This is a genomic window from Martinezella lusitana (genome assembly GCF_016901135.1).
Taxonomy (GTDB): domain Bacteria; phylum Pseudomonadota; class Alphaproteobacteria; order Rhizobiales; family Rhizobiaceae; genus Rhizobium; species Rhizobium lusitanum_D.
Map to the genome: position 1 here is coordinate 346,029 of NZ_JAFEVL010000003.1, position 57,671 is coordinate 403,699.

At 59.1% G+C, this 57,671-nt stretch carries 48 protein-coding genes and 1 pseudogene (2 of these 49 cut by a window edge); 24 read left to right on the plus strand and 25 right to left on the minus strand.

Features of this window, described 5'->3' with window-relative positions:
- From JTP94_RS35300 to JTP94_RS02305, 4 genes and pseudogenes are all read right to left on the minus strand, one after another.
- Positions 1–30, minus strand: a pseudogene (locus JTP94_RS35300) (hypothetical protein); its annotated part reaches 220 nt to the left of the window's first position; the annotation flags it as partial.
- Entirely contained in the window at positions 8–841 is an 834-nt protein-coding gene (locus JTP94_RS02295) for an amidohydrolase (RefSeq protein WP_204848934.1), read from the minus strand. The gene JTP94_RS02295 and the pseudogene JTP94_RS35300, both read right to left, overlap by 23 nt.
- Positions 842–876: 35 nt before the next feature.
- Positions 877–1,680: an SDR family NAD(P)-dependent oxidoreductase gene (locus JTP94_RS02300; protein ID WP_204848935.1), complete on the minus strand. Its 804-nt coding sequence runs from the start codon at positions 1,678–1,680 to the stop codon at positions 877–879.
- Between the two features lie 46 nt (positions 1,681–1,726).
- Positions 1,727–2,596, minus strand: a complete 870-nt coding sequence (locus JTP94_RS02305; protein WP_204848936.1) for a substrate-binding domain-containing protein — start codon at positions 2,594–2,596, stop codon at positions 1,727–1,729.
- Between the two features lie 339 nt (positions 2,597–2,935).
- Between JTP94_RS02305 and JTP94_RS02310 the strand changes: the two genes are divergently transcribed.
- From JTP94_RS02310 to JTP94_RS02335, 6 genes are all read left to right on the plus strand, one after another.
- Entirely contained in the window at positions 2,936–4,051 is a 1,116-nt protein-coding gene (locus tag JTP94_RS02310; RefSeq protein WP_204848937.1) for a mandelate racemase/muconate lactonizing enzyme family protein, read from the plus strand.
- Positions 4,052–4,249: 198 nt separating this feature from the next.
- A complete protein-coding gene (locus tag JTP94_RS02315) occupies positions 4,250–5,110 on the plus strand; it encodes a cyclase family protein (protein ID WP_204848938.1) in 861 nt (286 codons plus the stop codon).
- Between the two features lie 252 nt (positions 5,111–5,362).
- Positions 5,363–6,364, plus strand: a complete 1,002-nt coding sequence (locus tag JTP94_RS02320) for an ABC transporter permease (protein ID WP_204848939.1) — start codon at positions 5,363–5,365, stop codon at positions 6,362–6,364.
- A gap of 39 nt (positions 6,365–6,403) precedes the next feature.
- Positions 6,404–7,438 carry a substrate-binding domain-containing protein gene (locus JTP94_RS02325; protein WP_204848940.1) on the plus strand — a complete coding sequence of 345 codons (1,035 nt, stop codon included), beginning with the start codon at positions 6,404–6,406 and terminating at the stop codon, positions 7,436–7,438.
- Positions 7,435–8,928, plus strand: coding sequence for a sugar ABC transporter ATP-binding protein (locus JTP94_RS02330; protein WP_204848941.1), 1,494 nt, complete (start codon positions 7,435–7,437; stop codon positions 8,926–8,928). Before JTP94_RS02325 ends, JTP94_RS02330 begins: the two co-directional genes overlap by 4 nt.
- Before the next feature lie 155 nt (positions 8,929–9,083).
- Positions 9,084–9,854, plus strand: coding sequence for a FadR/GntR family transcriptional regulator (locus JTP94_RS02335; protein WP_204848942.1), 771 nt, complete (start codon positions 9,084–9,086; stop codon positions 9,852–9,854).
- A gap of 37 nt (positions 9,855–9,891) precedes the next feature.
- Here JTP94_RS02335 and JTP94_RS02340 read toward each other — a convergent pair whose 3' ends face one another.
- From JTP94_RS02340 to JTP94_RS02355, 4 genes are all read right to left on the minus strand, one after another.
- Entirely contained in the window at positions 9,892–11,400 is a 1,509-nt protein-coding gene (locus tag JTP94_RS02340) for a sugar ABC transporter ATP-binding protein (RefSeq protein ID WP_204848943.1), read from the minus strand.
- A 1-nt stretch (position 11,401) separates the two neighbouring features.
- Positions 11,402–12,358 carry an ABC transporter permease gene (locus tag JTP94_RS02345; protein ID WP_204848944.1) on the minus strand — a complete coding sequence of 319 codons (957 nt, stop codon included), beginning with the start codon at positions 12,356–12,358 and terminating at the stop codon, positions 11,402–11,404.
- Positions 12,355–13,368, minus strand: coding sequence for an ABC transporter permease (locus tag JTP94_RS02350; protein WP_204848945.1), 1,014 nt, complete (start codon positions 13,366–13,368; stop codon positions 12,355–12,357). Before JTP94_RS02350 ends, JTP94_RS02345 begins: the two co-directional genes overlap by 4 nt.
- A 76-nt stretch (positions 13,369–13,444) precedes the next feature.
- Positions 13,445–14,479 carry a sugar ABC transporter substrate-binding protein gene (locus tag JTP94_RS02355; RefSeq protein WP_204848946.1) on the minus strand — a complete coding sequence of 345 codons (1,035 nt, stop codon included), beginning with the start codon at positions 14,477–14,479 and terminating at the stop codon, positions 13,445–13,447.
- A 163-nt stretch (positions 14,480–14,642) separates the two neighbouring features.
- Here JTP94_RS02355 and JTP94_RS02360 point away from each other — a divergent pair, with 163 nt between their 5' ends.
- The 5 genes from JTP94_RS02360 (at position 14,643) to JTP94_RS02380 (ending at position 19,919) form a co-directional block, all read left to right on the plus strand.
- On the plus strand, positions 14,643–15,599 hold the full coding sequence (locus JTP94_RS02360; RefSeq protein ID WP_204848947.1) for an alpha/beta hydrolase: 957 nt from the start codon (positions 14,643–14,645) through the stop codon (positions 15,597–15,599).
- 1 nt (position 15,600) lies between these two features.
- Entirely contained in the window at positions 15,601–16,632 is a 1,032-nt protein-coding gene (locus tag JTP94_RS02365) for a GntR family transcriptional regulator (RefSeq protein ID WP_204848948.1), read from the plus strand.
- A 483-nt stretch (positions 16,633–17,115) separates the two neighbouring features.
- Positions 17,116–18,150, plus strand: a complete 1,035-nt coding sequence (locus JTP94_RS02370; RefSeq protein ID WP_204849030.1) for an ABC transporter substrate-binding protein — start codon at positions 17,116–17,118, stop codon at positions 18,148–18,150.
- A gap of 109 nt (positions 18,151–18,259) precedes the next feature.
- Positions 18,260–19,117: a proline/glycine betaine ABC transporter permease gene (locus tag JTP94_RS02375; RefSeq protein ID WP_204848949.1), complete on the plus strand. Its 858-nt coding sequence runs from the start codon at positions 18,260–18,262 to the stop codon at positions 19,115–19,117.
- Positions 19,110–19,919 (plus strand): betaine/proline/choline family ABC transporter ATP-binding protein, encoded by an 810-nt coding sequence (locus JTP94_RS02380; protein WP_204848950.1) that lies wholly within the window; start codon positions 19,110–19,112, stop codon positions 19,917–19,919. The genes JTP94_RS02375 and JTP94_RS02380 overlap by 8 nt, the downstream gene beginning before the upstream one ends.
- Before the next feature lie 28 nt (positions 19,920–19,947).
- Here JTP94_RS02380 and JTP94_RS02385 read toward each other — a convergent pair whose 3' ends face one another.
- Positions 19,948–20,781, minus strand: coding sequence for a helix-turn-helix domain-containing protein (locus tag JTP94_RS02385; RefSeq protein WP_204848951.1), 834 nt, complete (start codon positions 20,779–20,781; stop codon positions 19,948–19,950).
- 239 nt (positions 20,782–21,020) lie between these two features.
- Here JTP94_RS02385 and JTP94_RS02390 point away from each other — a divergent pair, with 239 nt between their 5' ends.
- Both JTP94_RS02390 and JTP94_RS02395 read left to right on the plus strand, forming a co-directional pair.
- Positions 21,021–21,929: a fatty acid desaturase gene (locus JTP94_RS02390; RefSeq protein ID WP_281434776.1), complete on the plus strand. Its 909-nt coding sequence runs from the start codon at positions 21,021–21,023 to the stop codon at positions 21,927–21,929.
- Entirely contained in the window at positions 21,929–22,702 is a 774-nt protein-coding gene (locus JTP94_RS02395; RefSeq protein ID WP_204848953.1) for a phosphate/phosphite/phosphonate ABC transporter substrate-binding protein, read from the plus strand. Before JTP94_RS02390 ends, JTP94_RS02395 begins: the two co-directional genes overlap by 1 nt.
- A gap of 104 nt (positions 22,703–22,806) precedes the next feature.
- Here the strand turns inward: JTP94_RS02395 and JTP94_RS02400 are convergent, their stop codons facing one another.
- From JTP94_RS02400 to JTP94_RS02415, 4 genes are all read right to left on the minus strand, one after another.
- Positions 22,807–23,796: an NAD(P)-dependent oxidoreductase gene (locus JTP94_RS02400; protein ID WP_204848954.1), complete on the minus strand. Its 990-nt coding sequence runs from the start codon at positions 23,794–23,796 to the stop codon at positions 22,807–22,809.
- A gap of 14 nt (positions 23,797–23,810) precedes the next feature.
- Positions 23,811–25,022 (minus strand): glycosyltransferase family 4 protein, encoded by a 1,212-nt coding sequence (locus tag JTP94_RS02405; RefSeq protein ID WP_204848955.1) that lies wholly within the window; start codon positions 25,020–25,022, stop codon positions 23,811–23,813.
- 472 nt (positions 25,023–25,494) lie between these two features.
- Positions 25,495–25,833, minus strand: coding sequence for a hypothetical protein (locus tag JTP94_RS02410; protein ID WP_204848956.1), 339 nt, complete (start codon positions 25,831–25,833; stop codon positions 25,495–25,497).
- Positions 25,834–26,096: 263 nt separating this feature from the next.
- A complete protein-coding gene (locus tag JTP94_RS02415; RefSeq protein WP_409456580.1) occupies positions 26,097–26,621 on the minus strand; it encodes a hypothetical protein in 525 nt (174 codons plus the stop codon).
- 132 nt (positions 26,622–26,753) lie between these two features.
- On the opposite strand from JTP94_RS02415, the gene JTP94_RS02420 reads away from it, so the two are divergent.
- The 5 genes from JTP94_RS02420 (at position 26,754) to repC (ending at position 32,338) form a co-directional block, all read left to right on the plus strand.
- The gene (locus tag JTP94_RS02420) at positions 26,754–26,960 is read left to right on the plus strand and encodes a hypothetical protein (RefSeq protein ID WP_204848958.1); all 207 of its coding nucleotides are present in this window, start codon (positions 26,754–26,756) and stop codon (positions 26,958–26,960) included.
- A 626-nt stretch (positions 26,961–27,586) separates the two neighbouring features.
- Positions 27,587–28,072: a ProQ/FINO family protein gene (locus tag JTP94_RS02425; protein WP_204849031.1), complete on the plus strand. Its 486-nt coding sequence runs from the start codon at positions 27,587–27,589 to the stop codon at positions 28,070–28,072.
- Between the two features lie 609 nt (positions 28,073–28,681).
- Positions 28,682–29,875, plus strand: coding sequence for a plasmid partitioning protein RepA (gene repA, locus JTP94_RS02430; RefSeq protein ID WP_204848959.1), 1,194 nt, complete (start codon positions 28,682–28,684; stop codon positions 29,873–29,875).
- A gap of 4 nt (positions 29,876–29,879) precedes the next feature.
- On the plus strand, positions 29,880–30,881 hold the full coding sequence (gene repB, locus JTP94_RS02435; protein ID WP_204848960.1) for a plasmid partitioning protein RepB: 1,002 nt from the start codon (positions 29,880–29,882) through the stop codon (positions 30,879–30,881).
- Between the two features lie 155 nt (positions 30,882–31,036).
- Complete coding sequence (repC, locus tag JTP94_RS02440) at positions 31,037–32,338, plus strand: plasmid replication protein RepC (protein ID WP_204848961.1); 1,302 nt, start codon at positions 31,037–31,039, stop codon at positions 32,336–32,338.
- Between the two features lie 530 nt (positions 32,339–32,868).
- Here the strand turns inward: repC and JTP94_RS02445 are convergent.
- Positions 32,869–33,864, minus strand: a complete 996-nt coding sequence (locus tag JTP94_RS02445; RefSeq protein WP_034506039.1) for a hypothetical protein — start codon at positions 33,862–33,864, stop codon at positions 32,869–32,871.
- Positions 33,865–34,781: 917 nt separating this feature from the next.
- The gene (locus JTP94_RS02450; protein WP_204848962.1) at positions 34,782–35,819 is read right to left on the minus strand and encodes a 4-hydroxythreonine-4-phosphate dehydrogenase PdxA; all 1,038 of its coding nucleotides are present in this window, start codon (positions 35,817–35,819) and stop codon (positions 34,782–34,784) included.
- A 190-nt stretch (positions 35,820–36,009) separates the two neighbouring features.
- Here JTP94_RS02450 and JTP94_RS02455 point away from each other — a divergent pair, with 190 nt between their 5' ends.
- On the plus strand, positions 36,010–36,696 hold the full coding sequence (locus tag JTP94_RS02455) for a GntR family transcriptional regulator (RefSeq protein ID WP_204848963.1): 687 nt from the start codon (positions 36,010–36,012) through the stop codon (positions 36,694–36,696).
- Positions 36,697–36,755: 59 nt separating this feature from the next.
- On the opposite strand, the gene JTP94_RS02460 is transcribed toward JTP94_RS02455, so the two are convergent.
- The 7 genes from JTP94_RS02460 to JTP94_RS02490 all read right to left on the minus strand — a co-directional run bounded on the left by JTP94_RS02460 (position 36,756) and on the right by JTP94_RS02490 (position 46,379).
- A complete protein-coding gene (locus tag JTP94_RS02460) occupies positions 36,756–38,033 on the minus strand; it encodes a glycoside hydrolase family 5 protein (protein ID WP_204848964.1) in 1,278 nt (425 codons plus the stop codon).
- A 201-nt stretch (positions 38,034–38,234) separates the two neighbouring features.
- Positions 38,235–40,046, minus strand: a complete 1,812-nt coding sequence (locus JTP94_RS02465; RefSeq protein WP_204848965.1) for an ABC transporter ATP-binding protein — start codon at positions 40,044–40,046, stop codon at positions 38,235–38,237.
- A 2-nt stretch (positions 40,047–40,048) separates the two neighbouring features.
- On the minus strand, positions 40,049–40,909 hold the full coding sequence (locus tag JTP94_RS02470; protein WP_204848966.1) for an ABC transporter permease: 861 nt from the start codon (positions 40,907–40,909) through the stop codon (positions 40,049–40,051).
- Positions 40,906–41,847, minus strand: a complete 942-nt coding sequence (locus JTP94_RS02475) for an ABC transporter permease (protein WP_204849032.1) — start codon at positions 41,845–41,847, stop codon at positions 40,906–40,908. The genes JTP94_RS02470 and JTP94_RS02475 overlap by 4 nt, the downstream gene beginning before the upstream one ends.
- A 21-nt stretch (positions 41,848–41,868) precedes the next feature.
- Positions 41,869–43,389 (minus strand): ABC transporter substrate-binding protein, encoded by a 1,521-nt coding sequence (locus tag JTP94_RS02480; RefSeq protein WP_204848967.1) that lies wholly within the window; start codon positions 43,387–43,389, stop codon positions 41,869–41,871.
- 80 nt (positions 43,390–43,469) lie between these two features.
- Complete coding sequence (locus JTP94_RS02485) at positions 43,470–44,951, minus strand: M81 family metallopeptidase (protein WP_204848968.1); 1,482 nt, start codon at positions 44,949–44,951, stop codon at positions 43,470–43,472.
- A gap of 726 nt (positions 44,952–45,677) precedes the next feature.
- Positions 45,678–46,379 (minus strand): GntR family transcriptional regulator, encoded by a 702-nt coding sequence (locus JTP94_RS02490; RefSeq protein ID WP_204848969.1) that lies wholly within the window; start codon positions 46,377–46,379, stop codon positions 45,678–45,680.
- Positions 46,380–46,781: 402 nt separating this feature from the next.
- Between JTP94_RS02490 and JTP94_RS02495 the strand changes: the two genes are divergently transcribed.
- The 5 genes from JTP94_RS02495 (at position 46,782) to JTP94_RS02515 (ending at position 53,768) form a co-directional block, all read left to right on the plus strand.
- Positions 46,782–48,608, plus strand: a complete 1,827-nt coding sequence (locus JTP94_RS02495) for an ABC transporter ATP-binding protein (RefSeq protein WP_204848970.1) — start codon at positions 46,782–46,784, stop codon at positions 48,606–48,608.
- A gap of 44 nt (positions 48,609–48,652) precedes the next feature.
- Entirely contained in the window at positions 48,653–50,188 is a 1,536-nt protein-coding gene (locus JTP94_RS02500; RefSeq protein WP_204848971.1) for an ABC transporter substrate-binding protein, read from the plus strand.
- 64 nt (positions 50,189–50,252) lie between these two features.
- Positions 50,253–51,176 (plus strand): ABC transporter permease, encoded by a 924-nt coding sequence (locus JTP94_RS02505; protein ID WP_204848972.1) that lies wholly within the window; start codon positions 50,253–50,255, stop codon positions 51,174–51,176.
- Positions 51,177–51,182: 6 nt separating this feature from the next.
- A complete protein-coding gene (locus tag JTP94_RS02510; protein WP_204848973.1) occupies positions 51,183–52,031 on the plus strand; it encodes an ABC transporter permease in 849 nt (282 codons plus the stop codon).
- A gap of 6 nt (positions 52,032–52,037) precedes the next feature.
- Positions 52,038–53,768, plus strand: a complete 1,731-nt coding sequence (locus JTP94_RS02515; protein WP_204848974.1) for a M14 family metallopeptidase — start codon at positions 52,038–52,040, stop codon at positions 53,766–53,768.
- An 81-nt stretch (positions 53,769–53,849) separates the two neighbouring features.
- Here the strand turns inward: JTP94_RS02515 and JTP94_RS02520 are convergent, their stop codons facing one another.
- The 3 genes in view from JTP94_RS02520 to JTP94_RS02530 are tightly spaced (at most 30 nt apart) and all read right to left on the minus strand, a layout consistent with a single transcriptional unit that may run on beyond the window.
- Entirely contained in the window at positions 53,850–54,953 is a 1,104-nt protein-coding gene (locus JTP94_RS02520) for an ABC transporter ATP-binding protein (protein ID WP_204848975.1), read from the minus strand.
- Positions 54,953–57,061, minus strand: a complete 2,109-nt coding sequence (locus JTP94_RS02525; RefSeq protein WP_204848976.1) for an ADP-ribosylglycohydrolase family protein — start codon at positions 57,059–57,061, stop codon at positions 54,953–54,955. Before JTP94_RS02525 ends, JTP94_RS02520 begins: the two co-directional genes overlap by 1 nt.
- Positions 57,062–57,091: 30 nt before the next feature.
- On the minus strand, positions 57,092–57,671 hold the 3' portion of the coding sequence (locus JTP94_RS02530; RefSeq protein WP_034506064.1) for a carbohydrate ABC transporter permease. It continues 254 nt past the right edge of the window; the window shows 580 of its 834 coding nt (coding positions 255–834); the start codon falls outside the window, past its right edge; the stop codon is at positions 57,092–57,094.

Sequence of the window (57,671 nt, forward strand, 5' to 3'; positions counted from 1 at the left end):
GAAGCGGTTACAGTCCGTAGAACCGCTCACCGTTTGTCGCCCAGATCTTCTGCTGATCCGCCCCCGGCAATGTGCGGATCGCGTCCGCTACCGTCTCGATCCAGCGACTGTAGTCGGCGACCAAGTTGACGACAGGCCAATCGCTGCCGAACACCAATCGATCCGGCCCGAAAATATCGAGAACCGTTTCTATATAGGGCCTGACGCGTTCGGCGGTCCAATCCGGGCCATCCTCGGTCAGAATGCCGGAAATCTTGCAGTGAACGTGCCGGAGATCGCGGAAGTGCTCCATATCGCGACGCCACGCCGCCAGGCCGCCATTGGCAATTTCAGGCTTGGCCATATGGTCGACGATAACAGGCAAGTCGGGGTAGCGTTCAATGAAGCGCACCGTGTTGAGGATATGACGCGGTTTGATCAATGCGTCGAAGCGCAGCCCGAGATCGATGATGGCGCGAATGGCAGGGTCAAGTTCTGGTTTCAGTATCCAGTCGTCCTCGGGAAGATCCTGCAAATAGGGCCGGATGCTTTTGAGTTTCCTGAACCGAGCCCAGGCTTGAAGATCGGCGGCGGGGGTCGGTGCAAGCAGATCGATCCAGGCCACCACGCCGCGAACGAAGTCGTGGCCGTCGGCAAGGCCCATCAGATAGGCTGTCTCATGGACTGAATTGGCTGCGGACACCAGCACGACGCCCTCGACATCGTTCTTGGCCATCAGCGGCAGTGCGTCGCCGACGCTATAGTCGCGATAGAGGACCTCAAGCTCGGGCGTCATCCAGAGCGAATAATAGGGCTCCATGGCGAGCGTCCAGAGATGCATGTGGCAGTCGATGCGACGCATTGTTTCCTCCTGCAAAAACGCCTTGCAATTTCGGTTCAAAAAATCCTCAGGCCGGCGAGCAATCCACCATCCGCCGTGAACTGTGAACCGGTGCAGAAACCCGAGCGCGGGCTCGCCAGGAAAGCAGCGAGTTCGGCGATTTCCCAAGCCTCCCCAAGACGCTGAAGCGGAACCGGGCGGGCAAACACCTTGTACATGTCCTCAATCGACTTTCCTTCGCCATTGCCACGGGCAAAATGCTCTTGCATCGGCGTGATGATCGAGCCGGGGCAGATCGTATTGGCGCGGATCTTGTGCTTTGCCAGATCGATCGCAAGCGTGTGGGTGAAGGTGACGATTGCGCCTTTCGTGGACGCATAAGCGCAGACATTCGGCGTGTTCGACGTTGCCTGGACGGAGGCGACCGTGATGATCGAACCGCCGCCGCTTTCGATCATGTGAGGCACGCCAAAATGGCAGGTCAAATACATCGACTTGACGTTGACGGCAAAGGTCCGGTCCCACGTTGCCTCGTCGGTCTCGACAACATTGCCGAGGGGATGGATCGCGGCCGAGCACATGATGATGTCGAGGCTGCCGAACTCGGAGACGGTGCGGTCCACTGCAGAGCGAACGAAACCGCTATCGCTGCCATCGCCATGAATGCCGATCACCGAGCGCTTGCCGTTGTCGGACAGTTCAGCGGCAACGGTGAGTGTGTCCTCGGCATGACCGACGATGACGACCCGCGCGCCGCGGTCGGCGAGCAGTTCGGCTGAAGCACGACCAATGCCCGAGCTGCCTCCAAGGACAAAGGCGGTCTTGCCTTCGAATTCGCGGTCAATGGATGGTAGGGTCATGAACGTCACCTTGAATTGGATTTTCGCAAACGAGAGAAGGTGGCGATCACCGGATCGCCTGATGGCTGAAGTGTCTGACGCTTTCAACTGCCGATCTGTCGATCACAGCCGCTCCCGCATCCATTGAGGATGGCATCAATCCGTAGCGCCGATAAAGAGCCAGTTGCACGACAGGGTAAAAGCCCTGGACATAGGGTTGCTGATCGATGCTGAAAGCGATGAAGCCTTCGGCGATGAGATCGACGATACCGGGCGACAAGTCAAAGCCGGCAACAAAGGGAGCAGCATCCTTAAGCACGCGCGCCGCAAGGCCGCATGCTTCGGTATCGCCCTGTCCCGTGCCGAAAAGCGCGCGGGCCGGAAATTGCGCCAGGGCCTCGGTGAGCACCATGGCTCCCCTTGCAGGATCTTGTCCGGTGGTGACGATTTTCCATTGAAGATCCAGGTCACGGAGAGTGGACTGGATACCGACCAGGCGCTGCTCGAGCGCCCAGACGCCATCGTCATGCAGCGTCGCGATGACGCGATCCCCGGATGTCAAGGCGGAGCGGGCGCGTCGGCCAAGCGTTTCGCCGGCCGCCCTTAGATCCTGCGCAACATAGCTCAAATTGCCGCTCGCGCCCCTGCCGGCGTCGATATTGAAGCCGACAACCGGTATCGATCGCGCCTTGGCGTCGGCGATGACCTCTGTAAACCGGTCCCTCTCGGTAATATTGAGGACGATGCCATCGACACCATCGGCAATGGCCTGGCGGGTCAGCCGCACGAGTTCCTCGCTGTCGACGCCACGCGTTCCGACGAGATCGACGTCGACCTCCATCGCCGCAGCCGCGTCGTTCATTCCCTTGCGGACCACATTGAAGATTTCCTCCCCGACGGCGATGGTGATGAAGCGAAACCTCAATCTCTTGATCACAATCTTCCTCCTTGCACCGCGTCCGATTTCGATTGCATCGGCAGAATGCCGTTATATTGGTCCAGCCACTGGACAATTATTTGTTTAGATCCTGTCTTCACCGGCGTCAACGCGTTATCGCCTTTGGGAGGGAAGTTTCCAATTTCCGCTCAACACCAGCTTTTGCGAACCGAAGCGCAAGCTCCAGATCGTGGACGGCGGGAGCGATTGACAATCTACTGTAGCGTGGACTAATGGTCTTGTGGCTGGACCAATTTCAACGACACGTGCCTGACCCTCAGCCGGGCTGTCGGCGGTCAGCGGAAGCATCGTTCACAGTCTTCGAGCTATGGAATCGTTATGAAAATCAAATCTATAGAGCCGTTCATCCTGCACGCTCCGATCAATCTGGGCTCCATCTCGGATTCAACCCATACCATCAGCCATTGGGGCATCGTCGGTGTAAAACTGGTTACGGAAGACGGCCTGGCGGGCTACGGCTTTACCGGCACGCATGCTCACCTCGCCTCCGACAGACTGATCACCTCCTGCATTTCCGGGTGCTATGCACCCTTGCTTTTGGGCGAGGACGCCGCCGATGGTGACCGGCTTTGGCTGAAACTCGCGCGCTACCCGGCAATACAATGGGTTGGTCGTGCCGGCGTCACGCATATTGCTCTTGCGGCCATCGACATCGCGCTGTGGGACCTGCGCGCGAAGAAGGCTGGCCTGCCCCTATGGAAACTGCTCGGCGGCGCGACGGTGGACAAGCTCGAAGCTTACAACACCGATATCGGCTGGCTTTCGATGTCCAAGGACAAGCTGGTGGATGGATGCAAGCGCACGATCGAACATGATGGCTTTCGACGTCTCAAGATCAAGGTCGGACATGCCGATCCGATGATCGACATCGACCGCTTCGAGGCGGTGCGCCACGCGGTCGGCCCCAACGTCACCATTGCGGTGGATGCCAATGGCAAGTGGGACTTGCCCACTTGCCAGCGCTTTTGCGCACGGGCGGAGGCGCTGGATGTCTTCTGGTTCGAAGAGCCCATGTGGTATGACGATATCAGGTCGCACGCGGCCCTTGCACAGTCGACCTCGATCCCGATTGCCCTGGGCGAGCAGCTTTATACAGCCGAAGCCTTCAGCAGCTTCATTGATGCCGCCGCCGTCGAATTTGTTCAGCCGGATGTGACGCGGCTTGCCGGCATTACCGAATATATTCAGGTGGCGCACAACGCCCATTCGCACCGGCTGCCGGTCGTTGCCCATGTCGGCGACATGGGCCAGGTCCACGTCCATCTTTCATACTGGCACCCGGCGACGTCGATGCTCGAATACATTCCCTGGATCAAGGACTGCTTCGTCGAGCCCATCCGCGTCGAGGGAGGATTCTATGTTCGCCCCGAAGCTCCAGGCGCCGGCTGCACGCTGACGGAGCAGGCGATAGCCGATTACAGCAAAGCCTGCTGAGCAAGCGATCCGGGCCGGCCATCCCGCAGCGCGTCCACATCACGGAGCATGCGGCACGACCCGATTTCATGAAGGCGCGTATCCCGCCTTCAGCCGTCGTTTGAGGATAATGGAACTTGGTCAAACCGTTCGCCTACCTGGCACTCTCGACGCGACCGTCCTGTCGCTCGTCCAGTTATCGAACGAAAGGAGCGCGACATGACTAAACCACAGCATGAACCAGACCGTAGCGTCGATGCCATCGGAGCTTTGTCGAGGATTGGGCCGCAAACGGTGAAATCCGCTCTGGGACTTGCCGCGGCCGGCGAAATCTTCGATCTCGGCCTTCCGATCGATTCCACCATTCCGCACAATCCGGACTTCGTCCGCTTCTCGATGGCCATGACCCACACGCCGGAAGTGACCGGCGCAGCCTCCCCGTTCCAATATTGCCTGGAAGCAATTCATGGCCCGCTGCACATCAGCACGCATATCGATGCCTTCGTCCATATCCAGGACAAGGGCGAGATCTACGGCGGCCATACCGCAGCATCTTCGCGCGATGACCGTGGCTGGAAGCGTCACGGGATCGAAACGGTTCCACCGATCGTCGGGCGTGGCATCTTGCTCGACATTCCCGCATTGAAAGGCCTCGCACGATTGCCCGACCGCTACGAGGTGACGGTCGAGGATATACGCCAGGAACTCGACCGGACCGGGCTCGCCATCAGGAAGGGCGACATCGTTTTGGTGCGGACGGGCAAGATTCAGGACTTTGGAGACGAGGCCGCGTTTCAAGCAGCTGAACCGGGGGTTGGACGCGACGCGGCGATTTGGCTCTATGAAGCCGGCATGTCGGTATTATGCACCGATACGACCGGCACCGAGCCCCTGCCCTTCGCCGATCCAGCGAATACCACGCATGTCGCGATGCTGGTTCATCGCGGTGTCCATCTGATCGAGAACGTCTTTCTCGAAGACCTGTCCGCAAGGGGAGTTTTTGAGGGCCTGTTCGTGGCGTTGCCGATCAAGATCACCGGCGCGACCGGCTCGTGGATCCGCCCGATCCTCATTCGGTAACAGCGGCCTCGTGCTCGAAGGGCTGCTCTATCCGGCGAGTGATGAGGACCGGCCCTAACCGGTCCATCCTCCGTCGATGAACGTGCGCGTCGGCTTACTCATGTGGGTCTCCCTGTCATTGACTTGATTTCACCATGTGCACGCGTCGAACGCCAGCGTTTGACAAAGACAAGACGCGAACTTAAGAGTCAAATGGCTGGACCACTGAACCATTAGACCAAAATGAAGGGCCTGGGAGGAAACCGGGAAGACATGACGGATATGACGGATGTGAAGCATGACGGGGAAGGCCATCGATCTTGGCGACGGCTGAATTTCGACGAATTGGGAATCGTCTTGGCCCTGGCGCTGTTCGTGGTCATCGGCGCATGCACGAACCCCTATTTCCTGACCTTCACCAACCTCGCCGGGGTTCTGCAGAACATCACCTTCCTCGGTTTTTTGTGTATCGGCGTGGGACTGACCTTGATGGCCGGCGAGATTGATATCTCTGTCGGCTCGACATTCGGGCTCTGTGCGGTCGTGATGGCGTTGCTGGTGAAAAACGGATATCCGCTCGCCGCCGCCGTCGCGGCGACGTTGCTGGTCGGAGTTGCCTGCGGATTGATCAACGGCGCCGTGGCGCAAGCGATCAAGGTGCCGGCCGTTGTCGTCACGCTCGCCACACTTGGCATCTATCGCGCCATCGCCTTGGCACTTGCCAATGGCTCGCCGGTCGGTGGCCTGCCGGAGCTTCCGGTCTTCTTCGATTGGTTCGGCCAAGGCGCGGTGGCACAGATATCCTACATCACGATACTCTTCCTGATTGTCTCCATCATCAGCGAATTTGCCTTGCGATGGACGTCCTCCGGCTATCGCCTGCTCGCTATCGGCAGCAATCCGCGCGCCGCCTATCTGGTTGGCTTCAAGGTAGAGCGCACGCGCATTCTGGTGTTGACGTTTTCCGGACTGATGGCCGCCGTGTCGGGTATCTGTTCGGTCGCCTATCTTGATACGGCCGGACCGACGGCCGGAACGGGCTACGAGTTGAGCGTGCTTGCGGCGACCATCATCGGCGGCGTCAAGCTGACCGGTGGACGCGGATCGATCCTCGGCGTGCTTCTCGGCCTTTGCGTCATCGGCATCATCCAGAATCTTATCGTGTTGTGGGGTGTTTCGCCCAATTGGACGCAGGGCGTAGCCGGCTTGGTCTTGATCGCCGCCATGACGCTTACCTGGGCCACCAACAGAAAAGACACTTCACGCAACGCCTGAGGAGAGAGCAGGCGGAAATCTCAAAGAGGGAGTAGAGACATGACCAATTCCAAAAATTCAGGGATGCTCGGCCGCCGGCAGTTCGGCAAGCTCGTCGGCCTGACGGCCGCCGCTGGCGCAGCCGGAGCGTTTGCCGGCGCCGGCACGGCGCATGCGGCTGACGACTGGAAAGGCTGGGTGCAATCCTATCACAAGCAGCCGATCAAGATGGCCGTATCCTGCGCCGGGACCACCAACCCCTATTTTGCGCCGACAAAGGCAGGCGCCGAGGACGCTGCGGCACAGCTTGGCATCGACATGCTTTGGACCGGCGTGCCTGATGGCAACACCGTCAACCAGATCGCCCAGTTTCAGCAGCTTGCCAATACCGGCTATTCGGTCATCGTCGTGATCTCCTTCGAGCCGGACGCCTGGGTCGCACCCATCAAGAAAGCCATGCAACAGGGCGTGCTGGTGCTGACGGCCAATAACGACGCGCCCAGCAGCAGCCGCGAGCTCTATTTCGGACAGGATCTTGTCGGCGCAGCAGTCGTGCAGGGGCAATTGCTGGCCAAGCTGGCCGGAGGCAAGGGTAAGGTCGCGATGACCAACTGCGCTCCAGGCTCGCTCGGCCTGGATCAACGCATCCAGGGTGCGCGGCAGGGCGTCAAGCAAGGTGGCCTGGACGATGTCGGCGTCTACAACACCAATCCGGCTGACATGGCGAGCGAATTGGGCACGATGCAGGACATTTTGCGCGCCCATCCCGATCTGGCCGCCGTCATGCCGCTCTGCGGCCCCGACACGGCCGCTGCAGGGCTCGTGCGTAAAAATCAAGGGCACAAACTGCCAATCGTCGGCACCGACCTGTTGTACCAGACCTTGGAACTTATCCGCGACGGCCACATCGACGCGACAGTTGGTCAGCAACCCTATCTGCAGGGATACCTGCCCATCATGTACGGCTATCAGCGCACCGTGCTCGGGGCTCCCAAACTCACTCTACCGGGTGGCAACTACTACGTGGCCAACGAAATCGTCACCAAGGACAATGTCGCCGCGTATCTCGAGCGCGAGGCCCGGTTCCGCGGATGATCGGCGCTGACTCACCCCTTCTCGATGCGAGGAGCATTTCCAAGCGCTTCGCCGCCTTTCAGGCGCTCGACGACGTTTCGTTGAACGTACAGGCCGGCGAAGTTCATGGGCTGCTGGGCGCAAACGGCGCGGGCAAGTCGACATTGATCGGTGTGCTATCCGGGGCCCTACCCCCGGACAGCGGCAGTCTGACCGTCGCTGGTCTTCCCGTAGCGCTCGGCTCGCTGACAGCCTCCCGGCGTGCAGGTCTGATGGTTGTGCATCAGGAACTGATGCTGTTTCCGGACCGCTCCGTCGAGGAAAATATCTACGCAAGCGTTCTGCCGAAGGCGCCTTTCGCCTGGATCTCGGCGCGTCGGCGGCGTCGACAGGTGGATGAGGTCTTACAGCGGCTGAGCGCTCGGGTCGACCTGCGCGCCAGGGTCGGTGACCTGCCCTTGTCTCATCAACAACTGGTGGAGATCGGGCGGGCGCTTTGCGCAGGCGGGCGGGTCCTTATATTGGATGAGCCAACGTCTTCGCTATCCCAGCCGGAAGCTGCGGGGCTTTTCGAGGCCATTCGCGCGATCGTCGCCAATGATGCGGCCGTGATATTTGTTTCGCACCGGCTGGACGAAGTCCTTGCGCTGACCGACCGGATCACCGTGCTGAGAGATGGCCGTCTCGTCGGAAGCTGGCACACCCGTGACACCGACATCAGCTTCATTACGCACGCCATGGTCGGGCAACTCGCGGAGGAAAAGCCACGACCGTCACGGCGATCCGAAGAGCGAACGGCGCTGGCATTTTCAGGCCCCCTGCCCGGCTTCGCAAAGATCGATTTCTCACTAAGCCCCGGAGAGGTCGTCGGCCTGGCCGGATTGGAGGGATCGGGTGTATCGCGAGCGCTGGAGGCCTTCGGCGGTATCATCCAAACCTCGGCTCGCATTGTCGTCGATGGCCGGCAGGTCACGTTCAAGAACCCGCTGCAGGCGATTGCGAGGGGTGTCGTCTACATGCCGCCGGATCGAAAGCTCGATGGTCTGTGGCTGGACAATAGCGTTGCAAACAACATTGCAGCCGCTGTCGTTGCCAGGATGCAGCCATTCAAGCTGCTCAGCAGATTGCGCCTGGAGCGGATCGCTGTCGAACGCTTGCAGCAGGTTGGAGTTCGCGGAAGCGCTCTTAGAAATGCTGTCGCCAGCCTCTCCGGAGGCAACCAGCAGCGCGTTCTGCTTGGGCGGTGCCTCGAGGCAAGACCTCAGGTGCTGTTGCTCAGCGACTTCACCCGTGGCGTCGATGTCAGCGCAAAGGCGGCAATTCATGGCTTGATCCGCTCTCTTGCCGACAAGGGTCTGGCGATTTGCGTCACGTCGTCCGATCTCGAAGAACTCTTGGGTATTGCCGACCGAATCGTCTGCATGCGCAATGGGATGATCGTCGCCGATCGGGCCAGCATCGAATTCGACAAGCGCAGCCTGCTGGAGGTGGTTTCCCGCGAGGCGGCGTGAGGCGTGGAGCGCCAAGCATCGGCCGCGGCCGACAATGAGACTGGCCGGCGAAACGGGCTTGGCTTGTTCTCGGGATTTGCTGTTATTACGATGTGAGCATATCAGCAAGACTCGCGCGTCCATCCGCGTGGGATCACAAGCTCTCGGGAGAGACGATGAAACGCACCGCCAAGCTGAGCGCCACCGACGCGGATCGGCCGACCGACACTCGGCTCCCCCAAATCGAATCCGTGCGGCTATACCGGCGGATCGCCGATCTGCTGACGACGCGCATCGATCAGGGCCTGTTTCCTGTCGGCAGTTTCCTGCCGGCCGAACGGGAGCTTGCCGAGCAATTGGGCGTCAGCAGAACCACGGTCCGCGAAGCATTGATCGCGCTGGAGATGGTCGGCCGCGTCTCGATCCGCCATGGCCACGGCGTTCAAGTGCTGGACGCATCGCAGCCGGGCTATAGCCCTCAGGTGTTGGAGGATGAAGAGCCGATCGTCGATATTGGGCCTATCCAGGTGATGGAAGCCCGTCGCTGGGTTGAACCGAAGACCGCGGAGATGGCCGCCATCAATCATACCGAAGAGCACCTCGAGCGCATGCGACAGGCGATGCAACTTCAGTCCCAGGCGCCCACCGCCAGGGCCGTTCAGTATCGCGATGGCGATCGAAAATTTCACATCGAAATTGCCCGTGCAAGCGGCAATCCAGCCTATCAGGTCCTGGTCTCGTCGCTTTGGGAATTCAGGGCAAAACCACTGTTTCGCCGGTTCGAAGAATTGCTCGTCGGGCCTGACCGACCGGTCAAGACAGCCAGGGAGCATCAGGCGATCTATGACGCCATCGCGAGGCGCGATGCCAAAGCGGCAAGCCGGCTGATGAGGGTTCATCTCGACGCCGTGTTGCGAGCCTTCATCGAAGGCGCGGACCCTTCGTAGCACCTGGTCTCACTTTATCGCGGGTGACCGGCAGGTCTCATGCCGGAGATTCAGCGGCATGAATGGCCGCGATGATGGCGACGCTTGCAACGTCATAGCGTCGGTCGTTGAGATGCTCATGGACGATCTTGAAGTCATGCATGATAAGAATGCGGTCCGCGAGGCCGATCATTTCGGGCATGTCGCTGGAGATCAGCAGGACCGACATACCATTGTCTGCCAAGCCGTTGAGAAGCTCGTGGATATAAGCTTTCGCTTTGATATCGATCCCGACCGTCGGCTCGTCGACGATGAGGAGGTCGACATCGGCGGCTAGCCATTTGGCAAGCGAAACCTTCTGCTGATTGCCGCCCGACAGATTGCCGACCAGTTGCTCGAGATTTGGCGTGCGGATTTCGAGGCGAGCGGCGAGCGGCGCGGCGACCTGCCGTTCGGCGCGTGCAGTCAGAAAGCCCAGGCGACCGGCGATCCGATCCCAAACCGTCATCGCCACATTCGTTCGAATTGAATGACCGAGCACGACGCCTTCATGCTTGCGGTCTTCGCTGACATAGCCGAGCCGGAACCGTTTGATCGCCTCTTCGACGGAGCGGATTTTGACCGATTTTCCATCGATCAGCACTTCGCCTGCCGTCAGTCGTTCCTTGCCCAAAAGGGCGCGGGCAAATTCGGTTCTGCCGGCGCCGACGAGACCGTAAATGCCGACGATCTCCCCGCGCTGGATCTTGAAGCTGATCCGCTCGTGGCCGGCAGCCGTGGAGACGTTACGCACCTCGAGTTTCGGCGTTCCGGCCTGTGGACGACCGGTGCGCGCAATTACCGGACGCTCCGCGCGCCCGATCATGGCTTCGATCAGCCTCTGTCTGGTCATGGTCGCCATCGGGGCGCCGGCAAGAGTTGTTTCGCCGTCACGCAGCACGGTTATGCGGTCGCAGAGCGCCAGCACCTCTTCAAGCTTATGGCTCACGAACAGGATCGCGGTGCCGCGGTCGCGCAATTGTCGTACCAAACGGAACAGCGTCTCGCTTTCGGCATCGGTGATCGACGCCGTCGGTTCATCGAGGAGCAGGACTTTCGCCTCGTGGCTCAGCGCCTTGGCAATTTCCACCATCTGCATCTGCGCCACGCTGAGCCGGCGCACTTCGATGGCTGGATCGACGTCCAGCCCGACCATCTTCAGATGCTTGCGCGCCTCCGCATATGCGGTCTTGACGTCGATCAGACCGTTCTTGACCGGCATGCCTTCAAGAAGGATGTTATCGGCGACGGAGAACCGCGGAATAAGGTTGCGCTCCTGATGAACGGCAGAAATTCCAAGGGCGATGGCATCACGTGGGGATGACAGGAAAAGCGGTTTGCCATCGAGCGCGACCGTCCCTTCATCCGGTCGGTAGACGCCGGTGATGATCTTGATCAGCGTCGACTTGCCGGCGCCGTTTTCACCCATGAGGGCATGCACCTCGCCGGGCACGAGCGAAAGCGAGGCGCCCTTCAATGCGCGGACGCCCGGAAACGACTTTTCGACATGATCCAGGATAAGCGGCATGTCAGTCTTCTCCCACCCGAACTGCCCGGTAGCGATTGATCCAGACCGCAATGAGGATCAAAGCCCCGAGCAGGAACGTCACCCAATAGGGATCGACGGCAAGCAGCACCATCGCATTCTGGATGAGACCGACCAGGAGCACGGCAATCACCGTGCCGGTGATCGAGATCGCGCCGCCCGCGAGACTCGCGCCGCCAATGATCGGTGCGGCGAAAGAAATGACCAACCAGTCCGCGCCGATCGTCGGCTGCGCCGACCCGAGTTGCGCCACGGCGAGCACGCCCGCCGCCGCAGCCAGGAGGCCGGAGAGCGTATGGGCGAACATGATCGCCCGACTTACAGAAATTCCCGACAATTCGGCGGCGTGGCTATTGCCTCCGACTGCGAGCAGATAGCGGCCTTGTACGGTCCTTGCAAAAAAGATCACCAGCAGCACCGTCACAATGATCGGAACGATGAGCAGCAGCGGGAAAAGGCCCAGCCGCCCATTGCCGAATGCGACGAAATCCGCTGGCAAATTGTAGAAGGGAACCGCTTGAGTGATGCCGAGATTGATACCGGTAAAAGCGGAGGCTGTCGCAAGCGTCACAATGAAACCATTGATGCCGGTGCGGACTGTCAGCCAGCCGTTCAGGCAACCTGCGGCGGCTCCGACGCCAAGTGCTGCCAAAACCGCGGGCACGGTTGGCCAACCCCAGGCTTCCATGAGGCCGCCAGTGACGATCGCGATAAGCCCGCCGAGCGCCCCGACGGAAAGATTGAGCTGCCCCACTCCCAACATCACCATTTGGCTGAAGGCGACGAGAAGCGACACGCAGATGCTGCGCAGCAGGACGAACCAATTAAACTCCGTCAGAAAAGCCGGCGCGCTTAACGAAAGCGCTGCGATACCAATGAGAACGGCTGCAAAAATGCCGGACCACTGGGTTCGGACAGCCAGGGACAGGAACCGATTCATGCGTGCCTCGTCTGTTGGCGCAGGGCAAGGGCTGCACGGTAGCGTTCAAGGAGAATGGCGCCGAGCAGGAAGATGCCCAGGAACAGCTGCAACCAGAAGCCCCCGATCTGCAGAACGAGCAGGCCACTGCGGATCGTCGCGACAAGAAGCGCGCCAAGAACGGTGCCAACCACCGACACCATGCCCCCGGAAAGAGCAGTGCCACCGATAACGGGTGCCAGGAACGACGGAAGCAACCAGTCGTCGCCGGCAACGGACGGCATCGCCGCAGCCAGGCGCGCGGTCAGCATCAAGCCCGCGCAGGCTGCCAGGACGCCTGAGAGGACGTGTACGCGAATGATGACACGGCTGACCGCAATTCCCGACATTTCGGCAGCGCGCGCACTGGCGCCGACGGCCAGGATCTGCCGACCGAAGGTCGTGTGGGTAAAGAGAAAATAGAGGAGCGCGCCGATGGCGAGCGCGACAAATACAAGCGCGGGGACAGGCCCGAAACTGGTTCGCCCAAAAAGGCCAAGTGCGGGGGGCAGGCCATTGAGCGGTACGCCCTTGGTCAAAATCAGCATGCCGCCTGAAAACAGGCTTGCGCTTGCCAGCGTTACCACAAAGCTGTTCACGCCGGTGCGCGCGATTGCAAAGCCGTTGAGCCAACCAAGAGCACCACCGGCCGCCAGCGTCAAGATGATCGCGATGGGCAAGGGCAGTCCAATGACCTGCAGCAAATATCCGCTCACCATCACGGTGCAGACACCGATTGCGCCCACGGACAAGTTCATCCCCCCGGTCGCGAGAACCACCATTTGGGCGAAACCGACAACAACGTCGACCGCAACGGAGCGGAAGAGCGAATTCAGGTTGAACCGCGACAAGAACCCGGCGGAAAGGCTGGAGAAAAAGATCCACATCACAATGAGGATCAGGAGAAGGCCGAGCTGGGTCGATCCACGCATGAGAATGCTGAGGGGACGCGCGCTCTTTGGTTGGCCCGTGGCGACTTCTGGCGTGGACATCCTGCTTCTGTCTCTGTTTTGATCCGGGGTCGAATAAGCGTGCGATCCCGCGGCAGGAATCGCACGCCTCTTTCAGTCATTTGCAGGAGAGATACGTGTCCTTGAAGGACGCCTGCATCTTGTGGCTCAGCGCCTTCAGGTCATCCTTGTAGGTATCGACATTGGCAGACGAGACGAAAACGGTGCCCGAATCGATGAAATGCGCAGTCTGCGGCGTCTTGATCCACGGAGCGTCCGGTTTGGCTGCGCATCCGCTGGCAAGCAAGTCGAGAGCATAGGTGCCGATATAGGCTTGGCCATAGGGGTTCTGGCCAACCGTCCCTGACACGAAACCATCGCGAATCCCGTCCAACACGATTTTGTCGTCGTCGATACCGACCATCTTGATCCGCTTGTCTCCGAGGTTTCGCAGCGCCTTTGCGGTGACGACGGATGAGATGTAGGCCGTTGTGATGATGCCGCCGATTTGATCCTTCTTGGAGGCAAGGAGCGCATTGACCTTCTGGTCGCCCTTCTCCTGGTCATCGGTATCGCCGACGGTCTGCAACAGCGTCACCGCGCCGTTCGTTTCGGCAACGGCCTTTTCAACCGCTTGCTCACGCAGCGTCGTGTTCGGATCGACAAGAAGACCGGCAAGATGAACGATGGCACCCTTGCCGCCCATGGCCTGAATGAGCGATTTCGTGCCGACATAGGCAGCCTGATAGACATCGGTCGAGAAGCAGAAAGCCGTGTCTGTCGGATCCTGGGCGCAGCCGGCGATTGCTATCGCCGGAATGTTGTTGCTCTTGAACTCGGAGATCGTCGAATTGATGCCGACCGGATCGCCGGGGAAGAAGCCGAAAGCATTGATACCCTGCGCGGCAAGGCTTTCCAGAAGTTCGGTCTGCGCCTGCAATTTCCACTCGGACGGAACCTTATACTCCGCCGAACCGATGCCGAAGTCCTTGACGGCGTCCTTCTCGGCCTGTTCCCAGGCGCCGAAATAAGGATGCGGACCGCCCGGTACCAAGGCGATCTTGTTGCTTGACGCAAAACCTGCCGCCGGCGCAAGCGCGACAGAACAGGCGAGGCCGACGGCGAAGACGCCGCGGACGTTGCGGATACTCATGAAATTTCCTCCCGTATAGGCCGGCTGCATTCCTCTAATACAGCGCGCCATGGCTATCGGTAGCATAATGGTATAATGCATGCAATGTTCATTCATTGACTTTTTGCGGCTCACGCTTTACCAGAACCACTCGGGGTGGCGATGGGCCTATTGGGAGGAACCTATGGCAGAGTATGGCGGGCCAGCGGATCGGTCGCGACTGCGAGCCGAATTGCGCCGCATGCTGGAGAAGGAGGACGCATCGGGCGATCCGCGAACCGAAAGCCTGTCACCGGACCAGGCACGTATTGCCGCCGAGGCGTGGCTCACTGCTGCTTGGGGCGACAAGGACGCCGTCGATGCGGTGGAGGATCTCGTCATCACCGACCGGGCCGGCGATCTTCGAGCCCGTCTCTACCGATCAGACGACAATGCCGGCACCGTCCTTTTCTTCCATGGCGGCGGTTGGGTGCTTGGCAGCCTAGATACGCATGACGGGCCCTTACGCTCGCTCGTAAAATCGGCCAGAGCGAATATCCTGTCGGTCGAATATCGCAAGGCACCGGAAGCCCCCTATCCGGCCGCTCTGCAAGATGCCGAACGCGCATTGCAGTGGCTTCGCGCGATCGGGCCATCGAAGGGATTGAGCGCTGAGAGGATCATCGTTGCCGGCGACAGTGCCGGCGCCACCATTTCGGCGGTTCTTTCGATCCGCGCGCGTCCGTTGAATATTGCGCTCGATGGCCAAGTTCTTGTCTATCCTGCCACTGATCTGACCGGCGACACCGCCAGCCGCGATCAATTTGCCAGCGGCTTTTTCCTCGACCGGACAACCATGGACTGGTACATCGCGCACTATCTGTCGGCTGGCGCCACGCCTGACGATCCCGGTGTGTCGCCCCTATTGACAGAAGATCTGTCCGGCCTGCCGCCAACGCTGCTCGTCACCGCCGATCATGATCCGCTACGCGACGAGGGTCGCGCCTATGCACAGCGTTTGATCGCGGCTGGGAACGACGTCTGCTATGTCGAATGGCGCGGCGTGACCCACGGCTTCTTCAATATGGGTGCAACGACCCCGGAAGCGCGCCGGCTGATTGCGCGCATCGGCGCCTGGGTAAACCAGATTTGGCGGACCTAGGATGAGCGTGACCAGACCGACGGCAAAGGACGCCTCGTCCGCAGGTGGCCGCGGTGAACCTGCCTATCTGGCGATCCATGCCGTTCTTCGCGACCACATTCAACGTAACGTGCTCCGCGCCGGACTGGTTCTGGGAGAGGCCAGCGTGGCGCGCGCCTTCAACGTCAGCCGCGTGCCCGCGCGCGTTGCTTTGACGAGATTGCTTCGGGAAGGCCTGATCAAGCCGCTGGAAGGCAGGGGATTCATCGTGCCCGGAGGCGACCCTTTGCGCATCGAGCTGGCCGAGGGCGGTCTCATCCTGTCAGCGGAGGCGGCGGTGCGCCCGATCAACCGCCGTGAGCAAATCTATCCCGAGGTCGAACACGCCGTGGCGACCTGCCTCGCCTATGGCCGCTTTCTTCTGAATGAAACGGCGCTTGCCCAGCACTATAATGTTAGCCGAACCGTTGCGCATGAAGTGCTGACCCAGCTGCAACGGGCTGGAGTCGTGGAGCAGGACAGCAACAGTCGCTGGTATGCCGGGCCATTGTCCGCAGCCGAATTCAAATATCACTACGAGATGCGCATTTTTCTGGAGCCGCAGGCCCTGCGGCAGGCGGCACCATACCTAGAGCGCCAGGAGCTGCGTCGAAAGCTGGGTCGGATCCGGTCGGCCTCAAAAGGGGCAATTCGCCCTATCGAACTGGAGGAACTCGAGACTGATCTCCACATCCGGACCCTGGAATTTTGCCCGAACACGATCCTGTTGAACGCGCTGCGCCGCAGCCAACGCGTCTTGATCGCGACGCACTCGACGTTCGCAGACTATCGCAACCCACAGGACGTTGCGCTGATGATATCGGAGCATATTCAGATCTATGAAGCACTCTGTGTGGAAGATGTCGAGCTGGCGGTAGCGATACTGGCGACGCATTTGTCGCGTTCTCTGGAGGTCAACCTGGGCATGCTGCGCCGCCTGTCACCTCTGCCGAAAGACCTTTGCCCTGCTTATCTCATCCCGGTTGCGGCGACGCGGGACCGTGGCCCGACATGAGGCTTTCGGGACAATGCGTATCGACAAACGCCAGCTCGCATTGAGGCCCTGTCCGAAGCAGGTCGCGCAACAAAGGCTGGAATCGCCCGCTCGACATCGGTCGGATTGAAACGTCGACACGTCGCAAAAGGCCTCCAAATCAAAGCCTCTATGAATCATCATCTCTTCGGTCACGAAACCCGTTTGCGAGTTGTGGCCCAGGATCCAAGAGCGATAGGCACCATACGATGTGGGTAAACATCTCAATGGTGACTATTCACACCAATGTTGGTTCTTGCTGCGCGATATCATCATTTTACAAAGATTATCGCGTTGCAACACTGCTTCCTCGAATGCGACCACAAATGAAAGTCCAAAGTTTTTAGGGGTATCTCCCCGAAAAGAACCGCCTTGGCGAGAGCCGTGAAGAGCTCACCGGCAGGATTTTGTGAAGCAATGTGGCGCGAACGTCATTTGATCCGGCGGCGCAAGAAAGGGGAAAAAATGAAAACAACGATAAAATACTCGCTAGCGGTCGCGAGCGTACTGTTGGGCATGTCTTTCGGACATGCAAACGCAGCCACTTATTGCGGCGGCGGAAAGACAGTTACCTTTGCTGGCATCGATTGGGAAAGCGGCGCCTTCATCACCGAGGTCATGAAGCAAATTCTTGAGAAGGGTTATGGCTGTAAGGTCGATTCCATCCCAGGAAATGGTCCGACCTTGGAGCAGGCTACAGCCAATAATGAAGTTCAGATATTCGCAGAGGAATGGGTAGGGCGTTCGCAGGTCTTCGACAAGGCTGCTGCAGCCGGCACGGTGATGGCGGTGGGCAAGACATTTGTCGGCGCGAGCGAAGGTTGGTTCGTTCCCGAATACGTCGTCAAGGGAGACCCCGCACGCGGCATCAAGCCGACGGCACCCGATCTTAAAAGCATCCAGCAGCTCTCTGACCCCAAATATGTTGCACTCTTTGCAGACCCGGAAGAGCCCGGAAAGGGGCGATTCCTCAACTGCCCCTCGGGTTGGGGCTGTGAAGGCAAGAACACTGCGAGGATTGACGCTTACAAACTGGGCGCCTCCTACGTCAATTTCCGACCTGGCACAGGTACCGCGCTCGACGCGGCGATCAGCTCTGCCTATCTGCAGGGGCAACCTTTGTTGTTCTACTACTGGTCTCCAACTGCGCTCATGGGCAAATTCAAGTTCGTTCAGCTTGAGGAACCAGCTTACAACCAGGCTTGCTGGAAAGAGATCGCTGATCCGAACGGCAAACGCGACGAAGGTTGCTCGTTCCCCGGCGCGAATGTTTCTTACGGCGTGAATTCGGAGTTTGCGAAAGCAGCGCCTGAGGTAATTTCCATCCTCGAAAAAGCGACGTTCCCGCTTGATGATTTGAACGCCAGCCTTGCGTTCATGGCAGACAAGAAGGTCGACGCCAGTGCGGCTGCCGCAGAGTTCCTTAAGACCAAATCTGCCATTTGGGGTCCGTGGGTTACAGTCGAGGCCAAGGCAAAGATCGACGCAACCCTCAACTAGGGGATGCCAGTCGATCAGCGACCCCGACCAGGATTGCCCATATCTATAATATTGTAGACCGATACTCGCTGAAAGGCGCGTGTCGGTCTACATAAATGGACAGCACGCAATGTTTCCTGAAGCCCTTCGATTCTCAATTCGTATGCCGATCAATGACGCCATCCAAGACCTGGTGGTGAACTACGGCTCCATTTTCAAGAGCATCTCCGGTGTCATCCTGCAGACCCTCCTTGCCGTTGAATGGCTTTTCCGAGGATTGCCGTGGTGGATCATCATTCCCGCATTCATGATATTAGCGTGGCGCAGCTCCCGGACAATTTCTTTCAGCATAGTCGTGGGCGTTCTACTTTTTGTTGTGGGGATGCTGGGCCTCTGGGATTTGACGATGCAGACGCTGTCGCTCATGGTGATTGCGTCGATCGCATCGATGATTATCGGTATTCCAATCGGTATTTTGATTGCCAAGTCCAGATTGGTGCGCAGCGTCACCCTTCCCGTCCTGGACGTCATGCAGACAATGCCGAGTTTCGTATATCTCATTCCGGCGATGATGCTGTTTGGCTTAGGAAAGGTACCGGCGATCCTCGCAACGATCGTCTATGCGGTACCCCCATTGATACGCTTGACTGATCTCGGAATTAGGCAGGTCGACAAGGAGGTTGTGGAGGCTGCGATGGCTTTCGGCGGGAGCCCAGCCCAGATTTTACTGGGCGTACAGTTGCCTCTGGCAGGGCCGACGATCATGGCCGGGCTCAATCAAACAATTATGATGGCCCTCTCCATGGTGGTTGTCGCCTCGATGATCGGAGCACGCGGGCTTGGCGAGCAGGTGTTGAATGGCATTCAAACGCTGGATGTTGGCAAGGGTCTTGAGGGTGGCATTGGCATCGTGATCATAGCCATCGTGCTGGATCGCATCACTCAAGGCTTCGGCAAATTTCGAACAGACGAGACGAACCATGGGTGACATTAAGATCAGCAACGTCACCAAGATCTTCGGCAGCAATACCAAACGGGCCTTGGCCTTGCTGCAGCAAGGGTTCGACAAAACCGCAATTCTTGAACAGACGCAATGCCAGGTGGGTCTTAACAATATCAGCCTCGATATAGAAGCTGGCAAAATATTTGTAGTCATGGGTTTGTCTGGATCCGGCAAGTCCACGCTCGTCCGACACGTAAATCGGCTGATTGAGCCGACAAGCGGCGCGATTTTGTTCGACAACGAGAATATTCTTGAGCTCGGCGCTCCGGCACTTCGACAGTTCCGCATGCATCGCGTAAGTATGGTTTTTCAGAGTTTTGGCCTGATGCCGCACAGGACGGTGCTTCAGAACATCGTCTATGGCCAACGCGTTAGGGGCATCTCAAAAAGTGCGGCGCGACCGATTGGTATGCGCTGGATCGAGGCTGTGGGATTGTCGGGCTACGAGAACAAATATCCGCAACAGCTTTCTGGTGGGATGAAGCAAAGAGTAGGTTTGGCGAGAGCACTTGCTGCCGATACCGACGTCATTTTGATGGATGAGGCATTCAGTGCACTCGACCCGCTCATTCGCGCCGATATGCAAGATCAACTTCTACAATTGCAGCAGGGCCTGGGAAAGACGATCATCTTCATCACCCACGATCTGGATGAAGCTATCCGCATTGGATCGAAGATCGCGATCTTGAAAGACGGGCAGCTCATCCAAGTCGGACCCCCCGCAGAAATCTTGGGGGCACCCGCGGACGATTATGTCGCTCGCTTTGTTAGCCGTCATGTCCGTTGAACGTTTGATCGACACTTGAAGCAGACGGCTATTCGACGCTCAATTGAGATACGAAACGGGAGGCTTCGTGGGGATTGATCGACGCAATTCGCACCAGGCGGTCGAAGTGCCGCTGCATCGACAAAACGGAGTCTGGCGCGTTGAGCACCAGATACATTTCTCCAAGGAAGATCGCCGCGCGAAGCTGGCCAAACACGGTGTATGGGATTGAGAAGCCTCGGCGTCCGTCAAAAAGAAACAGTCTAAGAGAAGGGTATAACTCGTCGAGCACCGTTGCCATCTGGTTCAATTGTTCAGTTCTTATGTCTTTCGACAGGCTTTTCCAGATCCCGTTTCCGCGGGCAAAATCCTCAAGCGTTTCGATTGGCATACAGATTTCCATATCCGTTCCCGGCTTACGATTGAAATCCAGGGGAAACGTCGTCCCGCTGAACTTCATTTCGTAGTTGTGGCGTATGAAATCTGTCTCGTAAGCAATGACCTGCTCAATTCGGACGATATCCGGTAGACGCTGGGGAACGTATCGAATCTTGCTGCCGGACGCCTCCGCATGCCACTTCGAGAGTAGCCCGCGCCCCTCGGCGTCACCCTCCTCAACTTCGAAGCTCGGCTTCATCTCCCCCGTAATTCCCTCGTCGTGACTAACGCCGACCAGCCAGTCGAGGGAAACGGCACATCGCTCGGCAATGTTAAGCAATGTCTCAACCCTTGGAAGACGGGTCGACTGACCGTCGAGCAACTGAGACATTGCTGATCGATCAATCCCAACGAGAGCTGCAAATGCGGACTGGCTTGTGCCGACACGTGCAAGAAGGATCTTCAATCGCTCTTGGAAGATGTGCGCAAGTTCTCGTTTGTCCACCGGGCCACCCGTCGTTTACTTTATACACCATTGTATAAATTTGGTGCACAAAATCAACAATTTATCGCAATCGTCGCGTTGAAACGTCCGATGCGGAGATGCGAAATATCGGGAGAAATTGATCAAGGAACGGTTCTTTGACCCGAAGCAACTCTCGTTCGAAACGGCGCAAATGGGCAGTCGAGTGGCCCACGTTTGGGTTGCTTATTTTCTGCTATGTCGCCTGGTTTGCTCTTGGCTTGCTGCTTTATCCGCTCGCGCCAATTTGTGTCATGTGCTTATTTCCGGTGCTGATCGTTCTTCATTCTTCGCTCCAGCACGAGGTGCTCCATGGACATCCGACACGGAGCCGACTGGTCAACGAGATGTTGGTTTTCTTTCCTCTCGGACTGTTTTTCCCCTATCGGCGCTACAAGGCCCGCCATCTGCAACACCACGACGACGAACGACTGACGGATCCCTACGATGATCCGGAGAGCTACTATACCGCCGCCCGATCCTGGGCTCAGCTGTCCGAAATCATGAAGATCTTGCTCGCATGGAACAATACCTTCATAGGTCGACTGACGATCGGTCCCGCGTTGTCGGTCGTTGGCTTCGCGATTTCGGAGAGCAAAAAGGTGGGGTCGGACGACAAAATCCGAACCGCCTGGATACTGCATATGCTCGGACTAGCTGGTGTGGTAGCGACAGTGCAGCATTTTTTCGGCATACCGATCTGGCTCTATTGCATTTCGGCCTACGTCGGACTTTCCGTGCTAAAGATCCGGTCCTATTGCGAGCATCAATGGTCGGAGACCCCGGAAGGACGTACGATTATCATCGAGAGAACGGTTCTTTCCCTGCTTTTTCTGAACAATAATCTTCATCTCGTCCACCACAAGCTACCCACGGTTCCGTGGTACAGGCTACCGGCCATCTACTCGGAACGGCGAGGCGAATGGCACGAAATGAATGGCTACTATGTCTTTCGGAACTATTCCGCCATTCTCAGGAAGTTCGCCTTCAGGGCAAAAGAGCCGGTGATCCATCCGGTCCTTCGACGAGACGCAGGGGATGGCGCGCAGCAGACGCGAATCCCGAATGCAAAATCTGTATTTCCAGACGCATCCTCGGACGAGCTGGATCTGTTTGGGAAGATCGATTGATGGCCTATATAGCGGCCTTGCCAATGTACGATTGGCCTGAACGCCAAGCTGAAGTCGACCAGGAATGGAAAAGGCTTCGCAAGGTCTTTCTGGAAAACGGCATCGACGCGCCAATCGCGCTGGCACGTAGTAACTCAGCGCTTCATGACGTGGAAAATGGCGCTCGACATGAACCGGGAGATTTTGATCTTTCGAGGCTTTGGAGACACCCCCAGCTCTTGTTCGCACAGACCTGTTGGGGGCCGATGAAGCTTGGATTGGAGCGTCAGGTCCGCGTGATTGGACAGCAAGACTTTTCCAACGTGGAAGGCGGGGACGGGGCGTATTATTCGAGCGCAATAGTGATGAGACGGCACGACGTGCGCGGTCTTCAAGTCGTTGCTCCGGCGGGCCGTGAGTCCGCGCTCAAACTATATCTGATCCGTGGACTGCGCTTCGGCTTTAACAGCACCGACTCCATGTCGGGATATCTGGCCCTGAAGAGGGATTTGGAAGCTCTCGGAGAAAGCATGTCGGTTTTCGATGCGTTGATCAAAACTGGCTCGCATCGGACATCCGTTCAGGCAGTCGCGTCGGGGCGGGTGGACGTGGCGTCAATCGATGCGCGATCTTGGCAACTAGCGCAGCTTTACGAACCGGCAGCCAATGCACTTTCAATCGTGGGTTGGACATCGAAGAGCATCGGCTTGCCCTTTATCTCAGCTTTCCCGCTCAACGAAAAGCTCTCCGGCAGCTTGGTTTCCGCGATGAATTTCCAGTCCCAATCAAGTTGATGCCAACAACATGCCGCTTGCGGTTGCAAGCGGGGCGCGGCCGGCCTGCGGATCGGTAGCGCGATCACCCTTCTGGACCCACGGAGACTGTCGTGAGGCCCCGTTCAGATGGCTAGCGCATATGGCGGCTGCTCTGCTCGCAGATTCTCCAGCGTCCGCGAAATCCCCTCTTCCAGACTGACCAGCGGCGTCAGTCCGTAGAAGCGTTGCAGGGCCGTATCACCGCAGCGGTAGAAAACACCTTCGGGATGGTTCGACCGGCCGGTGACGGCCGGCTGCCAGCCGATCTGCCGACTGATGGCCTCGGCCAATTCGATGAAGGACATAGCAATGCCGGTCGAGAGATTGAGGCTGGCGCCATCTGGAAGCAAGTCCTTCGTCTGCCAGATGAACTCGATGCAGTCGGAAATATGGATGAAATCACGGCATTGACGGCCTGAGCCCCAAACGAAAACCTCTGCCGCACCTTTTTCCGCAAGCAACCGGCGACAGATCGCCGGGAAAGGATAGGCGAGATCCTGACCCTCGCCGTAGCCGCTGAACGGTCTGTAGGCTATGGCCCGTTGGCCGTAGCGCTCAACATAGAGCTTCATCAAATATTCGCCGGTCAGTTTCGCCCAGCCATAGCTGAGGTCGGGCATGCCGACAGCGGTGTCGAAATTGATCACGTCCTCCGACAGCAGCCGATGATTTTCGACGGTCTGCAGCGACACTGGATAGGCCGCGCTGGAGCTGAAGAATACCACCGACCCCGGCTTGGCGCGTGACGCCCACTGCCATAGCTTCGCATCGACAGCCAGATCCTCGGCGACATCGAGCGCCCGCGTCTCCAGCGTCACGCGGCCACCGACCAGTGCGGCTAGATGGAAGACATAGTCAAAATGCTCCGGCGGGCGGGCAAAGAAAGTGCGACAATCCTCCTGGAGAAAGGTGAAGCGGGAGCGCGCAAAACACTGCCACAGATCAGCATGAAGCGCGCCCGTCCCCATGACCAGCGGATCGACGCAGACGACATCCAGCCCTTCTGCAAGAAGCCGCCGGATAAGATGTCGGCCAACGAAACCGCAGCCGCCCGTCACCAAAGCACGTGCCATTGTCCATCCCCCCACTAATGCGCAAGAAAATCGCTGCGCCCCATATAGATGTCCACCATTCGGCGCCCCCATTCCGCTCTGCTCGGCGCGATGCGTTGACCAAGGGCAAACGCACCCTCGCTCAGCCTTCGCATCAGCTGGTCGTCATCAGTCGCCGCCAATTTCTCGGCAAGCGAATCCGCATCGCCGCTCTCGAAGACCAGACCGGCGCCGTTGCTCTCGACTTCCGTCGCAATCAGTGCATTGCTGCTGACAATGACCGGGATGCCGGACATCAATGCTTCGGCCGCGACCAGACCGTAAGGCTCGGGCATGCGCGACGGCATGACGAAAACGCGCGCTTCGCCCGCGAGCCTCGCTACCTCTTCATCGCTCAGCCAGCCGGGTACGAAGCAATGCGGCAGCGCGTGCTGCATCTCCTCAAGCAACGGTCCGCGCCCGATGAGCGTCGCCGTCCTTCCCGTTTTGTTGAGCGCATCCGCCAGCGTCCGTACCCCCTTTTCCCAGCACATGCGGCCGAGAAAAACGGTGCGGTGGTTGCGCCACGCTTCTACCGGTCCTTGCGTCAATGGCTCCGTCGGCGTGCGCAGCGTCGTGAAATGCCGCAAAGGACCGGAGCGGAGATGCGCCTCCATGTTTTCATGCGCCAGCACGATGCCGATGCGACCCCAGAATTCTTCGCCGACACCCCGCTGGGTCAAGGCACGGCGGAAGCGCCAGAGCTTGTGGAAATAATTGCGCTTGTCGCAATTGGTCGTCAGACATGCGGCGGACAGCGGCTTGATATGGCAGACATCGCCGCTGTGGAAATTGATGAGGCCTCCATTCGGACAATTCAGGAAGAAATCATGCGCCGTGACGATGACTTTGGCCTTGTGCTTGGCAAGCGCATAGAAGATCGACGGCGACAGGATCTGCGACCAGCCGTGTACATGCACGACGGTCTCCTCCTGCGATTCCTGAAGCAACCCCTCCATCGCCTCGTAGGCGCGCCAGTTGTAGTTCTTCGCAAAGACATCGGTGAAAGTCGGACCTTCCCGAAGGGGACGCTCGCCAAGCGCAACTGTCCGGATGCCGGCGAACCGCGGCTTGAGGCCTTCGCCGTCATCGCCGACCAGTATGGCGCAAGTCAGACCCGCATCCCTGCTTGCCTCAAGACATTGCAACGCCACCTTGGTCGCGCCACCGCGAACGGTGGAAACATCATTGACGAGTATAAGACGCATAAGATTAGAAACTCGCCCCCTTGTGTCTTTTGGGCCGGACGAAAGAAATTGATCTCTTACGTCACACGCCTGACACACATAGAGCGGCCTAACGCAGCGGCATTTCAATTCATCCATTCGCACGAGGGCATCCTGCTTTCAGATTGAATCAACAGGATCCTATAGATTCAAAGGACTAGAACGCCTTTTGCGCGTGCATAGTATGGTCATTGCTCTAGGATAGGTTGATTAGAGCAATACGGAAAATAGCAGCATCGATTGACATCCGACGCGAGGCACCGGACGTAGGCGACCATGCCCTTGAGGCCAACTACGCACCGGCAGCCTATGTGATCCCCGACGGTCTCTGTCCGGACACATTGCGAACCGTCTTCGAAGCGATCCCGAAGAAGTAGATTGCTGGAATAGAACTTGCCGAGTTCGAGGCCTCGGGCGACGGCATCAAAGATGCCGCGTCATTGGCTGTTATCGTTCATACCGCATCGATCTTACCGGCAACCGGGTAGATCGGTTCTGGCACAGTCCTATCTTCGGCGGCGTGACCGGCCACGCAAGGATGCCGACCCGCGCCATTTTTCCGACCGGCGGTGGCGGTGTGGATCGATTTCATTGGGACGGAGCGTACCGAAAGATATTCCAGGCATCCGCTGCGCATCGGCCTCACCAAAGCATTCGGGCTTTGAGGAGGCTCCTCGCCGGCTCGGATTGGAGCCGCTGGGTCAAAATAGCGCTTCCACTTTCCAGCTGAGCGCTTCAATTGAAATCGGCAGGTGAAAGCGACATCCGACACCTCTTTACCCAAAATCCACATCGGGTTTTCCAGATACTCTCCGTATCAACCATATGAATTAAGCACAGAGTTTCCTGAAATTGAAATCAAACCACCTTTAGCTTCCGTCATCCATACAGTTCTCAAACGCGCCTATCACTATCGATAGGTACCAAGTGTCGGCACCTAGCCCCTAACAGGCCCTCCGATAGCAGAATGGATCGTGAGACCCCTGGAGTTCGCGTGCTGCAGACCGCTTCGCTGCAGGGGGCACAGCAGGCAGCCAACACGTCGCGACAGCAGGGTCAATTCGCCCGGAGTTTCTTCATGGCTTCGAGATCTTCGTGCGTTGCGAATTCACACGCAAGCAGGGTTTTGCCCGGAAAGGCCGCCGACTCGCGTGCTATGATCGACACGACCCCCATTTCCCTGGTGGGCTGATCAGCCTTCGCCAATATGCGCGCATACGACTTTGAAGCCGACCCCAGAAGACTGCCAAGATTATCCGATTTCAGATGATAGGTCTTGGCGAGGTCATCCGCCCGCAAGCCTTCGATCAGCACGCCGATGCTCGAACCGGCGAAAATGAGTTCATTTGTCTTGAAGCCCTGTTTGCCGAAGTCCGCGGACAATTTGTAAACGGCCGCCGTCAGGAGTGATGTATCGGCCTTGGCGAGTTTTCCGGCCTCATTGTACATTTCCGTTGCCGAAGTTGTCGTGTACGGCGGTTTGCAGAGCGCGGCATCAAAGAAGGCTGACTTATCGAACGCCAAGGCAGACGAACCGAGCGAGAGCGAGAAGGCGACGCCCAGGGACAAGAACGCTTTCATATTCAAGATGCTTCTCTCCAGAAGATAGATAAGCCAATTCGGCCTTTGGCTTTGCGGGTTGTGCCGCCCTCTGTATCGCAACAGCAGCCACGAGCCAAGGCGGGCCTTGCAAGGGCAAACTAGCCACGGCCGATGTCTTCACATTTTTCGACGGAGCCTGCCGTCACTTGCGATGCAAACCGGCTTACCGACATCCGCGAGCATGCGATTGGGCCAACATTCGCCGAGAAGCCGGCGGCGACGGAGTTCGTCAATTTGCGCGTCGAGCATTTCACCGACGCAGACCCCACGCCGGACAAGCTGCAGGATCGCACCTCCCCCGCGCCGCTCCCCGTTTGAGAATCAACTTCGGCGGCGGCAAGACGGGCTCGATCAAGGACAATAAAGCCAATCATACGGCTATCGCTGCCTGGATCGTCGCGAAAGCCTGTAACACCGGAAGAGCACGTCGCCGGACATACCCTGTTGAAACCATCCCCATCCAGATCGCCGTATCGGTCCGCCCCCCGGCGCGATAATGTGTGCTCTCCATCTCGCGACACATGAACCGAGCCCGATATTTATAGCGTGAGAAGCGCGGATGGATCATGGCTCGACGCGCCGTCAATGTCGGCGAGGCCCGTCAGTTCGGAAGGTGGGTTCGAAAGTACCTCGCTCGACATGTTTGGCGTCGGCAGATGGTGGGGTGCTCGGCGGGCGAGGGATCCGCGGCAAAACTCCGGCAGCTCGCGCGACTTTGGAAAGAAAGACGCGCCGCGTACACAATACCCTTCGCGGCTGGGCGCAAGCTATCCGCCAAACTATAAAAATCCTGTTAACGCAAAAGCTTGCAGCGCGCCCTGCGCTTCCATATATGGTCATTGGCTTTGCATGGCGGTCATGTTCGAAAACAAGCTTGTTGGCCGCCCCGTCAAAATCACTTCACAATCGATCCGTATTGGATTTCGATACAAAGGAGCGATTTCATGGAAGAACCCTGGACGATCAGTCGAGACCCGATTGTTGCAACGGAGCTCGACGTTAGAAAAGCAAATGCGATTAACACCCTCCTGGTCCGTCCGATCGATATCCTGCCGTCCAAGCCCGGCGAGATCATTCGTCCTTTTGCACTTGGCCTCTGGACCGAGATTCGTCCTCTTCTGAAGCCGGACACGCCGGTCATGGCGCTCCGTCGCGCCACGAGCGCATTTCTCCACTCCAAGCAATATTACTTTGCAAGCGCCCAACCCGATTCGATGCGCCACGATATCGACGGCAACCCGATCGAGCCACTGTCGCCGGAAGACAGGCTTGCCGCGAGGCAGCGCCTCACCGCGTTGAAACAGATGCCCGTCAAAGCAGCGGAACCTCAGGAGCAACCCGCTCCGCCGCCGCCAGCGTTGAGCAAATCGGAACTGATCCGCGCCGCGCTTCTTCGCAGTGGCAAGCGCTCCGATCGCTTGGTACGCTAGCGCGGATCACCATCCGCGCTGACACCATCAATCCCACCCTGAATTCCTTCGATCGTACCTCGCAGTGGATAGCCGCGGGAACGTTCGGCACGTGTCCGGCATGCAGGTGTTGGCGATTGAGATCTAATTCACCTGCCGATCGATCGACCTCTTTTGCACCTTCGGATCAGTCAAAAGAACGAGGCATTGCTCGGCCAATAAATCTCTTCGCTGCGGTCGTCTTTCCAAATGCGGATCAGGTAGTCCGCGGACAACCGGCTGCGCGCGGCCAGGACATCACAGCTCAAAATGTCTGAACACTCGCCGATCTGACACATCCTCCGTGCGCTGCCAGGCGTCCAACGTCCGGGAGTAGTCCGCGGACTACTCCCCGCCAATTTGCGCCCTGCCCGAAGAGCCGGCCCGGCTTGAAACGCCAGCCAAACCAGATCCGCCGGACACAGAATCCGTCTCCAGGAACAGGCCCGAACATGTCAGATGAGTAAAAAAAACGGCCAAAAGTCGCTATTTGATTAAGCAATTGTAAAACTGCAACGAATCGGGGCATATTGTAACTGCGTAGTTAAGCAGCTTTCTGTAACAATTGCGCAGTTAATTGGGAAAACCGCCATGCAGCCGAGTCTCGTACTCCAAGACGACCAAGAGCATCTTCCGACGCTTCTGGCAACAGATGCGCAAGAGCTGTCTTATCAGCTCCAGCAACACCAGGCAAAACTCTTTCCGCCTCAATCGCAAAAGACGATGCGGACATTTTCGCCGGCTGAAGCTGCCGCCTTCATCGGCATTGGAGAAGGTTATCTTCGCCAGATCGCTGCCGAGGGCCATGGACCGGATCCGCTTGCAAACGGACGCCGGCTTTATACCGCCGACGATATGGATCGAATCCGCAAAGTTCTCGATGAACGGAACGGCACCCCGAAATATGTGCCCTGGCGCCGGGGAGCCGAAAAACTCCAGATCATCTCGGTGATGAATTTCAAGGGCGGTTCCGGCAAGACAACGACAGCCGCCCATCTCGCGCAATATCTGGCGCTGAGAGGCTATCGGGTGCTGGCCATCGATCTCGATCCGCAGGCTTCGCTCTCGGCGTTGTTCGGACATCAGCCTGAGCTCGATGTCGGCGAAGGCGAGACGCTTTATGGCGCCATCCGCTATGAGGAGCCCCGCCCGATCGCCGACATCGTTCGGTCGACCTATACGCCGAACCTGCACCTGATCCCCGGCAATCTCGAACTCATGGAGTTTGAGCACGAAACACCGCGAGCGATGGCGGCAGGCAGAGCCGAGACGATGTTCTTTGCACGCATCGGCGAGGCTCTAACCGAAATCGAAAGCTTTTACGATGTCGTGGTCATTGATTGCCCGCCGCAGCTCGGTTTTTTGACGATGTCGGCGCTCTGCGCAGCGACGTCGATATTGATTACCGTTCATCCGCAGATGCTCGATGTGATGTCCATGTCGCAGTTCCTGACCATGACAAGCGAACTCATGACCGTCGTCGAAAGGGCAGGCGGGCGTACCAGCTACGACTGGATGCGCTATCTCGTCACCCGCTTTGAGCCCAATGACGGGCCGCAAAGCCAGATGACCGGCTTTATGAAGGCGATCTTCGGCAATCGCATGCTCCACAACGCCATGGTCAAATCGACGGCTGTCGCCGATGCTGGCGTCACGAAACAAACCCTTTACGAGGTCGAACGAGCCCAGTTCACGAGGGGCACCTACGACCGCGCTCTGGATTCCCTCAATCTCGTGAACGGCGAGATCGAGACGCACATCCGTTCAACATGGGGAAGGAAATAGATAGATGGCGCGCAAGAACCTGATTGAGATTTCAGCTCCGAATACGGGGCGCGCCGATGCCGTTGCAGCGAAGGACAATCGCCCTATCGCCGGCTTCCTGCCGCAGCAGAGAAGCGGCGGTCCGGTGGGTGGCATCACCAGGACGCTCGGAAACATCACGGAAAAGATGGAGCGCGCCAGCGATCTCGAACGGCAGCTAGCCGAGGGCCAAACGATCGTCGATATCGATCCTGACCTTATCGACGGATCATTCGTCACCGATCGCCTTGAGATAGATCCCGTTGAACTTGGCCAACTCGTGGAGCAGATCCGCGAACACGGCCAGCAAGTTCCCATCCTCGTGCGCCCGCATCCGGAAGCCAAGGGACGTTATCAGGTCGCATACGGGCATCGTCGACTGGCCGCAACAAAGGAGCTCGGCATCAAGGTGCGCGCCGTTGTGCGGCAGCTCACCGACGACCAGCTTGTCGTGAGCCAGGGCCAGGAAAACAGTGCGCGCACGAACCTGTCCTATGTCGAGCGGGCTTTGTTTGCGCTGCGGCTCGAGCAACGCGGTTTTGGCAGGGATATCATCATGGCCGCGCTGGGCGTGGACAAGGCTGCGCTCTCCAAAATGCTGATCGTTACCAGGCAGGTGCCTCTGGCCCTTATCAGCGTGATCGGACCAGCTCCCGAGATTGGTCGCCGACGGTGGCTGGAGCTCGGAGAGCGTCTCGAAAGCATTGCATCTGAACCGATCGTCGCCGAGTTGTCCGCGGACAACTGCCGAAAGCTGTCGAGCGATGAACGCTTCCAGCAGGCAATGGCGCTGGCGACCAGCAAGCCTGTGTCTGCGAAGCCACCTGCGGCGCCATCAGAGATAACCGGCGTGCCTGTCACGCTTAAGAGAACACCGGCGCGGGCAACCTTCGTCTTCGACAGCAAGGCAGCACCCGGTTTCGATCAATTCGTACAGGAGAGGCTACAGGCTCTCTTCAATGAGTTTCAGCAAGGAAAGGAAACGTAACCGCAAAAGAAAAAGGCCCCCAAACGACGCCGTCGTGGAAGCCCTTCTCTGATCTTAAGCAAATCAAGAATCGCATTTCCCCGAATCACAGTCAAGAGTCTTTGGCATCGTTTTGATGAGCGGATTTCTTTTGCCTCAACGTAGGTGAAGGAAAAATGGAAGCTGAATACGTGACGACGCCTTTCGGGCGGCGGTCGATGACGCTTGGCATGTTGTTAGCTCAGAAAAGAGCTTGCAATGTCGAGCCCACCAAGTCCGTCGACAAATGGAAAATCTATCGCGCGCTCTGCGAAGCCAAGCCTCTGCTCGGCATAACGGATAGAGCGCTCGCCGTCCTCAATGCGCTTTTGAGCTTCTACCCGAAGAATGAGCTTTCGGATGAGGCCGGTCTGGTCGTGTTTCCTTCGAACGCACAATTGTCTCTGCGCGCCCATGGCATGGCCGAGCAAACGATCAGACGTCACCTCGCTGCGCTCATCGATGCCGGCCTCCTCGTGCGCAAGGACAGCCCCAACGGCAAGCGCTATGCTCGCAGAAGCAGGGCAGGGGACGTCAACGAGGCCTACGGCTTCTCACTGGCGCCTCTTCTCCATCGCGCCGAGGAGATCGAGCACCTCGCTGCCGCAGTCGTCGCCGAGCGGCTGCACACTCAGGGTCTACGCGAACGCATCAGCCTTTACAGACGCGACATCACAAAGCTGATCCAGACGGCGATCATCGAGCAGGTCGACGGCGACTGGGAAGCCGCCCATTCCGGCTTTCGCGACCTTATCGAGGGCCTTCCACGCTCGCCCAGCGCAGCAGAATTGGAAACTCTGCTCCAAAAGCTTGGCCTTCTGCACGGTGAAATCGTCAACCGATTGGAAAGACACGTAAAAGCAATAAAACTAAGCGGCAATCCCTATCAAAATGAGCGCCACATACAGAATTCAGACTCCGAATCTTCAACTGAATCTGAAGCAACACAAGCCGCACGCCTGAACGAACCTGATACGCAGCCGCAACCGACCTCAACCAGCGCTGACGCCCCCATAGCCGTACGCCAAGCAAGGCCTCAGATGCCAGCACGCCATGGTTCGGAAAGCGTAGGTGTAGCTTGCACGGAGCTGAAATCATTTCCGCTGGACCTCGTTCTACGAGCCTGCCCCGAAATTGCCGCCTACAGTCCAGCCGGCCAGATCAACGGCTGGCGCGATTTACTGGCCGCTTCTGTGATCGTGAAATCGATGCTTGATATCAGCCCCACCGCCTATCAGGAGGCATGTGCCGTCATGGGGCTGGAAAACACCGCCACCGTGATCGCCTGCATCCTCCAACGTGCTTCCCACATAAAATCGGCTGGTGCCTACCTACGTGATCTGACGCGGCGAACGCAAAAGGGAGAATTTGCGATCGGTCCTATGTTAATGAGCCTTCTACGCGCAAATGCAGCTTCAGCCACACAGAAGGTGGCTTAGTCATGCCCCGTCTTCAACACCGCAAGTCTCGCCGACGGCGGATCTGAGGATCCGTTTTCGCACAAAAAAAGCCCGGACTGTCTGGTTGAGAGGACACCTGAAATGCCTATCCGATCCACAAAGTCGGTCAGCTCGGCAGCCGACCCTGTATGGACTATGCAGACGTGGCGGTAAGAAAGGATGTTATAGCTTCTACTTGGAGGGTTTGTACCAATAAAATCAATTGGCTACCAAGTGGGCCAAATACAGTAGCAGAGACCAATTATAGGTAAGAAAGGCTACATGCACCGACCAAATCCTGCACTTTTATGCCGTTTTTGCCGGCAAATGTCCACACATTTCAACTGCGAGCCCATTGTCAGCTCTGATCCGCGCCCGAAGCCCAGCCAGATGTCAAGATACAGAAAAAATCCATGCCTCGAGAACCGCACGGTCGGTTTCGGGCAGTTCACGAACAGGAGAACGACGTCGCCTTGCGTATCGATGCAGGGCATCCGATTGACAGCCTCGCCACGGGACGAACATCAGAACTACTGGCAGATCGGTATTGGCCGCGACGGCGGTGCCGGATGATCCTGTTTGTACTGAACGATGATCGGCTCCAGGGTTTCCTTTGGCCAAAACTTCGGAGCGCCGATTGCCTTCAGACAGGAATCGTTCCAGTATAATCCGGCCTTCGATGGCGAACGACCGGCAGCCACGGCCTTGGCAACGGCATTTATATCGGCTGACTCGGGATAGATGTAGAGCGTCGTCGGATTGTCCTTCACCATGGAGATGATCTGGCTCGCGTCCGACGCTGCCCAGCTCGTGCAACCATCGCTGCGCCCACCTGCATACTCGACCAGCTTTCCAAGGGGGACGTATCCGTCACGGTTGGCGTAGGGGCTTTGCGGATCCTTCTTCATGCATATGCCGGCGACCTTTGCGGCTGCATGTCCGCCGATCGCGCGTTGCCGCGCATTTGCGGTCTCGCCCTCGCCATCGAACTGGAGGAAGGTGCGAAGATATGCGGCATCCTTCGTCTGGGAGATTGGATAGTAGCCCTTGAAGGTCGTTTTCGTCTCTTCCGTCATATAGGAGCCGCCGGCAGTCAGGTTCGAATCCATCGCATTGCCGAAGTTCCTGGCGCACATCCGCCCGTTGCCGAAATCCACGACGCCCTTCAAATCACGGCCGCTGCCGTGTCCGGACGAAACCACACGGAACGTCTGGGTGGCTTCACAGACGATGTAGAAACGGCCTCCCGATTTGCCATCGCCGGGATCGTTCGGGCGCGTGGCATCCATGGCAAAGTAACAGGGATTCCTGACTTTGCCTTCGCTCACCTTTCGCATGTAAAGCGCGCGCGCCCTTTGCAGGATCGGTTGCGCGATTTGACCGTCACCTTCGCCCATATAGGCGCTCAACCATGCCGGAATGTCCGACTGTCGCTGCGCTGCGATTGATGGCGTTGATGCCGAGAAGGCGAGCAAGCAGAAGCCGAGTGACTTGGCAACGCTTCGAAGGGCAGTTCTCAACCGCACTGGATCAGATCCCATGTTAAAACCTTTTGAACTTGCTTGCCTCGCCACCGGCCAAAGGCAGCAGCGACGATCGAACCATTACAGCCATCTTGCAGAATACAGGGCGCCATCGCGAGCTGCTGTCCCGCCAATCTGGCTGCTATGACTTAAGATTCAGCATTCATAATTGTGCATCGCTTTGTTGAAGAGAGACCTAACAAGAATCGAAGATATCAGCGGTCATCACAGGCCCGTCATCAAATCTGCTCCGTGCATTTCCGTGCCACAATTCGTTGCCCAAAAAGGCGCAAATAAGACCAGCTGAATCCGGCAGGCCACTTGGGGCTATCGATGCTCGCAAGCCGCAGAAAAGGCTTTATGGAGAAGAACATTTAGCGCTACCGTACGGCGGGCGGCTACCGGGCCTATCGAAAGCCGAGGCTTGCTCGATAGCGGAAGTAATCGGCCATTGCCTTCGGTGCCAATTCGCTCAATTCGGCTGAAACGGGGCGTCCTGCGAGATGGATATAGATCGGTCTTGGTTTGCCGGCTTGCGTGGCTATCAGATAGGTCTCTTTGAGAGGCCGTTTGCTCAGCCATGTTGGGTCGTGGTCAAAGCTGATGTTTAATCTGGGTGCCCATCCGTTGGCCGCAGTCAAAGCTTGAGAAAAATCCGTTGTCCAGAACGACCATTATTTCACCTCGATGTCGAAGTGGATGGTAGCGCGAGGCAACGAAAAAATTCTTACATAGCTCTTAGCCACCGCTCTTGAAGGCAATGTCCCGGGGCTTGGCGCCCGTGCCGTCGTTGATCACCGAAGTCAGGATCTGGTCGAGACCCTTCGATTGGCTGCCGCCCATCCTCATGTCAAGGGTCTCGTTTGCCTTGGCGATGAATTCGCCGGCCGTTTTGAACTCCGATCGGTCTTGGTGGCCCGTCAGGCGACGGCCGACAGGGCCGATGCACGTCTGGCCATGCGTGCTGCCAGCAGGATTGCTTCGCGGCTTGCGCCGACATCGGCAATGCCTTTACCGGCGATGTCATAGGCCGTGCCATGCGCCGGCGTGCAGAGCGGAAAGGGCAGGCCGCCCATCATCGTCACGCCCTTGTCGAAGCCCATCAGCTTCATGGCGATCTGGCCCTGGTCGTGATACATGGTAAGCACAGCTTGGAAGCCCTCTTTGAGCGCCCGCAGGAACACGGTATCGGCCGGGAAGGGCCCCTCGACGTTATAGCCCCGGGCTTTGGCCGCAGCGACGGCCGGTTCGATGATGTCTATCTCTTCCATGCCGAAGCTGCCGCCGTCGCCCGCATGCGGGTTGATGCCCGCGACCGCGATCTTCGGATTGTCGTAACCGGCGCTCTTCAGGCAGGCGTGTGCGAGGTCCAGTTCGTCAAGAATGCCGGCTATCGACAGCGATGATGCCACCTGCGACAGCGGAATATGCGATGTGACGCGGGCGTTCCAGACCTTTTCCAGAACGTTGAACTCCCGCACCTTGCCGGTGAAGCCCAGCACGTCGGAGACGAAGCGGATCTCGTCGTCATAGCCGGAATAGGCGAAGCGCATGGCCTTCTTGTTGAAGGGCGTGAAGCAAACCGCCTGCGCGCGCCCCGAATGGGCAAGCATCAGTGCCTCGCGGAAGTTCTGCGTCGCAAACCTGCCGCCTGCAAGGGTCGCTTCGCCGCGCGTCACCTCCGCCGGATCGAGGTTCTTCAGGTCGACGAAGACATGACGGTCCACGCCTGCATCGCCGATATCGTCGAGCGAGGCATTCTGCAGCTCAAGGGCAAGGCCCGCCGTCTTCGCACCCTCGTCGAGAATGCGGCGATCACCGATGGCGATGATGTGGGCTGCATCTCGCACGTCATCGAGCGCAAGGATGCGCGCTGTCAGCTCGGGGCTGATGCCGGCGGGATCGCCCATGGCGAGTGCGATAACCGGGCGCGTTTCGGCTGCGCCTTTGATTGTCATGATGATCGTCCTCCTCGTCATGCCTGATGTTGTTTCTCATAGGATGTCCAAAATTCTGTATCAAGTCTTTTATATTCTGTATGCAGCATTTTACATTGACGCGGTCATACCGTGTTGCCATGCTCAAACCATCGCAGCCCGGTGCCGACTCACATCGATCGGCGACGGGCGACGGAAGTGGGAACCGAGAATGGATGACGTCAGCAGCTTAGATCGGAAAGTCGAAGGCGGTCCCGGCCCCATCCAGCGCACCGTGCTGCACGACACGATTGTCAGCCACCTGCGCGACATGATCATCGAGGGCATTCTCGAGCCCGGCATGCGCCTGCATGAAGGTCAGCTGGGCGAGCAGCTTGGCGTTTCGCGTACGCCGCTGCGCGAAGCCATCAAATTTCTGGCAAGCGAGGGCCTTGTCGAGCTCGTTCCCAGCCGAGGTGCGATCGTCAAGCGTTTCAGTGGCAAGGATGTCCAGGACATGTTGATCGTGCTGCGCACGCTGGAGGAACTGGCCGGCAAGCTCGCCTGTCAGCTCGGCAGCGATGCAGAGATCGCACAGGTTCGTGCCCTGCACGACGAGATGATCCGCTGCTATCAGGCGGGTGACCGCTTGCAATATTACAAGCTCAACCAAGCCATTCACACGGCGATCGCCAAGCTGAGCAAGAATGCATCCCTGGCCGAGATGCAGCAAATGCTGCAAACGCGCCTGAAGCGCATCCGCTTCATCGGGCATGAAGGTCCGGAAAAGTGGGCGGCCGCCGTCGCCGAGCACGAGGAGATGATAGCCGCGTTGGAAGCACGCGATGAGGCGCGGCTTTCCGAGGTTCTCGGCCGTCATCTCGCCAATGCCTGGGAGCGGGTGCGCAGCGCGATCTGATTGCTACCATAAGAACGGTCTGCAAAGTGCTGCCGCATCTTCACAGAGACGTATTCCTATCATTGCGCCCGCAGCGGCATCGTCTTATCGCGATGCGAGGTTCCCATCAGAGCGTCGACCACGTCCTGATGATACACATTTCTGTCGAAACGGCTGTCGGCTGCCAGTTGCATAAGAGCGGCAAAAGCCACCTTGGCCGGAGGCTTCTCGCCTTCCCCACGAAGATAGGCTGACAAGCGGCGGTAATCCGCCCCAGCCTTGATTTCGAGCGGGTTGCCCGCTCCTATCTTTTTCAAGGGCCACCAGGCCCAGCCGATGCCGTTCTTTTCCTGCAGCGCGACGGCACGCGCATACCAGTCGTTGTTATTCTCGCCGGATTCGCCGTTCCATAACGGCATATCGTATTGTTCGCGCAGTCTCAGGAAAGGTTCGATCGACTCTTGCGTCGTGGGGGTCCAGTATTTGTGAAAGCTCAGCGTCGTGTTGCGATCGGCAATAGGTAATAGGCCGGCGTAATTGTTGCCCCAGCAATTGCCTTCGATGATCAGCATATGATTGGTATCGATCGCGCGGATCGCATGGATGGTGCGTTCGTAGAGATCGCGCAGCGGCTCGTTGCCGGTTTCGCGGCAGCCGTTTTTATCGTTCTTGTCCTGAAATCCCCAATTTGGCTCGTTGAGCAGGTCGTAGCCCGCAATGGTCGGCTCATCCTTGTAGCGCCGGGCGATCTCACTCCAGAGCGCGATCATTTTCCTCTGGTTCTCGGGACTGTCCCAGAGAGAGGGCTTGTGCGGATCGCGATCGGAAATCGCGATGTCATGGCCCTGCCCGCCGGGCGCCGCATGCAGATCGAGGATCAACACCATGCCGTTGGCCTTCAGCCAGGCGATCAGAGCATCGACGCGCCGAAAGCCTTCTTCGTTCCAGACGATCCGGCCCTTTGCAGTCTTGCCGGGCGTATCTTTGATAAATAGATTCCAATGCATCGGCAGACGCACGCTGTTGAAGCCCCACTTGGCCATCGCGTCGATATCGGCTCTCGTCACGGCGTTGTCGCGCCAGGACTGATAGAATGTTTCGGTCTTCCCCTTGCCGATGATCTGCGAAATGCGGTCACGGATGATATGCTGCGCCTTCAGATTGGGCAGCCCCATCATGTAACCTTCCTGGACCATCCAGCCTCCGAGGTTCAGGCCGCGCAAGATCAACGGATTGCCCTGAGCGTCCACGATCTGCCGATGGTCGGCACGAACAAATCCCTGCGCGCGCGCAGGTGATGCAAACGGGGACAGGCAAACGACAAGCAGGATGGCCAGCAAACATGGAAGATGTCTCATGAACTTCCAGTCCCTCAAAAGTTTGACGCTATGTGGGCGCGATATGGCGTGAATGATCAAAATAACGCGGGCGCGGCCTTTGAGCAGGGCGCCCAAGCCACGGATGTTCATGAGGCATTGTGCTGTCATCGATGGTCGAGCCGGTCACGTCAATACTCCGTGTGAATATCCCGCGGATATGACATTAGCCGGCTGCGGATCTCACTCCGTCCAAGTGGCAGCGGTATCCTGCACGAAATGGCCGGGCGATATCTCCTCGTAGGTCCGCTGCGGCGGCACATAGTCGTGAGGCCGGATCGCGCTCCTGATCTCCTCGCGCTGCAACGGTGGCTGCAAGCCGCGCCGCGTGGGGTCAGGGATCGGCACGGCCGAAATCAGGCGGCGGGTATAAGGATGCTGCGGATTGTCGAAAATAGCGCCGCGCGGCCCGATCTCGACGATTTCGCCGAGATACATCACGGCGACACGATGGCTCATCCGTTCGACGACGGCCATGTCGTGCGAGATGAACAGATAGGCAAGGCCGTGCTTCTCCTGTAGATCGAGCAGCAGGTTGGAGACCTGGGCCTTGACGGAAACGTCGAGTGCCGACACCGCCTCGTCGGCAATGATGAATTTAGGGTCGAGGGCCAGAGCCCTGGCGATGGAGATGCGCTGCCGCTGACCGCCCGAGAATTCGTGCGGATATCGGTTGGCCATTTCAGCCGCCAGACCGACCTGATCGAGCAGTTCGGCCACGCGCTCCTTCGCATCCCGCCTGCCCATCAGCCTGTGCGACAGCATGGGCTCTATGATAGCCGCGCCGACCGTCATGCGCGGGTTGAGCGAGGCGAAAGGATCCTGGAAGATGATCTGCGCCATGCGGCGCATGGCCCGTAGCTCTTTCGTTCCAGCCTTGGTCACGTCCTTGCCGTCGATGGCGACAGAACCGGCCGTCGCTTCGATGAGGCGCATGATCGTGCGCCCGGTCGTGGACTTGCCGCAGCCGGATTCGCCGACGAGCGAGAGCGTCTCGCCCGGACGAAGATCAAACGAAACGTCTTCGACGGCGTGGATGCGGCCGTTCGGAAGGTCGAAGCGCACGGCGAGATTGTCGACCTTGAGGATCGGCGCAACGCTCTGCGCCACCGGCTTCATCTCGCGGCCTTCCGAGGCTTCGCCGGTCTTTGCGTCGACTTCCGGAAAGCGCCTGGGTGCCTCGGCCTCGCCCATCGCGCCGAGGCGCGGGATCGAGGCCAGCAGCGACTTCGTATAGATTTCCTTGGGGGCCGCGAAAATGTCCTGGGTGACGCCGGTCTCGATCATGTCGCCGCGGAACATGACGACCGTGCGGTCGGCGACCTCGGCCACCACGCCCATGTCGTGCGTGATGAAGAGGACAGCCATATTCTCCTCGCGCTGCAATTCGCGGATGAGGTGAAGGATTTCGGCCTGGATGGTGACGTCGAGCGCCGTCGTCGGCTCGTCGGCAATCAGCAGCTTGGGGCGGCAGGCGAGCGCCATGGCGATCATCACGCGCTGGCGCATGCCGCCTGAGAATTTGTGCGGATATTCGTGGAGCCGTGTCTTTGCCGCCGGAATGCGCACGCGCTCCATCAACCGCAAGGCTTCGGCTTCGGCCGCCTTCCACGAGAGGTTCTGGTGCAGCACCAGCGCCTCGGCGATCTGGTTACCTATGGTGAAAACCGGGTTGAGCGACGTCATCGGCTCCTGGAAGATCATGCCGATGGAGCCGCCGCGAACCGAGCGCATCTCCGCTTCCGAAACAGCGAGAAGATCCTTGCCCGCGAGGTAGATCTTGCCTTCGCATCGCGCTTTCCCGGGAGGTAACAGGCGCATGGTCGACAGCGCCGTGACGCTCTTGCCCGATCCCGATTCGCCGACGATGGCGACCGTTTCTCCGGCGCTGACTTGCAGATTGATGTTGCGGATAACCGCGCGCCAGCCTTCGGCAGTCTTGAACGAGGTCGTCAGGTTTTCGATGGATAGAACCGGTTGGATCTTGTCGGCCATGATCAGCTCTCCTTTGCGAGGCGCGGATCGACCAGATCGCGCAGGCCGTCGCCGAGCAATTGCAGCGACAGGACGGAGAAGACGATGGCGAGGCCGGGAAAGACCATGAGCCAGGGTGCGTTATCCATGAACTCGCGGCCGGAGGCGAGCATAGTGCCCCAGGTCGGCATGTCTGAGGAGACGCCGACGCCGAGGAAGGAAAGGCTTGCTTCTGCCAGCATGGCGGAGGCGAAGACGAAGGTTGCCTGCACCAGAATGGGCGATGCCAGATTGAGCAGGACATGGCGGCAGAGGATCTGCCAGGTCGGCAGACCCATCGAGATGGCCGCCTCGATGTAGGGCAGCTCCCTCAGAACCAGGGTCGAGCCGCGAACGATGCGGGCGAGACGCGGCGCATAGGTGATGCCGAGCGCCAGGATGACGGTTACCAGCGACGGCCCGAGTGCCGCGACAAGCGCGATGGCAAGAAGAATGTCGGGAAACGACATCATGGCATCGAGCAGGCGTGAGATCGGCGCATCGAGCCTGCGAAAATATCCGGCGATAACGCCGAGAAACACGCCGATAACGGTAGAGATGCAGACCACGCCGAGGCTGACGAGCAGCGAGATGCGGCCCGCAAAAATAGCGCGAGAGAAGATGTCGCGGCCGAATTCGTCGGTGCCGAAGATATGGGCCATGGACGGTCCCTTCAGCTTGTTGACGATCGACAGCTTGTTCGGAGCGTAAGGCGCGATCCAGGGCGCGAAGATCGCAGCAAGGATGACGACAAGCAGAATAATGGCGCCGAACAGCATGGCGCGGTTGCCGAAGAGGCGCCGCAGGCTTGATGTAAATGGAAGGGTAAAAGAGCCGGCCGTCATAGGCGGACCCTCGGATCGACGAGAATATAGAGCATGTCGACGATGAAATTGATGAGCACGTAGATGGCCGCGACCACCAGGAGCGCACCCTGGATCACCGGATAGTCGCGCCGCAGGACCGCGGAAACGACCAGATTGCCGACACCAGGCAGGCCGAAGACGGTTTCGGTCACCACCGCGCCGGCAACCAGCATGGCGATGGATAGGCCGATCACGGTGATGATCGGGATCATCGCGTTCTTCAATGCGTGCTTCAGGATGACGCGGCTTTCGCTCGCCCCTTTGGCGCGGGCCGTGCGCACATAGTCGTCGCCGAGCACGTCGAGCATGGCAGCCCGGGTGAAGCGCGTGATCATCGCGGAATTGACGACGCCCAGAGTGATCGCCGGCAAGATGAGGTGGTGTAGGCGCTCGAGGAAATCGGTGTCGGGGCCACCATAACCAGAGGCCGGGAACCAGCCCTGTCCGACCGCCAGGATCTGGATTAGCATCAGGCCGAGCCAGAAACTCGGCACGCTCGCCGCCACCATGGTGAGTACGACGACGATCTGATCGAAGATCGTTCCCCGCTTGACCGCCGAGATGATCCCGACGGGAAGCGCGATCGCCGTGGCGATCAGAATGGAGAACAGCGTCAGGAAGAAGGTCGGCTCGGCGCGCGCGGCCAGCGCCTGCGTGACCGGCTGGTTGAGAAAGATCGATTGCCCGAGGTCGCCCTTCAACAGGCCCAATACGAACTGGACGTATTGAACAAGCAACGGCGCATCGAGCCCCATCTTGGCCCGCAATTGCGCAATGTCCTGCGGCGTGGCGTCGGCCCCGAGCATGACGGCCGCCGGATCGCCCGGGGTGACCCGGACGATGACGAAGACAACCGTCACGACAAGCGCGAGCACAATCACCATGCCTCCGAGACGTCTCAAAAGCGCCTGGGCGATCTTTGCCATGTGCTTTAAGCCTTATTTCTTCGGGGTGACGTTCCAGAAATGCGGCCAATAGGTCGGCGTATAGCCTGATATCGACGCGGAAATACCCGAAAGGGCATTGAAGTTGCCGACCTTGTAGAGAGGCGCATCGTCGTAGATCACGGTCTGGATCCCTTCCCATGCCTTCTGCTTCGCGTCGTCGCTCGTCGCGTCCATATAGGCTGAAACAGCCTTGGTCTTCTGGTCGGAGACATACCAGCCCGGATAGCTGTCCGTAATCGTGTTGATCGTCGTCGGATCGCCGGGAAAGTTGGAATGGGTGATGAAGATGTCCCATTCCTTGGGATCGGCGCGGCGGGTGGTCAGCGTCGCCCAGTCGACGACCTGCATGTCGACCTTGAAGCCGGCGGCTTCCAGATAGGCCTTGGCGACCTCGCCGATCTTGTAGTGGAATTCATATTGACGGCTGGTCAAAAGCCGCAGCGGCGTGCCGTCATATTCGGCATCCTTCAGCAGCTTTGCTGCCGTGTCGGGATCGCCTTCACCGTAGCGAACAACACCGGCGTCGGTATGCCAGAACGATCCCTTCGGGAAGAAGGCGCCGTCGACGCTGAAGAAGCGCTGGTCGTTGAAGGCGGCAAGCATCATGTCGGAGGAATTCAGTGCTGCCTGCACCGCCTGGCGCAGCGGCTTCTTCACCAGCAGGCCTTGCTTCATGTTCATGTTGAGCGATACCCAGCCGGCATCCTCGAAGATGACAGGCTTGGCGTTGCCGCTCTTTTCGATGCGCTCATAGGCACTGACGGGCAGGGAGTCGGCAAAATCGAACTGTCCGGAGATCAGGCCTTCGACGCGGGTATTGGCGTCCGGCACAGGCACGAAACGGATTTCCTTGGCGATGGCCTCGCGCTTGCCGGCGTAGTTATTCGGCTCGCCTTCGGGCGACTTGTAGCCATCGAAGCGCACGAGCTGCGTATACTGGTCGGGCTTGCGCTCCTTGAGCATATAGGGGCCGGTGCCGACGAAATCGGTAAGGGTATCGGCGACCTTTTCAGAGGGCATAATGATCGAGGACTGGGATAGAGTGGCCAGCAGCGGCGCATAGCGCGACTTGAGCTTGACGATCACGGCGTGATCGCCGTCGGCCGTCAGGCTGTCGATGATCGTGGCAACCTGCTTGCCCTTGGAGTTGACGTTCATCCAGCGCTTCAGCGAGGCAACGACATCCTTGGAGTCGAAGTCGCTGCCATCATGGAACTTGACGCCTTCGCGCAGCGGAATGCGGTAGGTGAGGCCGTCGTCGGAAATCGTCGGCATGGCAGCCGCCAGCAGCGGAACGGACTTCCACTGGGCGTCATAGGTATAGAGCGTCTCGAAAATATGCTGGTCGACCGTCAGCACGATGTCGGTCGGCGTCTGCATGGCGTCGAGGGTCGGCAATTCGCCGATGGTTGCGACGGTCAAGACCCCATCCGAGGTCTGGGCGATCGCCAGATTGCTGGTGCCGGCAAGCATGGCCAGCGTGATCAGAACAAATGCGCTTTTCATCATCATCCCCTTTTTGCCGCCCTTCGGGCGTGTTCCCTATGTTCGTTAGTCGGCATGCCTGCGGCCGGTTCCCGTCCGGCCCGATTTCAACCTTCGAGGCCCAACGGATCGGCGACGCGTGGCCAAAGCTCGAGGCTTGCCTTGCGGTAGGGCGTCGTTGCCGGATCTGTCGGGTAGGAGGTCGGTGCGGCGATGTAGACGATCTCCGAGGAGATCGGCTGGAATCCCGCGTGAAAATGATTGGTCGACTTCACGAGCAGAAAAGATTTGCCGGAGAAATCGATACCCTGATTGGAAAAGATGTCCGGCTCGTAGGTCTGCGTCCGGCTGGAAATCAGTATGATGTCGATCGACGTGCCGACAGGGCGCACGACAGCCGCGCTGCCGAGCGTGACGCGGCTGTTGCGAAAACTCTGCCAGCCGGCGTCGAAGACACGCTCGACCGTGACATTGAGGTCGAGCGGCTCGCCGCCCTGCGGACCGGATTTTCCGCCGACGCGAAGATCAAGCTGCGCCCCTTCGCCGGCCGCATGGCAGAACGATACGGCGATCGGATCCCAGATCGTCGCGACACCGATATTGTCAAAGCCGCGCTCGATCATCCGGCGCAGAATGTGGGTGGCATCGCCTGCCACACCGCCGCCGGGATTGTCCCAGACATCGGCGACGACGACGGGCGTTTCCGGGTGGGTCGCGCGCAGCTCGATGCTGCGGTCGAGCCCGGTCTCGGTGTCGAACATCGGCATCGCCACCCGCTTGCGCAGGCCGTAGAGTTCATGACCGAGCGATTGCGCAAGTGCATCCCCTTTGGCTTCGTCATTGTCGGTAACGACGACAATACGCGTGCCCATATCAGGCACGTCGCCGGCCATGAAGCCGTGAATGACTGATATCGACAGGATGCCATCCTTGCCTTCCATCGCCTTCAGGCGATCGACGAAGGAGCGCATCGGCTCCTGGCTGGTCGGGTAAATGGTGATCATGCGGCAGTCGAAGGTCGAGATCGCCGGCTTGATCTCGCCGCGCAGCGTCCGCAGGGCCAGTTCGACGACATGCTCGCCACGCTGCTCGAAATCCGTGTGCGGAAATTCCAGAAAGGTTGCCATGATGTCGAGATTGGCGACGCGCTGGGCGGTCAGGTGGCTATGTGGATCGAATTCGGCAGCGACAAGCACATCCGGCCCGACGATGGCGCGAACCCGCGACAGGAAATCGCCTTCCGGGTCGTCATAGCCTTGCGCGACCATGGCGCCATGTAGTCCGAGGACCACGGCGTTGACGGGCAGCGCCGCCTTCAGTTCGCCAAGAATCTGATCACGCAGCGTCTCATAGGTCTGCCGCTGGATCAGGCCTGCCGGCTCGGCCCAGCAGGACGTGCCTTCGATGACAGTGAAGCCTTCCGCGCGGCCGCGACGGCGCAGGATCGGAACGACGGAGGAGCACAGGGTCGGCGTATCGGGATGCTCGCCCGGTCCGGCATAGAAGGCTGCCTTGAAGGCGTGCATGTCCGTCGGGACAGGCGAAAAGGTGTTCGTCTCGGTGGCAAGCGAGGCTGTGAAAATGCGCATTAGTGACGATCCGAACTCGTTTTCGTCCTGGGGCGCGAGGGCAGGCAGCGGCCTGACTTCGCATATGGCGTACCGCGACACCCCGCGATCGATTGCATGGTCATGGCTGACACGCACCCGTGACGGCCACCTGTGTTTTGTAAGGAGCTTGTAGCTGTGCTGTTCACCCGGTCGACCGCTCAAAGTGTAATTTATTTTCTTAATGATGCGGTTTTCGCCGCCGATGTCAACGTGGCGAGTGTAAAATCATGCCACATCATGTAAATTATTTTCGTGATCTGGCGTTTGTGAAAACACTTTTCAGCATGAAAATCTTTCCTTGGGAGGCTTGGCGACATTCATCGGCGATATGATCTTGGATGGCAGATCTGCCATCGTCACTCGGAATTGGTGAGCGTCTTCAATATGAAGCGGGGATCGGCGTGTTCGCTTTGGTCCGCGTATTCCACGGTTGTGATTGCCTTTATTGGGCACGATTTTTCAGCCGCCGCCTCATCGCATCCGGCCGCGGATCCGTTCATAAATGCCCGGGATCAGCCTCTATTTACATCGATGCGATGGCTGAAAATTAGTGTGAACCGATAAACGCTGGCTGCATGGGCGCCGCGACATCGGCGACGTGCCCATAGCTTCGCTTCAAAGCGAAGCAGGACCTATGGAATGGCCGGGCAATCTCTTGCAAGTTCAACGTCTGAACCAGAGCCGCTGATCTCAGTGGCCGGGTTTTCAGCCTGGCATGGCTCTGGAATAGGCGGCCAGGATAAATCGTTCCGCCTGATATAGATACTTCTCCAGCTTTTCGGCAGCACTCGCTGCCGCACCCTCTTCAAGATGGGACAGAATGATGGCGTTCTGAGCCACGTAGGGGCCATGCAGATATTCCGGATCACGTATCAAGCCGAAAACGAGACGCAGCTCGAGCGAGATCTGCGCATAAAAGGCGGAAAGCCGAGGGCTATCCGCAAGCTCGACGATAGCGGCGTGAAAGGCAATATCCGCACTGCCGACGCTCAGCCATTCACCGGCGTCACGATGCCGGATCGCCGCGTCGACAGCCTCGCGCATCTTGCCGACACTGGGATGGCGATGGTGCGCGCCCGCAAGCGCGGAACACTCGATAAGGCGGCGGATATGGAAAATATCGATGATCGTCGATATGCTTGGTGTGGTGACAAATACGCCGCGATTGGCTTCATGACGCAGCACGCCGTCCTTCGTCAGCAGCCGAAAGACCTCGCGCAGCGTATTGCGTGAAATCTGCAATTCTTCGCACAAGGTCGCCTCGGAAAGATGGCTGCCTGGCGACAAGGCTCCGGAGATCACCTGATCCCTGATGCGCGCAGCAGTTACTTCCGCCACCGTCTGGCCGGCCTCCGTAACCTGTGCGCCTGGCGGCGGCTCAAGACTCGCAAGATTTGTCTGCTTCATTTGGTCCCCTCGCGCTCGCAGTTGCTGGGGAGCGACCGCGAGCCTAATCCTGCGCTTTCCGTCAAGCTATGAGTCGCTTTACAAACCTGCAAGCTGATGGAAATGCGCGCGCCGTTGGATGATCTTGCATAAGCCCGCACCAAATTCCAGCTTGCAGTATGAAAATTGTTCAACAATATAGACCAGATTGTCGTTTGATGTTATCCCGTGCCCTAACAAAAATAATGGGAACGCCTCGCGGAAATGAGCATTAGACATTTGGCTTTTGAAAACGATGTCGTGGGGTTTCCACCCTTAGACGGCAGGGAGTTTTGACGTGCTGACATGCGATCTCAACGGTGGTCTCGGTGCGGGCTTCGGCGTCGCGATGCCGCAGGGCGATGTCAATGCTGAGGTGAGCGCATGACGATCGCAAAGGACCCGGCCAGGTCGCTTCTCTCTGTTTCAGATTTGACGGTGCGTTTCGGCGAAAGCCGTGTGGTGGAGGGTCTTTCTTTCTCCGTGGCGCCGGGCAAAACAGTCGCGGTCGTGGGTGAATCCGGCTCCGGGAAATCGGTCACGTCGCTTTCGATCATGCGGCTTGCCGACATGATGGGCGCGCGGTTCGAGAGCGGCAGCATCGTCTTCAACGGCAAGGACCTGCTCAAGGTTTCGCAAAAGGAGGTCCGCTCCATCCGCGGCAAGGAGATCGCCATGATCTTCCAGGAGCCGATGACCTCGCTCAACCCCGTCTTCACGATCGGCGATCAGATCTGCGAGGTCCTTTTGCTCCATGAAAACATGAGCAAATCCGCGGCAACGGCCGAAGCGCAGCGCCTTCTCGAAATGGTCCGCCTGCCGGATGCCGAGGCGCTGCTCAGGCGTTATCCCCATCAGCTCTCCGGCGGCATGCGCCAGCGCGTCATGATCGCCATGGCGCTTGCCTGCCGTCCCAAGCTGCTGATCGCCGATGAGCCGACGACCGCGCTCGACGTGACCATCCAGGCGCAGATCCTCAACATCATGCGAGACCTGCAGAAGGACCTCGGCATGGGCATGATCTTCATCACACACGACATGGGCGTGGTCGCCGAAATGGCCGACGACGTGGTTGTCATGTGGAAGGGCAAGAAGGTCGAGGAAGGCCCGGTCCGCGAGATCTTCGCCAATCCGAAGCATCCCTATACGCGCACCCTGCTTGCAGCAGTGCCGAAGCTCGGCAGCATGGCGGGAGAGGATTTTCCCAAACGCCTGCCGCTGACCGTTCTCGAGAACGGCGAGCCGAAAATCGTCGGCGAGGAACGGGTGCAGAATACCGCCCGCTACGACGTGCCACCGCTGCTGTCCGTGCGCGACCTATTCGTGCGCTTCGATATCCGCAAGAATCTGTTCGGTCAGGTCACGCATCGATGCAGCGCCGTCCAGAAGGTCGGCTTCGACATTCATCCGGGCGAAACCCTGGCACTGGTCGGTGAATCCGGCTCCGGCAAATCGACGATCGGCCGCACGATCCAGCAATTGCAGAAGGCGCTGTCCGGCGAGATTTCCTTCAACGGCAAGAGCTTTGCCGCGATGTCGGCGGCAGAGCGCTTCCGCTTGCGCAGGGACGTCCAGTATATTTTTCAGGATCCCTTCGCCTCGCTCGATCCGCGCAAGACGGTCGGATTCTCGATCGCGGAACCGATCAATACGCATGGGATCATCTCCGGCACGAAGGAGGTCCGCCGCAGGGTGGACGAGCTTCTGGAGCGCGTCGGCCTGACATCGGCGCATGCGGAGCGCTATCCGCATGAATTCTCCGGTGGCCAGCGTCAGCGCGTCTGCATCGCCCGCGCGCTTGCCTCCGATCCCAAGCTCATCATCGCCGACGAGGCGCTTTCGGCGCTCGACGTGTCGATCCAGGCGCAGATCATCAATCTATTCATGGATTTGCAGGCCGAGCGCGGACTTGCCTACCTGTTCATCAGCCACGACATGGCCGTGGTGGAAAAGATCAGCCACCGGGTTGCCGTGCTCTATCTCGGGCAAATCATGGAAATGGGTAGCCGGCGGCAGGTCTTCGAAACACCGATGCACGATTACACCCGCCGACTGCTGTCAGCCGTGCCGGTCGCCGATCCGACGATCGAGCGCAAGACCGCGCTGATCGAGGGCGAAATCCCAAATCCCGTTCGCCGCGTCGGCGACGAGCCACCGATCCTCGCGCGCGAGGAAATCAATTTGGGCCACTTTATCGCTAGAAGCGCCTGAACAACTTTGAGCTACAGCAACGATCTGAAGAGGAAGCAGATTCAATGAAAAAGATGAAATGGGGACTGAAAACTGCTCTGACAGCGCTTGCCTTGTCGAGCGTTGCCGTCAGCGCCGCGCCGGCGCTTGCTGCGGGCAAGATGACGGTCGCGTCACCGCAGGATCCCGGCAGCTGGGATCCGATCGACACGTTTCTGGTCGCCTGGGCTGCCGTATCGACCAATATCTTCGACGGCCTGACCTATCGCGGCCCGGATCTCAAGCTGGTACCTGGCCTTGCCGAATCCTGGGAAGAGCTGGATCAGGGCAAGCGCATCCGCTTCAAGCTGCGCCACGATGTCAAATTCCATGACGGCGAGCCCTTCAATGCCGAAGCGGTGAAGTTCACCTTCGATCGCCTGCTCGGCGAGCAGGGCGCCAAGGGGCCGCAGCGCTCCAACTACACCGCGATCGAAAGCGTCGACGACATCGACGACTATACTGTCGATATGAAGCTGAAGGCGCCCGATCCGGTGCTGCTGACGAAGCTTGCCGGCTATGGCGCGATGATTGTCCCGCCCAAATACATCAAGGAAAAGGGCGAGGACTATTTCAACCTCAACCCCGTCGGCACCGGCGCCTTCAAATTCGTCTCCTATACGCCGAAGGTGAACATCAAGCTGGAGGCCAACCCGGATTATTGGGGTGGTGCGCCGAAGATTTCCGAGCTCGAATATCGCTTCATCAGCGAACCTGCGACGGCCGTTGCCGAACTTCAGGCCGGCCGCGTTGATCTCGTCATTCCGCCGACCATCCCGATCGGCATGCTCCCAGTCATCCAGGGCGATTCCAAGCTGGAAATCGCCAGCGTTCCCGGCCCGACGGTCGATGCGCTGCGCTTCAATACCCGCGACGGCATCACGGCCGATCCGCGCGTGCGCAAGGCCATTATCATGGCCGTCGACCGGGCGACGATCGTCAAGTCGATCCTTGCGGGACAGGGAACCGAGATCGTCAGCTTCCAGAATGCTTTGTCCTTCGGCTACGATCCCGACCTGAAGCCGCTTGCCTACGATCCGGAAGGTGCCAAGAAGCTGCTGGCCGAAGCCGGCGTGAAGCCTGGCGCGGCGATCCAGATCGACATTCGCGGCAATGATGCGACCATGAACGAAGTGGCGCAGGTGGTGGCGAGCTACCTGCAGATGGTCGGCCTCACCGCCACCCTCAAGCCCTATGAGACCAATGTTCTGCTGAACGACATCATCCCGCAGGGCAAGACCGGCGCGATGTTCCAGCAGAAATGGGGCGGCTGGACCTTCGACTACGATAATACCGCCTATTCGATGTATCACTCCGGCGAAAAGTGGAATCCTTACGAAAAGGATGCGGCGCTGGACAAGCTGTTGGAATCTCAGCGCCCGCTCACCGACCGCGCTGAGCGCGGGAAAGTCCTCAAGGACATCGGCAAATATGTAGCCGACAAAGCGCTGGAGTTGCCACTCTATAATACCAATGCGATCTATGGCGTCAGCAAGCGGGTGAAGGGCTTCGTGCCCGCACCGGACACCCGCATCAAGCTGAACGAGGTCACAGTCGAATAATCGCGAAGCGTGACGCCGCCGGATCAGCTGGCGGCGTCCACCCAGGAACTTTCGGGGAAAGAACGTGGCCGGTTTTCTCATCAAGCGATTGCTGCAGGCGATTTTCGTCGTGATCGCCATTACGCTTCTCGTCTCATTCGCCATCCGCCTCACCGGCGACCCAGCGTTGATGATGTTTCAGGGCGGCGGCAGCATGACGGAAGACGATCTGGCGCGCATCCGCGCGGCGCTGGGAACCGACCGGCCGTTCATTGTCCAATATCTGACCTTCCTGAAGGGTCTGCTGACGCTGGATTTCGGTCGCAGCTTCACGGGCGGAACGCCCGTCTCGCGCTTGATAGCCGATGCCCTGCCCGCCACCTTGCTGCTCGCCTTCATCTCCATGGTGATATCGATCGCGCTCTCCATCCCGCTCGGTATCAAGGCCGCGACGGCGCGCGGCAAGACCGCGGACCAGATCATCCGTGTCCTCTCGCTGCTTGGCCTGTCGTTTCCGAATTTCTGGCTGGCGCTCATGATGGTCCTGCTGTTTTCGATCACCCTCGGCTGGCTGCCGCCGAGCGGCATGGTCGGGATTTCGAGCTATGTCATGCCGGCCGTGACCATGGCCGTCATCCTGACGGCGACGAATGTGCGGCTGGTGCGCACCGCCATGTTGGAGACGCTGCAGTCGCAATACATCATGGTCGCGCGCGCCAAGGGCCTTAGCGAGAGCAAGGTGCTTTACAAGCATGCGCTGCGCAATTGCGCCATTCCGCTGATCACCTATTTCGGCATCCAGTTCGGCGGGTTGCTGGGCGGCATCGTCGTCATCGAGCGCGTCTTCAACTGGCCCGGCCTCGGAACACTGGCCTTCGACGCAGTTGCCGCCCGCGACTATCCGGTGCTGCAGGGCGTCATCACGGTGCTCGCCTTGTTCATTGTCGGCGTCAATCTTCTGGTCGATATCGCATACGGGCTTGTCGATCCCCGTATCCGCACGGAGTAACCGCCCATGGCCGCCACGACCTCTAGCCGTTCGCGCTTCTCCAGCTTCGAATTCATATTCGGCGCGTCGCTGACTGTTATCATCTGCCTTGCCGCTCTTTTCTCGGACGTGCTCTTTCCCGGCGGCGCGGAGAAGATCGATCTGCTGGCCCGGCTCGCCCGGCCCTTTGCCAACCTGGCCCATCCGTTCGGCACCGATCCGCTCGGGCGCGATGTTCTTGCCCGTGTCGTCGCCGGCGGCAGAATATCCCTGCTGGTCGGTCTCACCTCCGTGATCGGCGGCGTCGTTTTCGGCGTGCTGGTGGGTCTTGCTGCCGGCTACTATCGCGGCGTCTGGGACATGATCCTCATGCGCTTCGCCGATATCCAGCTCGCCATGCCCTTCATCCTGCTGGCGATCACCTTCATCGCCATCGTCGGCGGCAGCCTCACCAACACGATCATCCTCCTGATCGTGTCGCAGTGGGTGCAATATGCCCGGCTCGTGCGCGGTTCGGTGCTGAGCCTGCGCGAGCGCGAATTCATCCTCTCGGCACGCGCCATCGGCGTTAAGGATTGGCGCATCATCTTCCAGCACCTGCTGCCCAATCTCATCGGCCCGGTGATCGTGCTGATGACGCTGAACATCGCCAACAATATCCTCCTGGAAAGCAGCCTCACCTTCCTCGGCCTTGGTGTCGATCCGACCATCCCGAGCTGGGGCGGCATGCTAGCGGACGGACGCACCTATCTGCAGACGGCCTGGTGGGTCAGCCTTTTCCCCGGCCTTGCCATCCTGCTCACGGTGCTCGGCCTCAATCTACTGGGTGACTGGCTGCGAGACAGCCTCGACCCGACAGGCAGAACGACAAGGTAAGACATCATGACCGTGATTTTCGAAAGAGGCTTTGAGCGCACACTTTCGCGGCTCGTCGCGGACGCAAAACCAGGTCAGAATATAGAGGCCTGGACCTTCGACGACCGGCAAAGCCGCCGTGAGGCGGAAATAACACTCGCCGAGAAGGGCGTGCGCGCGCGCATCCGCAGCGCCTACAAGCCGCTGCTTCATGCCTTTCTGGAAGAGATCAGTCTCGAGGGTGTCGAAGCGATCGAGATTCACTATCCCGTACACCCCAATGCTCCGGAAAACCGCTTCCGGTTGGAGGCGTATCCGCTTGCGGCCATGGTGGGGGATCGCAAGATCGACTTTATCGCGCGAAGCGATGGCGAGTTTCACTATGACGTTCTGCTGAAAACTGCCGCCGATGGCGAGCGTCTTGTGAAGGTTCTGGTGCCCAATCGGGTGCATATCGACGCTGCGGGCGAAACGAGTGTCTCTCCGACCGGCTGGTTCATCGCGGAGGATGGTGCCGCGGGCGCGCACTTCACCACGGACTACCAAACGCTTTTCGAAGACGCCATCGAGGCGGTGACCCACCATGAGTGGGGCACGGCGGAACCTTATTTCGGGGAGCTCAATATCCGCGTCGCCCTGCCGGCCACGGATGAAGCCTTACCGGTCGGTGATGAAGTCATGAGCCTCAGGGAAGCGCTGCATGAGGATTTTTACTTCTCGCTGCTCGAATTCTTCCAGAAGAAGTCCGGCCGGCCGCTCGGCGACCGTGGGCTGAAGCCGGGTCAGATCGTTCCGGAAATCATTCAGTCCTCGGGAGATATCTCGATAAGGATCGAAACGCGGCCGCTTTCCTCGGGCTTTTCAGATGGCGCGCAACAGCAGATCGAGGCGGCTCAGGAACCCTTGGCGGCGCAACAGATCGAAACCGAGCTTGCGGCGGTCGGCGGCTTGTCATTTGAGGCTGCCACGCGCTCCCGCCGCATGGTGAGAGCACGGTACATTGAGGGCAACGACGCCGCTGTGATGATCAGCGGCGGACAGCACGCCAACGAGACCACAGGGGGCGCCGGTGCGCTGCGCGCCGCCCGGCGGCTTGCCGGACTGGAAGGCGCCCACTTCACCGTTTCTCCGCTGGAAAACCCGGACGGATATGCGCTGCACCAGCGGCTGCGCAAAGATAATCCGCGCCATATGCACCATGCCGCGCGCTATACCGCCCTGGGCGACGACCTGGAGTACCGCACGCCGGCGAATGCTAGTCCGCATCTCTACGAGAAGGAAATCCGCTTCCAGGCGGAAAGGCTCAGCGGCGCGTTGCTGCATGTCAATCTGCACGGCTACCCCTCGCATGAGTGGACGCGTCCGCTGTCCGGCTATGTGCCGCGCAACTTCGCCATGTGGACGCTGCCGAAAGGCTTTTTCCTGATTGCCCGCTATCATGCCGGTTGGGAGGTTCAAGCCGAACAGCTTCTGGATAAGGTCACCAAGCACCTCAACACCATCCCCGGGCTGCTGGACTACAACAACCGTCAAATCGCCCTCTATGAAATTCATGCCGGCGAAACGGGCTTTCGCATCATCAACGGCTTCCCGTGCCTTGCCAGTGTCGATGATCGCCATACCGTGCCGATGACGCTGATCACCGAATATCCGGACGAGACCATTTATGGTGTGGCGTTTGTCGCCGGTCATACCGCACAGATGGAAACCGTGCTTTCGGCGTACAGCGCCTGGCAGGGGATCATGGCCGTGAGCTGACCAGGTGCCATGTTTACGATGAGCGGGGATGGCTTTGCGCGCTCGCGCCCGCAAGAGCCATTGCACAATTGACTAGCCGTCTCACGTGTCCTGTAAATCTCTGACCGTGGCGGCGTCGGTTAGCCGGCGTCCATTTGTGTCGAACAGGCAGACCCGCTCCGCCCGCGGCTGCAGCCAGATAGTGTCGTCGGGCTCAATGGTGAGCCGTTCGTGGAATACAGTCACGATTGTTTGTTCACCCACCGTCGCCGTCACCTGTGTTTCCGGGCCTAGCGGCTCGACGACCACCACGCGGGCCGGAATGCCTATGCCCGTCGGCGAGATGGTGAAGTATTCAGGCCGGATGCCATAGACCGCCTCCGTGCCGCTGGGCCTTGAAACGCCGTCGGGTAGCGGCAACAGGGTGCCGTCGTTCATCCTGAACATCGGCTGGCCACCGTCGCCGTCGAAGCGTCCCTTCAGCAGGTTCATCGACGGAGAGCCGATGAACTCGGCGACGAACATGCTCTGCGGATTGTCGTAGAGCTCGAGCGGTCGACCGATCTGCTCGATGCGGCCGCCATTCATGACAACGATGCGATCGGCCATGGTCATCGCCTCGACCTGATCATGCGTGACATAGATGGTCGTCGTGGCAAGGCGGCGATGCAGGCTCTTGATTTCGGCGCGCATGGCAACCCGGAGCTTCGCGTCGAGGTTGGACAAGGGCTCGTCGAACAGGAAGACCTGCGGATTGCGAACGATCGAGCGGCCCATGGCAACGCGCTGGCGCTGGCCGCCGGAAAGCTGGCGCGGATAACGCCCGAGCAGCTCGGTGAGGCCAAGAATTTGCGCCGCCTGCGCCACGCGCTTCTGCTTTTCCTCCTTCGGCGCGCCGGCAAGCGTCAGCGAAAAGGCCATGTTCTCGGCAACCGTCATATGCGGATAAAGCGCATAGTTCTGGAACACCATGGAGATATCGCGCTCCTTGGGCGGCAGATGGTTGACGACGCGGCCGCCGATGCTGATCGTGCCGCCGCTGATGTCTTCGAGGCCAGCGATCATCCTGAGCAAGGTGGATTTGCCGCAGCCGGACGGGCCGACGAGGACGACGAACTCGCCGTCGGCGATATCGGTGGATACGCCGTGGAGAACCTCCACGGCGCCGTAGGCCTTGCGGGCCTTATCTATGGTGACAGTCGCCATCAAACCCCTCCGATCCGGATTTCGTTGGACGACAGGGCGCCTTCATGGACCAGCAGCCCGACGCCGCCATCACGGAAGGCATCAACGGATGCATCCTCTGCCGTGAGTGATACCCCATCGGCCTCGAATGTGATGCGGGCGCCCTGCGCTGTGACCTTCATCGCAATGTGCTTCTCGAATTCGGTCTTGAATTCGGTCTCGGCGAGCACCTTCGTGTCCTCGTCGCGCACCCTGACGATCTGCATCTTGCCATCGCGCGTGACGCGGGCGCCGTAGTAGCGGCGCAGCCCTTGCGCGCGCACGGCGAGACCGCCGTAATTGCCGAGATGGATCATCACCTGGCCGGATGCCTGGTAGTCGGTCCACTGCCGCGTGCCGTGGATGATGATGCCTTCGCCGCGATTCTGCGCGATACGGAAGGCTGCCGGAAAGCGCTTGGAGAAGAAGCTTGCACCATTGACCCAGGCCATGCGCCAGAAATCGCCGTCGCCGGCCGGGCGCTTGAGCGTGAGGTTCGGTGCGCCATCCCAGCCTATATAGTCGACGATCAGCCGGCCATCGGCACGTTTGCCGGTGCCGGTCACCAGGATGCCAAGCTCGGCGATCGGCTGGCCTCCCGTGTCGGGGAGGATCCATTCGAGCAGGGCTTCGACGCCCGGTTCGATCTTCACCGGCGTGGAGTCGATGTCGCGGAGCTGGTCGTGTTCATCATAGACCCGGATGCGCAGCCGCGCCGCGACCGCGCCGCGATTGCGCGTATCACCCTTGATACGCGCCTTTACCTTCTGGCCCGAATAGACGAGCGGCGTCGCCATCAGGTCGTAGGTCCGCATATCAAGCATTTCGCGGGGCGAGAAGGTCGGGGTCGTCACGACGACAGCCTGTGACGGGCCTAGCGCCTCGTAGTCGACAGTCAGCGCGCGGCCACCTTCGAACTCGACATTGCCGACACGGACGGCACTTGCGGCATCGAGACCGCCCAATACGCGGAAGCCCTGCTGGCTGCCGGGAAGCGAGAAGTGAAACTGCGCGCCGTTCTTTGGCGCCTCAAGGGATGGGCGGCCCGCCAGCTGCAGGCCGAGATTGGCCAGAAAATAGGTCTGGCGGACGGCGTCGTTGATGGAATTGCCGCCATCAGCCGACGAGATCAGCATCCGGTCGGCGATCGGGCCGCGAAAATCCGGACCTTCCGAAAGCCCGTCGAGCCCGTTCATGATGCCGAGCAGGCAGCCGACATTGCCGGCGTTGCAGTCGGTATCCCAGCCCGATGTGTTGACGATCATCTGCGCCTTCTGGAAGTCATCCGGCGCATAGAGCACCGACATGATCATCAGCGCGTGATTGGGCACGACATGGCAGTTGCCAGGATATTTGTCGTAGCCGTATTTGTCCTGGATCTTCTGGCGTGTGTCGTGCCAATCCGGGTGAGCCTTATGCCACTCCCTTATGTCGGCGATCAGCCTGGCGATCAGGCTCTCCTTGGGAATTTGCTTCAGGCCTGTATCGATCAGGTGATCGATGTCGGAAGAACCGAACGCCTCGGCCTCCATCGCGGCCCACAGCATGGCGGCGTAGACGGATTCGCCGTCATGGCTGACCTTGCCGGCTTGTTCAGCAAGCCTGGCCGCCAGTTCCGGCTGGCTGGGCGCCACCATGGCCCAGCCGTCGATGAAGATCTGCGCCCCGATCTGTTCGGCAACAGCCTGGCCATTGGTGGCGGTCGAGCCGGAATGCGGCGCGGGCACGCCCTTCTTGAGATTGAGCCAGGCGGTGTGTTCGGTGGAATTGCCGTTGCCGCCCCACCAGAGGATCGCCCGTTCCTCAACGATGTAGTTGAGCCAGGCCTTGCCGATCTCCTCAGCCGAGAGGTCGGGCTTGATACCATAATCTTCAAGGGCGCGGATGAAGGTGAAGGTGCCGGCCACATCGTCGTCGGTCACGACAAGCGGTTGGTTCAAGCGCTCATGCACGTAATACTCGATCGGGCCGAGTTCCTCCATGATCTTCTGGTAGGTCCATCCCTCGAAAGGACGGCCCAGATAGACGCCGATGAGTTTGCCCAGGACGCCGGCATAGACGCGTTCGAGATAGTCGTTCGGAAGTTGCATCATTCACTCCATGTATTCGTGGAAATTCATTCAACCCTTGACCGAGCCGCCAGCCATGCCCTCGATGAAGCGCTTCTGCATGAAGACGAAGAGGGCAACGACAGGCACGACGATGATGAGGGCGGCGGCCATGATCTCGCCCCAGTCGGAGCTGTACTGGCCGGACAGCAGGTAGAAGGCGATGACGGCGGTCACGTTCTCCTGTTTCTGCAGGAACGTCGTGGCGATCAGAAACTCGTTCCAGGAATTCAGCCCGATGATCAGAGCCACGGTGAGGATGCCGGGCGAGACGATCGGCAGCATCACCCGCCAGAAGACCTGCCAGTGCGTGGCGCCGTCGACGATCGCGGCCTCCTCAAGCTCCTTGGGCACCGCGATGAAATAGGTCCTGAGCAGCATCACCGCAAAGGGGCTGTAAAGTGCTGTGTAGATCAGCGCCACGCCGAAGACGTTGTTGATGAGGCCAAGCTTGGCGAAACCGAAATAGAGCGGGAAAATGTAGAGCTGGATCGGCGCCGTCGTGGTCGCCAGCAGATAAAAGGTAAAGATCTTCCAACTTTTGATCTTGCGGCGCGCGAGCACATAGGCAGTCAGCGACGACGTCGAGCAG

Bases quoted from the DNA above. Each gene is read 5' to 3' on its own strand.
- JTP94_RS02410 (WP_204848956.1), bottom strand. From the start codon at position 25,833: ATGTGGATTTTGGGTAAAGAGGTGTCGGATGTCGCTTTCACCTGCCGA.
- JTP94_RS02450 (WP_204848962.1), bottom strand. From the start codon at position 35,819: ATGACAATCAAAGGCGCAGCCGAAACGCGCCCGGTTATCGCACTCGCC.
- JTP94_RS02480 (WP_204848967.1), bottom strand. From the start codon at position 43,389: ATGATGATGAAAAGCGCATTTGTTCTGATCACGCTGGCCATGCTTGCC.
- JTP94_RS02405 (WP_204848955.1), bottom strand. From the start codon at position 25,022: ATGCGTCTTATACTCGTCAATGATGTTTCCACCGTTCGCGGTGGCGCG.
- JTP94_RS02300 (WP_204848935.1), bottom strand. From the start codon at position 1,680: ATGACCCTACCATCCATTGACCGCGAATTCGAAGGCAAGACCGCCTTT.
- JTP94_RS02395 (WP_204848953.1), top strand. From the start codon at position 21,929: ATGGCCTATATAGCGGCCTTGCCAATGTACGATTGGCCTGAACGCCAA.
- JTP94_RS02315 (WP_204848938.1), top strand. From the start codon at position 4,250: ATGACTAAACCACAGCATGAACCAGACCGTAGCGTCGATGCCATCGGA.
- JTP94_RS02345 (WP_204848944.1), bottom strand. From the start codon at position 12,358: ATGAATCGGTTCCTGTCCCTGGCTGTCCGAACCCAGTGGTCCGGCATT.
- JTP94_RS02485 (WP_204848968.1), bottom strand. From the start codon at position 44,951: ATGCGCATTTTCACAGCCTCGCTTGCCACCGAGACGAACACCTTTTCG.
- JTP94_RS02380 (WP_204848950.1), top strand. From the start codon at position 19,110: ATGGGTGACATTAAGATCAGCAACGTCACCAAGATCTTCGGCAGCAAT.
- JTP94_RS02325 (WP_204848940.1), top strand. From the start codon at position 6,404: ATGACCAATTCCAAAAATTCAGGGATGCTCGGCCGCCGGCAGTTCGGC.
- JTP94_RS02455 (WP_204848963.1), top strand. From the start codon at position 36,010: ATGGATGACGTCAGCAGCTTAGATCGGAAAGTCGAAGGCGGTCCCGGC.
- JTP94_RS02495 (WP_204848970.1), top strand. From the start codon at position 46,782: ATGACGATCGCAAAGGACCCGGCCAGGTCGCTTCTCTCTGTTTCAGAT.
- JTP94_RS02320 (WP_204848939.1), top strand. From the start codon at position 5,363: ATGACGGATATGACGGATGTGAAGCATGACGGGGAAGGCCATCGATCT.
- repB (WP_204848960.1), top strand. From the start codon at position 29,880: ATGGCGCGCAAGAACCTGATTGAGATTTCAGCTCCGAATACGGGGCGC.
- JTP94_RS02510 (WP_204848973.1), top strand. From the start codon at position 51,183: ATGGCCGCCACGACCTCTAGCCGTTCGCGCTTCTCCAGCTTCGAATTC.
- JTP94_RS02295 (WP_204848934.1), bottom strand. From the start codon at position 841: ATGCGTCGCATCGACTGCCACATGCATCTCTGGACGCTCGCCATGGAG.
- JTP94_RS02370 (WP_204849030.1), top strand. From the start codon at position 17,116: ATGAAAACAACGATAAAATACTCGCTAGCGGTCGCGAGCGTACTGTTG.
- JTP94_RS02340 (WP_204848943.1), bottom strand. From the start codon at position 11,400: ATGCCGCTTATCCTGGATCATGTCGAAAAGTCGTTTCCGGGCGTCCGC.
- JTP94_RS02525 (WP_204848976.1), bottom strand. From the start codon at position 57,061: ATGCAACTTCCGAACGACTATCTCGAACGCGTCTATGCCGGCGTCCTG.
- repA (WP_204848959.1), top strand. From the start codon at position 28,682: ATGCAGCCGAGTCTCGTACTCCAAGACGACCAAGAGCATCTTCCGACG.
- JTP94_RS02465 (WP_204848965.1), bottom strand. From the start codon at position 40,046: ATGGCCGACAAGATCCAACCGGTTCTATCCATCGAAAACCTGACGACC.
- JTP94_RS02355 (WP_204848946.1), bottom strand. From the start codon at position 14,479: ATGAGTATCCGCAACGTCCGCGGCGTCTTCGCCGTCGGCCTCGCCTGT.
- JTP94_RS02520 (WP_204848975.1), bottom strand. From the start codon at position 54,953: ATGGCGACTGTCACCATAGATAAGGCCCGCAAGGCCTACGGCGCCGTG.
- JTP94_RS02335 (WP_204848942.1), top strand. From the start codon at position 9,084: ATGAAACGCACCGCCAAGCTGAGCGCCACCGACGCGGATCGGCCGACC.
- JTP94_RS02490 (WP_204848969.1), bottom strand. From the start codon at position 46,379: ATGAAGCAGACAAATCTTGCGAGTCTTGAGCCGCCGCCAGGCGCACAG.
- JTP94_RS02425 (WP_204849031.1), top strand. From the start codon at position 27,587: ATGGAAGAACCCTGGACGATCAGTCGAGACCCGATTGTTGCAACGGAG.
- JTP94_RS02420 (WP_204848958.1), top strand. From the start codon at position 26,754: ATGTCTTCACATTTTTCGACGGAGCCTGCCGTCACTTGCGATGCAAAC.
- JTP94_RS02470 (WP_204848966.1), bottom strand. From the start codon at position 40,909: ATGACGGCCGGCTCTTTTACCCTTCCATTTACATCAAGCCTGCGGCGC.
- JTP94_RS02350 (WP_204848945.1), bottom strand. From the start codon at position 13,368: ATGTCCACGCCAGAAGTCGCCACGGGCCAACCAAAGAGCGCGCGTCCC.
- JTP94_RS02310 (WP_204848937.1), top strand. From the start codon at position 2,936: ATGAAAATCAAATCTATAGAGCCGTTCATCCTGCACGCTCCGATCAAT.
- JTP94_RS02360 (WP_204848947.1), top strand. From the start codon at position 14,643: ATGGCAGAGTATGGCGGGCCAGCGGATCGGTCGCGACTGCGAGCCGAA.
- repC (WP_204848961.1), top strand. From the start codon at position 31,037: ATGGAAGCTGAATACGTGACGACGCCTTTCGGGCGGCGGTCGATGACG.
- JTP94_RS02400 (WP_204848954.1), bottom strand. From the start codon at position 23,796: ATGGCACGTGCTTTGGTGACGGGCGGCTGCGGTTTCGTTGGCCGACAT.
- JTP94_RS02375 (WP_204848949.1), top strand. From the start codon at position 18,260: ATGTTTCCTGAAGCCCTTCGATTCTCAATTCGTATGCCGATCAATGAC.
- JTP94_RS02330 (WP_204848941.1), top strand. From the start codon at position 7,435: ATGATCGGCGCTGACTCACCCCTTCTCGATGCGAGGAGCATTTCCAAG.
- JTP94_RS02515 (WP_204848974.1), top strand. From the start codon at position 52,038: ATGACCGTGATTTTCGAAAGAGGCTTTGAGCGCACACTTTCGCGGCTC.
- JTP94_RS02365 (WP_204848948.1), top strand. From the start codon at position 15,601: ATGAGCGTGACCAGACCGACGGCAAAGGACGCCTCGTCCGCAGGTGGC.
- JTP94_RS02500 (WP_204848971.1), top strand. From the start codon at position 48,653: ATGAAAAAGATGAAATGGGGACTGAAAACTGCTCTGACAGCGCTTGCC.
- JTP94_RS02415 (WP_409456580.1), bottom strand. From the start codon at position 26,621: ATGAAAGCGTTCTTGTCCCTGGGCGTCGCCTTCTCGCTCTCGCTCGGT.
- JTP94_RS02460 (WP_204848964.1), bottom strand. From the start codon at position 38,033: ATGAGACATCTTCCATGTTTGCTGGCCATCCTGCTTGTCGTTTGCCTG.